The sequence below is a fragment of the Plantactinospora alkalitolerans genome (assembly GCF_015690345.1).
Classification (GTDB): Bacteria; Actinomycetota; Actinomycetes; order Mycobacteriales; family Micromonosporaceae; genus Plantactinospora; species Plantactinospora alkalitolerans.
In genome coordinates this window covers 1-44,724 of record NZ_JADPUN010000093.1, presented here as the reverse complement: position 1 = coordinate 44,724, position 44,724 = coordinate 1, and the positions used below count along the sequence as shown (strand labels likewise).

The following is a 44,724-nucleotide window of genomic DNA, read 5'->3' as shown; positions in this document are numbered from 1 at the left end:
GGGTCGCAGGTGCGCCTGGGCGGGGTAGAGGGCCTTCATCGCGGCGGCGGCTGTGGCCAGATAATGGTCGAACAGGCGGGTCAGGGCTGCGCGACGGTCGGACGGGCGGACCTCGTCGTGGGCGCGGGTGGTGGCGTATGCCCGGACGAGGTCGTGGAAGGCGTACCGGCCCGAGGCAGACTGCTGCAGGAGATGGTCGTGGCACAGGTGGTCCAACTGGGCGAGGGTGGTGTCGAGGTCGGCGTCGGTCAGGGCGGCTGCGGCGTAGGCGTCACTGTCCTGTCCCGGGTGCAGCGCCAGCAGCCGCAGCAGCCGGCGCTGGTCGGCGGGCAGGTGATGGTAGGAGAGGTCGAGGGCGAGTTCGACGCCGGTGTCCAGGCGTCGTTGGTGGTGGCGTTCGTCGAGCCGGTCGGCATGATCGGTGAGTGTCCAGCCCGGTGTGGCCCGCATGTGTCCGGCGGTCAGGTCGAGGGCCAGCGGCAGGTAGCCGCAGCGCCGCGCGATGCGGGCGGCCGCGGCGGGATCGTCGCCCATGGGGATGTGGCTGGCGGCCTGGGCAAGGTAGTCGACGGCCTCGTCCGCAGCGAACACCTCGACCGCCAGGTGCGTGGCTGCGTGCAGGTCGGACAGGATCCGCCGGCTGGTGATCAGGGTGAAACAGCCGGGAACCTCGGGAAGCAGCGGCCGGACCTGGTCGACGTCGGCGGCGTTGTCCAGCACGATCAGGGTACGGCTGCCGGCGAGATGTTCCCGGTAGGTCGCGGTGCGGGCGTGGAGATCGTGGGGGATCTGCTGGGCCGGTACGCCGAGCAGGCGCAGGAAGCCGTCCAGGACCGCGGCCGGGTCTGCGGGAGGCCGAGCGGGGTCAGGGTGAAATCCGCGCAGGTCGACGAAGAGCGCCCGATCGAAGCGGTGTTCCCGGATGAGGAGGTGCCCGGCGTGGACGGCGAGTTGGGTCTTGCCGACACCGGCCATCCCCTCGATCGCCGAGATCGCCATCGTGCCGTTGTTGCGTTGGCCCTGGCTGAGGGCGTGGCGGAGTTGGTCGAGTTCGGTGGCACGGCCGGTGAACCCAGCCAGGTCGGGTGGGAGCCGGTCCTGGACTCGTACCACCGTGGCTGCCTGGGCCTCCCCGCCGACCACCCGTAGCGCTTGGCGCCACTGGTGCACATATCCCTCGTCCGGGTGCAGTGCCTGCACGACCGCGGTGACGAGGTCGGTGTTCAGTCGTCGCCGACCGGGCTTGAAGCAGTCCACGACCGTGGGTCGCTTGGTCAACTCGCTGGCCGGGCGACCGGCGGCCCGCCACGCGTTGTTGACCTGGCTGGTGATCCATTCGTAGGACGGGTTACCTGCCCACACCTTCAAGGACCGCAGTCCCGCGACGAGCTCGTCGAGCGTACGAGCCCGACTGGGGTCGGGCAGGACAGCGGACGCATCGTCCGCTCGGGTAACGGTCATCGATCGATCTCAAATTACATCGACACCAACGGATCTCTCATCGTAGCCGCACGGGCACGTTCCGCACCCCGTACGAAAGGCGGACCCTACCGACGTTGTCCCTGCCGAAACCTCGTCCACGCGGTTCAATCGGCATGCTCGGTACCCGGGCTTACTCAGCGCCGTCGTCAGCGGCTGGCTGGCCACCCGGCCGTCCCCGACGCCACCCGCGAATCCGACCGCGGCCACGGCCGGAGCGCGCGCCAGACCAGCCCCGGCCAACTGGCCCAATGGATCCGCGGCCACTGGTCGATCGAGAACGACGTCCACTTGGGTGCGAGACGTCACCTACGACGAAGACCGCTCCCAGATTCGCACCGGGACCGGACCACAAGTCATGGCCGCCTACGCAACGCCGCCATCGGCGCTCTACGCACCGCCGGCGTCACCAAGACCAGGAAGAAAACCTTCCAATTCTCATAACGTGCCTTTCGGGTTCGAGTTCTGATGAGGTCCCAGTGCGACGAACCACGCGTCGTCGATGCGACGAAGCCAGATAACATCAGAGTATGGTGACGCGTCCGACTGCCCGGACAGGGTCACCCGCACCTCGGCGGCGGACGCTGTCTCGTCGAACCGTCGATCCGAGATGACAAGGCGATCACCGCCAAGTTCGCTGATCCGCCGGTTGATTTCTGTCGCCGAATCGTTCTCCGGATCCGCTATATCAGCCAGCCTTCCGCAGTTCTTGTCGCGAAGGGCCGTCACGTAGTCGGCGACCACCGCCTCGGGCGAGGCGGCGCCGTCCGGACCGCTGGACCGGGCATAGACAACCAGCCCGACGACCAGGCATGTTGCGACGACAGCGAGGGCAAAGATCGATGTTCTCCAGTTCGAGATCCTGTGCTGCGTCATGAGGTTGCGGTCCTGCGTCGGCAGGTCAGCCGTCCGGATCTCGAGCGGTGGTCGACCTGCCCACGATCCGGTCATGCAGAACCTACGACGCGGCCACTACGAACTCACCGTCGACACCCCGCCAGCGAAGAGGGTCGCTGCCGCGTTTACCGAGCTGGCCCAGGCGATCTGACCGCCGGACCCGTAAGGGGTTCGGCATGGCCCTTGATCCCGTAACGCAACAGCGCCCGGCCGGCTGGGCCTGCCGGGATCCGAGCCCAGGGCGGTGACCCGATCGGGCGGAGAACCCGGCCACTCGACGGGTGCCCAGATCTGTAGTCGGCTACGCACAATGGGTGATCGGGTCTTTCGGTGAACGTCTTCAACGCCACTAGCGAGTGCTCCAGCCGGCCCGCAGCTCGTCCCGCACCGATCCTCACACAGGGAGAAGCAGCGAATGTTGCGCCGTCTCATCGTGCTCACCTTGTCCTCGGCGCTGGCCGCGCTGGCCCTCGCCGGGCCAGCCAACGCCGTACCCCCGCCAGTCGCGCGCCCGGCAGCCGACCCGATTCCGCTCACGTCGGGCGTCGCCACGACGGCCACGATCGCCGTCATCGGAGAATCCGTGTCCTACAGTTTCGCTGGCGTCAGTGGGCAACACATCACCCTGGACGTCGGCGCTTCGAGCTGGGGTACGGGCAGCGCTAGCATGCGTCTCTATTCGCCCAGCGGCCATCAGGTCGGTGTCTTCGCCATGAATGCCAGCCCGACCTACGGTGACTACACGCTCGGCGTCACCGGCACCTGGACCGTCGTACTCGATCCGTACCTCGCCTCTACCGGCACCGCCACGTTCACGCTCGCCACCGACATCATCGGCGGGACGCTCACCCCCGGTACCTCCACCGGTGTCACCATCAGCTCCCGAGGTCAGAACGCCGCCTACACCTTCGCCGGTGTCAGTGGGCAACACATCACCCTGGACGTCGGCGCTTCGAGCTGGGGTACGGGCAGCGCTAGCATGCGTCTCTATTCGCCCAGCGGTCACCAGGTCGGTGTCTTCGCCATGAATGCCAGCCCGACCTACGGTGACTACACGCTCGGCGTCACCGGCACCTGGACCGTCGTACTCGATCCGTACCTCGCCTCCACCGGCACCGCCACGTTCACGCTCGCCACCGACATCATCGGCGGGACGCTCACCCCCGGTACCTCCACCGGTGTCACCATCAGCTCCCGAGGTCAGAACGCCGCCTACACCTTCGCCGGTGTCAGTGGGCAACACATCACCCTGGACGTCGGCGCTTCGAGCTGGGGTACGGGCAGCGCTAGCATGCGTCTCTATTCGCCCAGCGGCCACCAGGTCGGTGTCTTCGCCATGAACGCCGGCCCGACCTACGGTGACTACACGCTCGGCGTCACCGGCACCTGGACCGTCGTACTCGATCCGTACCTCGCCTCCACCGGCACCGCCACGTTCCGACTGCTGACTCCGTGACCGCTGGCTCCTCGCCGTCGAGGGTGACCCCGATCGCGGCGTAGAACGGCCGGTTCGCGACCTGCCCATCCCTGACCTTGACCACGATCACGTCAACGAACACCGCCGCATAGATCTCGTCGAGGGGTCGGTGGGACCAGCCGGTCATCTCCTCGACCACCTTGTCGGTGATCCGCGAGATCGTCTCCTTCGACACCGAAGCCCCGTAGCTCCTTAGCTGCCAGCGCCGCATCCGTGGCGGTGGTGCCGCCGGGATCGCAGTCGACCGTCTCGTACATCGCGGTCATCGGAGCGAGTGCCGGTGGCAGGTCCGGCTGCTGTGCGGCTTCGGCGCCGAGCGCCGGCGATGTGCCTACCAGGGCGGTCGTGCTCAGTACGGCCGTGGTGCAGAGTAGCGACGGTTTCAACAGTCTGTTGTTCGCCAGTGGTAATCCATTCGCAGACAACCTCCGACTACGGAGCCGGTCCCATTGAATGGGCTCGTTCGCTCGATCCGAGCGAAGAGGTCGCCGCTACCCGCGCCCGGTGATTGATGCCCGTTTCAGCCGAGATCGACGGGCGGGCCGAGGTCAACCAACCCGCCGATTCTGGCGACGATGCCGGATCCGGTGTACGTCGCGCTGGCGAGAACCGACGATGGGCTTTGGAGCGTGTCGCCCTGGTGTATTTCGATTTCGCCGTTGCCGGATGTGTCGAGCAGGTGGGCGGCGAGGCAGCCGACACTGTTGGCGTTCGCGATGTCCTCGGCGACGCCGATCGCTGGGGCGAACATCCGGGCGGTGCCCGTTCTCGCGGTCGGTGACAGCGTGTAGATGAAGCAGCCGAGGTACCCGAGTCGGCGACACTCGGTTGCCAGCCGGACGAAGTCGGGCCGCATGGACAGCAGCGTCCGGCGATCCCGAAGGGGGACGAGGAGTCGTGGCGTGCCGGGCGAGGCGACCCGTACGTCGGCGGCGATGTCCGCTCGTTCCAGGCCGAGGGCCGCGATGATGCCACCGCCGGTTCTGTCGGCGTGGTCCGTCAGGGCGATGACGCCTTGGTCGAACCAGACCTCGATGCCGTCGTGGCGCTGGATGGCGGTCGTGGCGAAGGTGCGGTCTCCGCTGCGCTGGCGGCCGTGGTGCTTCGTGGCGCCGCTGCGGTGCAGCAGGACGGCTTGCGCGGCGATGATGCCATGGCCGCAGTTCGTGAGTTCCCCGGCGCTGGTGAAGAAACGCACCCCGGGCGTATCCGCTGCGCTGGTGTCGATGAAGGCGGTATGGGAGGTGTCGGTCCTACGAGCAATGGCGTGCCGGGTGTCGTCGGTGAGCGTGGCGTCCTCGATCACGACTGCGGTGGGACTGCCGCCTTGGCCATAGCGGGTACAGGCGTTCACCACCGTCACTGGTGGGCCGACCATCAGCCGGCCGTGACGTCGGCGAAGCGCTCGTCGACCAATTCCCGCGCGCCCCGCCGCAGCTCGTCGTTGACGTCGGACGAGTCGTGCAGGGCATCCACCATCCGGATCATCATGGCTTCGCGGCCGGTCGTCCAGCACGGATCATCAGGGGATCCACAGGTGAGCGAGGTGATCTCGGCCGGCGTGAGTCCGGATCGGTCGGCGAAGACCATCACGTGGACGCCCCACCCATATTCGTAGCCGCAGCGCGCGCAGGTGTGCGGGCTGACGCGCCGCATGCCGGCCGGCATCATCGTGGCGAGTTGTGCCCCCACGTCCGGCGTGAACGGCGGTTCGAGCGCCGGGATACGAGCCATGGCCACCCTCCGGATGCTTCGGATCCAGAAGCACGGTAGCGATTCGGCTTCCGAAGCGCCAGAGGGCGGTGCTTCGCGATTCAGCCCTTGCCGTCCTCGCTCAGGGCCGAGGCCCACGCGTCGGTCCAGCGGACGAGCGGGCGCAGTGCTTGGTAGGCGCCGCGGCCGAGGTCGGTGAGCGCGTAGGCCGTGTCCGGCTGCTGAGCGACGAGGCGGGCGTCAACTAGTTCGGTCAGCCGTTGCCGCAGGACGCTGGAGGACATGTTGTCGCAACGCTGCTGCAACGCGCGGAAGCCGACCGGCCCGTGCTGCAACTCCCAGACGATGCGCAGGTTCCAGCGACGCCCGAACAGGTCGAGGGCGGCCATGAGAGGCCGTCCGGTGCTCGATCCACGTACCGGCTGGCCCGGCCGGGGTGCCGTCATCGCCTGTGCCGCCCCTCTTGATGCTTCGATCTCCGATACAGTACCGTCCGGTGCGTTGATTCGATTTCCGAAGCGATCGGGGTGGCTTCGTGAGGAGATTACGCACTGCGTTGTGTGACCGGTTGGGCGTTGACCTGCCGGTCGTTCAGGCGCCCGTGGGTTCTGCGGCGGGACCGGACCTGGTGGCGGCGGTGTCGGAGGCCGGTGGTCTCGGCATGCTGGCGCTGACGTGGCAGAGTCCCGATGAGGCACGGCGGAGCATCCGGCGGACCCGGGAGCTCACCACCCGCCCGTTCGGCGCGAACCTGGTTCTCGACTTCCCGGTGGACGATCTGCTCACCGTGTGCCTGGAGGAGAAGCTGCCGATCATCTCCACCTTCTGGGGAGACCCGTCGCCGGTGCACGGCCGTATCCACCGGGCCGGCGCGTTGCACCTGCACACGGTCGGTGACGTCGCCGAAGCCGTGCACGCCGTCACGGCCGGGGTGGACGTCGTCGTGGCCCAAGGCTGGGAGGCGGGCGGCCACGTCCGCGGCGGCACGACCACCATGTCCCTGGTGCCAGCCGTCGTCGATGCGGTCGATCCGGTGCCGGTGGTGGCCGCGGGAGGAATCGCGGACGGGCGCGGCGTCGCGGCGGTGCTCGCGCTCGGCGCCCAGGGCGCCATGCTCGGCACCCGCTTCCTGGCCGCCGCGGAAGCCGCCACCCACGAGGTGTACCGACAGCACCTGATCGCCGCCGCCGGCACGGACACCGTGCACACCACCTGCTTCGACGGCGGCTGGCCGAACGCCCCGCACCGAGCGCTGCGCAACACGACCCTCCAGCACTGGCTGGCGGCCGGCTCGCCGCCAGCACCACTGCGACCCGGCGAAGGTGAGGTCGTCGCCGTCGACGCGTCTGGCAGGAGTCGTCATCGATACGAGGACCTGATGCCGCTGCCCGGGATGACCGGTGACCTGACCGCCATGGCCCTGTACGCGGGCCAGTCCGTGAACCTCGTCCACGAGGTCCTCCCTGCCGCCCGCCTGCTCCACGACATCGCCGATCGGGCCGCCGCCACCGTCAGCCTGCTGCACAGCGCGGCCACGTGATGCCCGTTCGAGCCGCGGTGTTGTTCGACGTCGACGGCGTGCTGGTCGACTCCTATCCGGCATACCGTCGGATCTGGAGCCGGTGGGCGACGCTCCGCCACCTCGACCCGGACCTCGTCTGGTCCCACACCCACGGCCGCCGGCCTGTCGACACCATTAGGGTGGTGGCCCCGCACCTGGATGCTGCCGGCGAGTACCGCCTCGTTCGAGAAATCATGGCCGCCGAAGGCGACGCCTTTCCCGTCTACCCCTACGTCCCCGCCGTGCTGAGCCTGCTCGACGGTCACCGGTGGGGTGTGGTCACGTCGGGCCGGACCCCGACCGTGATGCAGCGGCTGCGCGCGGGCGGGCTACCGGATCCTCCCGTCCTGGTCGACAGCGGCCAGGTCCGGCGCGGCAAGCCGGACCCGGAAGGCTACCTGCGTGCGGCTCACCTTCTCGACACCCCCGCGGCGAACTGCCTGGTGATCGAGGACGCTCCCGCCGGCATCGAAGCAGGCCGGGCTGCCGGCATGACGGTCATTGCCGTCCGCACCACACACCCTGCCGAGGAACTGACCGGCGCACACCACCGAGTCGACACCCTCAGCGACACGGTCCCTTTCCTCACCGACTGGCTGAACAGGACTCGACCAGGAGCGAGGTAACCGAACAGTTCGACCTGGTGATCCTCGGCGCGGGCCCGGGCGGAGTTCTGTCGCCTCGCCGCGGCGTTCACCGGACTCGCCCGAGCGATCTGAATCTCGACCGGCATCCGAGGTTCGACATGTCTACCGACTCGAGAAGGCATCAGCGCCCTACCGTCCAACCTGGGTGCCGACAACGTTCGAGATCGTCCGGCTTCGTCCGGGGGTCTTGTCCGGTCATTCGGGCGAGGGCACGGTTACTCCAGAAATCTGATCTGACGAACCGGTTCTGGCCCACCCACGTGGGTGGGCACCGGACGCTGACTCCTGGACGGGAGAGACGCAACATGGCCAGCGAGTTGGACAGCTTCCAGGCCTTCCGACGCTGTCGTCCGTCAAGTCGATCCGCTGCGGCCGTGTTGTCATGACGGCCGACAGGCCGCGCCCAAAGGGGCCCGAACCGGCATCGGCATGAACGGGTCCTCCGACGTTGCTCCGCCAGATGACGGCGAGGGCACCACCCAGGCATGGAGCGACCGCTCGAGCGGTGCCTCGCCCGCCGGCCCACCCGCCGCGGCTTACGGCACGACGCGGCGGCTGACTGCCGCCCTGCTGTTGGCCGCGAAGGCGGCGCCCGGTGTGCTCGCGGGGTGCGCCGCGCTGACGCTCACCGCGGGGATCGTGCCGGTGGCTGCCGCCTGGCTCACCAAGCTCGTACTGGACCGGCTCGTCAACGACACCGAACTGTCCATGGTGATCGCGCTCGGTGCCGGTCTCGCCGCGGTCGGGATCGTCGCCGGGACGGTTCCGCACCTCGCCCAATACCTCCGGGGTGAGCTGGAACGATCCGTCGGACTGTTGGCCCAGGACCGCCTGTACACCGCGGTCGACCGTTTCGTCGGACTGCCGCGGTTCGAGGATCCGCACTTCCTGGACCGGATGCGCCTGGCTCAGCGGGCAGGCGAGATGGCACCCAACCAGACCGTGGAGGGGCTTCTCGGCGTCGTCCGGTCGGCGATCACGCTCTCCGGGTTCCTTGGCTCGCTGCTTCTGCTCAGTCCGATCATGGCCGGACTGGTTCTCGTCGGCGGAATTCCGACGCTGGCCGGCGAGATCACGCTATCCCGCCGACGGGCCCGGATGTTCTGGGACATCGGGCCGGCCGAGCGGCGGGAACTGTTCTACGCCCAACTGTTGTCCAGCGTCGAGGCCGCCAAGGAGGTGCGGCTGTTCGGAATCGGGCCGTTCCTGCGTGGCCGCATGTTGGCTGATCGCCGAACCACCAACTCGGCGAAGCGGGCGGTCGATCGGCACGAGGTCGTCGTACAGGCCGGGTTGAGCCTGATCGCGACGGTGGTGTCCGGCGCCGGTCTGCTGTGGGCGGTCCGTGCCGCCCAGGAGGGCGGGCTCACCGTCGGCGACATCGCCATCTTCATCGCCGCAGTCGCGGGCGTACAGGCGGCCCTGACCTCCATCGCGGGCGACGTCGCCCGTTCCCACCAGGCGCTTCTGCTGTTCGACCACTATCTCACCGTGACCACCACCGGGCCGGACCTTCCCGGGGCTGACGTGCCGCAGCATCTGCCGGTACTGCGCCGGGGCGTCGAGTTGCGTGACGTGTGGTTCCGTTACTCCGACGAGCATCCCTGGGTACTGCGCGGCGTCGACCTGTACATCCCACACGGCCAGGCGCTCGGCCTGGTGGGGTTGAACGGCGCCGGAAAGTCCACCCTGGTGAAGCTGCTCTGCCGCTTCTACGACCCTACCCGGGGGTCGATCACCTGGGATGGTGTGGACATCCGGACGGTGGACGTGGCGGATCTACGCCGCAGGATCAGCGCTGTCTTCCAGGACTACATGCACTACGACATGACAGCGGCGGAAAACGTCGGAGTCGGCGACCTCGAGAGCCTCGACGACCTGGCACGTATCGAGAAGGCAGCTCGGCACGCCGGTATCCATGACACGTTGACGGCATTGCCGCACGGATACCGGACCCTGCTGTCCCGGATCTTCTTCATGGAATCCGAGAAGGGCAACCCCGAGACCGGAGTGGTGCTCTCGGGGGGCCAGTGGCAGCGGCTCGCGCTGGCCCGTGCGTTCCTACGCGACCGACGCGACCTAATGATCCTCGACGAACCCTCGGCCGGACTGGACGCCGAGGCCGAATACCAGATCTACTCGTCGTTGCGTAAGTACCGCGACGGGCAGACCAGCCTGCTGATCTCGCACCGACTCAGCGCTGTCCGCGACGCCGAACACATCGTCGTCCTCTCTGACGGCCAGGTGGCGGAACAGGGCGATCACCTCACACTGATGACAGCCCGCGGGTTGTACGCCCGCCTGTTCAACATGCAGGCCGCGGGCTATCAGAACGAGCCGCCGGAATGACGGCCTCGCGCGGTCGGTGACCATTTCGGTTGACCGACGGCCCGCACAGGTCGGTCGGTACGGGAAGCCTACGACCTCGTGTGGTTCGGCCACGCCGGCCTCCGGAGTCCACCGGGTGGCCCCGCCCACGGATGGGAGCCTCACAGTGAACACCCGCGACCGCCGGACGGCGCCGACGGTCACGTCGGCGCCGTCCCGAGCACGGCGCCGACAGCAACGCGACGGCAAACGACTAGTTGACGAAACAGCCGCCACATGTGGTCCGGCAGGTGGAGTCGGTGCAGCACTGCCGCACCTTGCCCGGCCCACAACCCGAGCTGGTGTAACTGCATCCGACCGCGCAGGCGGCCGCGACGGTCTTGGGTACGAACAAGCTGAGCAACCGATCGCCGAGCGAACCGATGTGCCGCATGAAAACTCCTTATGGGAGAACAGAGGTGATCAGGAATTGAGTAAACCCGATCGACGACCTCGTTGAGAAGCCGTCGTGTCGTTCGGGACCGTTCGAAATCGTCCGGAAAACCCGAACGGATTCGTACGAACGCGGACGGGCGAACGCCTACCGTCATCACCAGGAAGATCGGTAGGGTCACGATCAGAATCACTCGGACCACGGATAGCGAATTCCATATCGATATCAGCACGTCGGATGCGCTCACGGGGCCGCGGCCCGGGGATGCGGCGGAGAGGAGAACGGCCATGACGAAGATGCTGGGAAGCCTGGCCGATCGGCTGGTTACGGCATTCGTGCCGAAGACCACGGCGGGCGCCTGCCCGTGTAACGACTGCTACTACACCTCGTGCGTCAGCCCTGGCTTCGGCGGCTGCCGGCGTTGCTGTACCAACTGCAACTGCACCAGCACGACCTGCTCCGGCTGCGGATACCCATCGCAGTACTGCTGATCGCTCTCAAACACATGATCGCGCTGAGGGTGCCCTTCCGAGCCCCACGCCGCCGCCTGCCGACCGGCCTGCGGGCCGTCGCGCTGGCACTGCGGCGCGGTTCGGGCGAGACCACGTCTGATTCGGCACCACGAAGCAACCGCGCGACGTTGGCCGTCCGGTGTGGCACGTGGTGCTGCTGATCGCCCAGGCGGTGTGCCAATCGCGGTGGCCAGTGCCGGTCTTCCCGCCGCACCTGGGAAGCGCCGGTGGCCGTGATGGCCGGCGCGGCCGCCGTCCATCTGGACGGCCTCTGCACGCCCGGGCCGGCATCCCGGCCCATCCGTCAGCGTCATCCCGAGGAGCCGCATGAATATTCTGGTGCCCTTCACCGTCCTGATCGCGGTGGTGGCCCTCGTCAACCTGGTGTTCACCCTCGGCGTGGTCCGGCGGCTGCGCGAGCACACCACGATCCTCGACCAACTGGGTGACGACGCCCGTGCCGGCCGCAACATGCTCGGCCCGGGCCGGTCGGTCGGGGCGTACGCCGCGACGGCCGTCGACGGCACACCGGTCTCGAGTGCCGAGCACGACGGCCTGCTGCTGGTCGGCTTCTTCTCGCTCGGCTGCCAGCCGTGTACCGCCAAGCGACCGGTGTTCGCCGGGCGGGCGCGGGAGCACCCGGGTGGCCGCGACCGGGTGCTCGCCGTGGTGGTCGGCGACGACGGCGACGGCGAGGTGATGCCCTATCTCGACGAACTCACGCCGGTGGCGCGGGTCGTACGGCAGTTGCCGACCGGCGAGTTGCCCACGGCGTTCCGCGTTGACGCGTACCCGGCGTTCGCGCTGGTCGACAGCGCCGGCGTGGTACTCGCCAGCGGCTCCGCGATACCCGACCTGTCCACCGTCGGTGCCAGTGCCTGACGTGACACCAACCGCCGCCACGGTCGGGCCGCGGGGCTCCGTGCCCGACCTCGGCCATGTGGTACGCCTCGACCGGTGCCGCGACGAGCTCGATGACGGTTGGGCCGTGGTGGTGAGGTGAGCGTCCCCTGGCTCGGCATCGGCATCGGCATCGCTGTCGCCGTCGCCGTCGCCGTCCTGCTGCTGCGCCGCACCTTCGTGGTGGTCACCGTGTCCGGAGAAAGCATGTTGCCGACCCTGCGCCCCGGAGACCGGGTCCTGGTCCGCCGAGTGCCGCTGCGTCGTGTCCGCCGGGGCCAACTGGTCGTCATCGAGTCACCGGCCCGAGGGCTGCCGATGCCGGAAAACCCGCCCTGGCTGGTGAAGCGAGCCGTCGCCCTTCCGGGGGAACCGGTGCCTTCCGAGATGCCGGCGCTGCCCGAGACTGACGACGGAAGAGTGCCCGCCGACCGGTTCGTCATCCTCGGCGACAACATTCTGCGCAGCTTCGACTCGCGGCGTGCCGGCTACTTCAGCGCCGACACCCTGCTCGGTGTGGTCGTTCGCCGGATGTCGAGCCACAACTCGTCGGACGGCGGTCGTTGAATGGCTCTGTGGCGTCGGTCGCGCCCGGCTGTCCGGACAGTCCGTTGGTGGGTTGTCGGGAGTTGCGTCGGGAGGCCCCGGGCGCGGTGCGCGTCTGGATGAACAGATGCGGGTTGGCGGTGCGCGGCCAGGTGGCGGCACGGTAGTCGAGGTGGGCCGACCAGTCGGGCCAGGACGGGGTGGTCGAGCGGGATGACGCGGCCGTCGAGGGTCGCCCCCGAGTGCAGGGCGAACTCTTCAACCTGGGTTACCTGGTCCGGCGGGCACCGTGTGGACGATGGTGACCGGGTCACTCAGTTCAGGTACCTGATCCGTGACCGCGACAGCAGGTACGCCCCGCCGGTCGACGAAGCTTCCGCACCGAGTCATCGGCCGGCGAGCTGGACCGATGAGCGAACCGATGCGACTTCGATGAAGCCGGACTGTGACGCTGGCCTCCACAATGGTGGAGGGACGCGAGCCGATGACCATAGCCGGACGTACGGCAATCATCCAGTTCGTCGACGAGCTGAAGGTGCTGCGGCGCCGAGCCGGCGAGCCCTCACTGAACAGAGTGGTGTTCCTCACCGCGAACCTGCCGCATCCGTTGCCCCGCTCCACGATCAGCGACAAGCTGAACGTCCGGTCGCTGCCGGACTGGGAGTTCGTCGCGTCGTTCGTGAACGCCTGCGCCGCGCACGCCGACCGGGCCGGGGCACCGCTGCCGGCGGAGGCGGTCGACCTGAGCGAGTGGTCCACCCGGCACGTGCGGATGCTGCGCGCGGTCGAGGGTGCACTGGCCGCCGACCGGCTGGCCGCTCGCGCCCGGACCGAGATTGACCGGCACGCCCCGGGACCGGTCGTACCACGACAGCTGCCGGCGGCCCCGCAGCAGTTCGCCGGGCGGACGGCTGAGCTGGCAGCGCTGGATCGGACTGCGCTGGCGGCCGTCGCACCGGGCGGCACCGGGGTGGTCTCCGCGATCAGCGGGACGGCTGGAATAGGCAAGACCATGCTCGCTCTGCACTGGGCGCGCCGGGCGGCGGGCCGCTTCCCGGACGGACATCTCCACGTCAACCTGTGCGGCTACGGTCCCGGCGCACCATTGACGCCTGCCGAGGCGATGCGCGGCTTCCTGGCGGCGTTCGCGGTGCCCCCGTCGGAGATTCCGACGACCCTCGACGGGCAGATCGGCCTGTACCGCAGCCTGCTCGCCGGCAAGCGGATGCTGGTGGTGCTGGACAACGCGCGCAACGCCGAGCAGGTCCGGCCGCTGTTGCCCAGTTCGGCGGGGTGCCTGGCCCTGGTGACCAGCCGCGATCGGCTCGCCAGTCTGATCGCGGTGGAGGGTGCCCACCCACTGCGACTGGACCTGCTCACCCCGGCCGAGTCGCGCAGCATGCTCGCGGACCGCGTCGGGCCGGACCGCGTCCGGGCCGAGCCCGAAGCCGTGGATCGGATCATCGCCGCCTGTACCGGCCTGCCCCTGGTCCTGGCGATCGTGGCCGCGCGGGCCGCCACCCATCCCGGCTTTCCGCTCGCCGACCTGGCCGGCGAGCTGACCGGGGCCCGCGGTCTGGACGCGTTTGCCGGCGGCGATCAGGCGGTGGACGCGCGCCGAGTGTTCTCCTGGTCGTTCCGCGGTCTGGATCCGCCGGCCGCCCGGCTGTTCCGGTTGTTGGCCAAGCACCCGGGTCCGGACATCGGCACCGCGGCCGCCGCCAGTCTGGCGGAGGTGTCGGCCCGCGAGGCGCGTCGGTTGCTGCGGGACCTCACCGACGCGCACCTGCTCGCCGAGCACCGGCCCGGCCGGTTCGTCTGCGACGACCTGCTGCGGGTGTACGCGGCGGAGCTGACCGAGGAACTGGACAGCGCCGAAGACCAACGGGCGGCCACCCACCGGATGCTGGACCATTATCTGCGCACCGCCGACCGGGCCGCTCGGCTGGTGGATCCGTACCGGGCCGTGCTCGAACCACCCGAGCCGTCGGCCGGCGCGTCACCGGAGGAGGTGGCGGACACCGTACAGGCGCTGACCTGGTTCAACGCCGAGCACCGGGTGCTGCTGGCCGTCGTGGCTCAGGAGGACGCCGGCTTCGATCTGTACACCCACCGGTTGGCGAGGACGCTCTCGACCTACCTGTATCAGGCGGGGAAGTGGCCCGACTGGGTGTTGGTGGAGGAGGCCGCGTTGCGGGCCGCCCAGCGCAGCGGCGACCGCCGGGAGCAGGCAGTTGCCCACCGCGGCCTGGCCCGTGTCCACCTGCGACTCGACCGCGGGGAGACGGCGCTCGCCCACCTCCGGCTGGCGCTGGACCGGTACGCCGAACTCGGCGACCGGATCGGGCAGGCGCACACCCAGCTCAGCCTGGCCGAGGTCTTCGACCAGTCCGGCCAGCACCAGATGGTGTTGCGGCACAGCCGGCTCGCCCTGGACGGCTACCGGGCCGCCGACCATCCGGCCGGGCAGGCGAGGGCGCTGAACAGCATCGGCTGGAGCCTCAGCCAGCTCGGCCAGCACCAGGAGGCGGTCGGCTACTGCCGCGAGGCCCTCGACCTGCATCTGGGGCTGAGCGACCGGAACGGCGCGGCGTACAACCAGCCGGAAGAGGGCGTCACCCTCGGCCACCTCGGCGACGTACTGGCGGATGCGGGCGACCTGGACGCGGCACGGGACACCTGGCGGCGTGCGGCGGAGCTGCTCGACCGAGCCGGCCGGGCCGGGCAGTTGGCCACGGTCCAGGTCAAGCAGGACCGCGTAGACCCGGTCGAGCAGGACCGCGTAGACCCACGATTGTCTGTCGAGCTGGTCTGACGTCGGCCTGTCTGACGGGTGTCCGGAGTCCTCCCGGATCCAGCCGGACAGCCGGCACGGGTGCCATGGTTTGCGACAGATGAGCGGCCGCAGTGCACCGGATCTGAGCGGCTCACCGGACACACCACGCGGGCCCGGACCACATCGGGCCCGAACACAAGGAGGACTCATGAAGGTATCCGATCTCGTGGCGCGAGCCGCCAAACGTGGGGCGATCGTGGCGTTGGCCGCAGGCGCCATGGTCGGCGGCACGGCCACGGCCGCCCTCGCCGACGAGGACGGCAGCTACAACACGGGCGAGTTCGTCGTCTACCAGTTCGGCAATTTCGGCGGAGGCGTCTACGACACCTCGCTGAACGTGATCGCCCATTACCAGAACTCCGGCGAGAGGTACATCAACACCCCGACCACGATCAACGACTCGCCCGACAGCTCGAGGAACGGACACACCCACCGGATCTACCTGTACGAGCACTCGAGCTGTGAAGGCAGCCTGGTCACGCATCTGGGGCGGCTTGAGCCGACCACGCCCACCGTTGGCTCGTCGTACTCGAGCCTCGGCTTTCTGAACAACAAGGCCAGCTCCCACTCGAGCTCCCAATCCTGCTGATCAACGCCAGTCGTGTGCGTGTGGGAGGTCCGCCTCCCACACGCGCCGACCCACCTCGAGAAGGACGGACTGATGCGCCGAGAGAGAGTGTTGTTGAGCCTCGCCGGGGCGCTGCTGCTCGGGCTGGGCGGATGCCAGGGTGAGCCGTCCTCGGCCGCCGGCGAGCCGCCGCTCGGGCCGGTGCCGACCATTGGCGACGCGCGGGAGATCACCCTTCCGCTGGACGCCTACCTGGCGGTGACGCTGAAGTGGCACGTGCCCGATCTGGCGATCAACCGGCTGGGCCGGGACTGCATGCGCCGGCTCGGGCTGGACTGGCCCGTCATCGGCCTCGTTCCGCCGGACTCGACCGCTCCCCGCTACGGCCGGCGGTACGGCATCTTCGACGCGGACCGGGCGGCCCGTCACGGCTACAAACCGCTGCCCCCGGCGAACTCGGCATCGGCCGGCGGCGAGGAGGGGCCGCGGCAGGAGCGCGAGCCGACCGAGGTGGAGACAGCGGTGTGGACGGGGCGCGGCGAGAGCAAGGTCAACGGGCTGCCGGTTCCTGAGGGTGGCTGCGGCGCCGAGGCGCTGCGGGCGCTGGCCGGCGGTATCGAGCAGCCGCCCGAGACCCGGGTCGAACTGCTGGCCGACGAGGCGCATCAGCGGGCCGAGCAACACAGCCGGATGATCGCCACGTTCGAGCGGTGGAGCCGGTGCATGAGCCAGCGTGGATTCGACTACCGCAAGCCGTCGGCCGCCAACGACGATCCCCGGTGGAACACCGAGCACGCCACGCCGGCCGAGATCGAGACGGCCAAGGCCGACGTCGCCTGCAAGCTGGAGACCAATCTGGTGGGCGTCTGGTACGCCGCCGAGGTGGCGTACCAGACGCGGGCGATAGAGAAGAACGCCGCCCGGCTGCAAGCGGTCAAGGACTACCACGACGCGGTCCAGCGCAACGCCGCCAAAGTCGTCACGGCCGGCTGACGGGTGGGAAGACAATGATCGGGCGAAGCGGGCGGCGCAGCGTGCTGGTGGTCGCGATCGGCAGCGCCGTCCTGTCCACCGGGGGCCTGGTCGCCTCGACGTTCGTGCGGTCACCGCAGCAGATGGCCGCGAATGCCCGCGCGCCGCAACCGTCGCTGATCACCGCCGTGGTGGAGCGACGGGTGCTGGAGAGCACGCTGGTGACCCGCGGTCAGGTGGCCCCGGCCACCACGATCGAGGTCAGCCCGGTCGCGGCGCAGGGTGCCACCATCCAGGTCGTGACGGCGGTGCGGGTGCGCCCCGGCGACGAGGTACAGGTCGGCCGGGTTCTGCTGGCCGTGTCGGGCCGGCCGGTGATCGTGCTGGCCGGGGCGGTACCGGCGTACCGGGACCTGAAGCCCGGTGACTCCGGCCCGGACGTGCGGCAGGCCCAGACGGCCTTGCGCCGGCTCGGCCTGGACACCGGCGGCGACCGCGCAGGGGTGTTCGGACCGGGTACCAAGGCGGCGGTGCGGCGGCTCTACGCGCGGCTGGGTTACGACGTCCCGGACACGGGCGGACTCGCCGGCCGGGGCGACCTGGAGGCACTCGACGCGGCCGCAGACGCCGTGGCGAGCGTCCGGCGGGAGGTTGACGCGCTACGGCGGCGGATCGCCGCGGACGACACCGCCGAACCGGGCGAGCAGCCGCTCGCCCAGCAGTTGGCGCAGGCGCAGGATCGGCTGGCCCGGGCCCAGCGCAAGGAGGCCGACCTGGTCGCACACACCGGTCCGATGCTGCCGCTGAACGAGTTCGTGTTCGTGCCGGCGTTCCCGGCGCGGGTGTCCGCGGTGGCGGCCCGGGTAGGCGACCAGGTGAAGGGGTCGCTGGTCAACATCGCGGCCGGGCCACTCCAGGTGGTCGTCAAGCTGCGGCCGGACCAGGCGGCCCTGGTCCGGCCGGGCATGCCGGCGCAGATGACCGCCGAGATGCTCAACCAGCAGGCAAGCGGGCGGATCGAAGGGGTCGGCACCCTGACCACCCCGATCGCCGAGGGCCCCGCCGAGGGTGGAACCGAGGCCGCGTACCACCCCATGACGGTGACGTCCGACAAGCCGCTGCCGGCGCCGTGGTCGGGTGGCGACGTACGGGTGGCGCTGACCGCGGCACGCACCACGGCCGCCGTACAGGTGGTGCCGTTGTCCGCGGTATCCGCCGGCGCCGACGGGCGCACGAGCGTGTCGGTGCTGTCCGGTTCCGGCGCGGCGCGCCGGATCGAGGTCCGCGCCGGTGTCTCCGGCGACGGGTTCGTGGAGGTTGCGCCGGTGGATGGCGTGCTGCGGGACGGCGACCGGGTGGTGGTCAGCGGATGACGCCGGTGATCTCGTTCAGCGGGGTGGGGCTGACCTACCCGGGGCCACCTCCGGTGCGGGCGCTGCGCGATGCCAGCGTGACAGTCCGGCCGGGGGAGTACGTCACCGTCGTCGGCCCGTCCGGCTCCGGCAAGTCGACGTTCCTGAACGTCGCGGGGCTGCTCGACCGACCCACCGAGGGCGTGTACGAGTTGGACGGTGTCGACGTCAGCCGGCTGCGTGAGCGGCAGCGGGCGGCGCTGCGTGGGCAACGGATCGGGTTCGTGTTCCAGTCGTTTCACCTGCTGCCGTACCGAACCGCGACGGAGAATGTCGCATTGGCCCGGCTGTACGCGGGTGTCCCCCGTCGACAGCGGGCGACTACCGCGGTCGAGGCCCTGGACCGGGTCGGCCTGGCGCACCGCCGGGACGCGCTGCCACTGGTCCTGTCCGGCGGCGAACGCCAGCGCGTCGCGATCGCCCGCGCCCTGGCCCAGCGGCCAAGTCTGCTGCTGTGCGACGAGCCGACCGGCAACCTGGACTCCGCGACCGCCGAGAACCTGCTCGAACTGCTCGACCAGCTGTGCGGCGACGGCCTCACCCTGGTGGTCATCACGCACGATCGGCAGGTGGCGGCGCGCGGGCAACGTACCCTCACCATCCGGGACGGGGTCCTGGATGAGTAAGGGCAGCCGGCCGTCGCTGCGCGACCTGCTCGGCGAGGCGCTGGCCGGCCTGGCGCAGCGGCCGGCGCGGTCGGTGCTGACCATGCTGGGCACGGTGCTCGGCACCGGGGCGTTCGTGGCGATCCTCGGGCTGACCGCCACCGCCGCCGGGCAGATCGACAGCCGGTTCACGGCGCTGACTGCCACCGAGGTGACCGTGGAGGACATCGGCGGGGCCGACCCGGCGGACACAGCCGCGTCCTTCCCACCGGACGCCGCGGCGCGGATTGCCGGACTGAACGGGGTGCGGCATGCGGGTGTGTACTGGCCGGTGCCGCTGTCCGCGCCCCGGTTCGCCGCCGCGCCCGGTGCGGCGGCCGATCAGGATGAGCTCACGCTCGTCGCCGCGGAACCGTCCGCTCTGGCCGCTGCCCGCCCGACGCTGCGGGCCGGCCGGCTCTACGACCGGTTCCACGCCGGACGCGGGGAGAACGTCGCGGTGCTCGGCGCGGCGGCGGCCGGCCGGCTCGGCATCACGCGTCTGGACGGACACCCTGCCGTGTTCGTCAACGGCACCCCGTACACCGTGCTGGGGATCATCGGTGACGTCCAGCGGTTGCCGGACCTGCTGCTCTCCGTGATCATCCCGACCGGGACCGCGTTGCGCGCGTACCAGCCGCCGCACGAGCAGCGGGCGAAGATGCTGATCGAGACACGGCTCGGCGCCGCCGCGCTGGTCGCGTCGCAGGCGGCCCTGGCCCTGCGACCGGACGCGCCCGGGCGGTTCAGGGTCATCGCGCCGCCCGACCCGCAGTCGCTGCGCGCCGGCGTGACCGGCGACCTCAACTCGCTGTTCCTGCTGCTCGCCAGCATTTCGCTGGTGATCGGTGCCGTCGGGATCGCGAACACCAGCCTCGTCGCGGTCCTGGAACGCACCAACGAGATAGGTCTGCGTCGCTGCCTGGGTGCCCGGCCGATGCACATCGCCGCCCAGTTCCTCACCGAATCGACCGCACTGGGCCTGCTCGGCGGCCTGGTCGGGGGCAGCGTCGCCGTGGCCGCGGTGGTCGGCACCGCAGTGCTGCGGGACTGGACCGCCGTACTGGCCCCGTGGACGGTGGCCGCCGCCCCGGCCATCGGTGCCGGCGTGGGGCTCGTCGCCGGCGTGTATCCCGCGCTGCGCGCCGCCTGGATCGAGCCGGCCGCCGCGCTGCGCCGCTGAGCCCGGCCGCATCCAACAACATCCGATCAGGTACGAACCGATCGGCGGGTACCGGCGGGCAGCGCGATCCGGATCTACGAGTACGACAGGGCGGGGGCACCCTGGATGGCGTACCGGTGGCCGGCCAATGACGTTCGCGCCTCAGCGTCGGGTGAGTTTGGCCCGGACGAGGTCGGCGTCCGGGTGACCGAGGTCGTCGAAGATGGTGACCGCACGCTGCCGGGCGTCCTCGGCGGCGCCCGGTTCGCCGGCGGCCTCGTACGCGTCACCGAGTTGGGTGAGTACGTCGGCCTCGGCCCACGGATGGCCGAGATCCCGGTGCAGGTCCATCGCCTGGCGGTAGCACCTGATGCTGTCCTCGTGGTGGCCGAGCTCCAGGTTGGCCTGGGCGAGGGTGTCCCAGGTGTTCGCCTCGCCGAACCGGTCGCCGATATCTTGGTTGAGCCGCAGCGCGTCCGTGCCGGCGACCAGGGCGCGCTCGTGGTCGCCGAGAAGGCTGTGCGCCAGGGCCATGTTGTTGAGCGCCCTCGCCTGGCCGGAGCGGTTGTCCGTGGTACGGAACAGCTCCAGCGCCTGCCGGGCGTGGTCCAGCGCATCGTGGTAACCGCTGCGTCGGACGGCCAGCCAACAGAGGTCGAAGTGGACGCGCGCCTCGCCGACGACGTCGCCGGCAGCCCGGTACAGCTCCCTCGCCAGCCGGAGGTGGGCGGTCGCCTCGGCGATCAGGCCCAGATGGACGTGTACCCGCCCCAGGCTGCGGTGGGCGTGCGCCTGACCGGCGCGGTCGTCCAGCCGCCGAGCCGCGTCGAGTGCGGTGTCCTGGACGGCCGCCCACTGGCGCCAGTGCCCTCGACGTTCCAGAAAGTAGGCCATCGCCCAGGCGAGCTGCCATGCGTGCGCGTCGAAGCCGGTCGCCGCGGCCCGCTCGACGGCGGCGAGCATCCCGGGAAGCTCCACGGTGAACCAGTTCATCGCGGCGTCGTGGTCGGCGAACCGTTCGCTGGTCACCCCGGGCCGGGCCGGTGCGATGGTGATCGGATCGCGATACGGATCGAGCCGCCGGTCGGCCTCGCATGCGCTCTGCAGGTGGTGGTCGACCAGGCGGTGCAGGGCCGCACGCCGGTCCGCGAGCGGGTCGACGGCGTCCGCCAGCTCGCCGGCATACGCCCGCAGCAGGTCGTGGCAGGCGTACCGGGCCGGTGCGTGCTCGGTGACCAGATGCGCGTCGGCCAACTCGGTCAGGACCGGGGCGGCCAGGGCCGCCGCGACGCCGACGAGGCTGGCCGCCGCCGGCACCGCGATGTCCGGGCCGGGTGCCGGCCCGAGCAGCCGGAACAGCCGTTTCGCCGGCTCACTGAGTTGCTGGTACGACCAGGAGAAAACGGCCCGTACGTCGGTTGCCCGGTCGGCGCCGGCGAACGGGTCCAGGCGACTGCGGGCGGCCCGCAGCTCGGCGGCGAGGGTGGCCAGCGAAAACCCCGAATGGATGGCGGCCCGGGCCGCCGTCACCGCCAGTGCCAACGGGAGCCTGCCGCACCGGGTGATGATCTCGTCGATCGCCTGCGGCTCCGCGAGCAGGCGCCGCTCGCCGAGCCGACCGGCCAGCATCTGGCGCGCCTCGCCGGGATCGAACAGGTCCAGCGGGATCGGCCGGGCGCCCTCCGCCGCGACGAGACCCGGCAGCAGATGGCGGCTGGTCGTCAGGGCCAGGCAGGTGGGGCTGCCCGGCAGCAGCGGACGGACCTGCTCGGCGTCGCGGGCATTGTCCAGCACCACCAGGATGCGTCGATCCGCCAGCAGACTGCGGTACAGGGCCGACCGGGACGGCAGGTCGACCGGCATCCGTTCGCCCGGCACGCCAAGCCCGTCCAGGAATCCGCGCAGCGCGTCTGCCGGATCCACCGGGGCGCCGGCCGGTTCGAAGCCGCGCAGGTCGACGTAGAGCTGGCCGTCCGGGAAGTGGTGGCGGACCCGCTGGCCCCAGTGCACTGCCAACGCCGTCTTGCCGACCCCGGCGGTGCCGGCGATCACGCCGATCGCCACGGTGGTCGTTCCGGTGGGATCGCCGGGCAACAACTGGTCCAGTTCCTTGAGTTGCTCCGCGCGGCCGGCGAAGCCGGCGACGTCGGCGGGCAACTGGGCCGGAACGACCGGCGCGGCCCGGTGGGCAGGTGTGCCCACCGCGGCCGGCGGTTCGGCGGTGTCCGGCGTCCGGGTGGCCGCATCGCTGGCCAGGATCACGGCGTGCAGCTCCTGCAGCCGCGGGCCGGGATCGAGCCCGAACTCGTCGGCGAGACCCTTGCGCAGCCGCCGGTACGCGTGCAGCGCGTCGGCCTGCCGACCGGACCGGTAGAGCGCCAGCATGAGCTGCCCCACCAGCCGCTCGCGAAGCGGGTGCACGGCGACCAGCTCGGTCAGTTCGCCGAGCAGCTCGCCGTGGCGACCGAGCCGTAGCTCCAGGTCGACGCACTCCTCGACGGCGGCGCGCTGCTGCTCCTCCAGCCGCGCCGCGGCCGCCTCCAGCACCCGGCCGGTCAGCCCGGCCAGCGGCGGGCCATGCCAGCGCCGCAGCGCGGCACGCAGCTCGGCGGCGGCGGCGCCCGTCTGACCCGCCTCGGCCAGCTCCTGTGCGCGCCCGACCTGGGCCAGGAACAGCCGCGCGTCGAGCTCGGCGTCGCCGAGGCGGAGCCGGTAGGCGTCCCGCTCGGCCACGATCGTGGGCGACCTGGCATTCCGGTCCGACCCGTCGGCCAGCAGCCGGCGCAGGGCCGAGATGAGGTTCTGCACCTGGCGCTTGGCGGTCGCCGGTGGCGCCTCGTCCCACATCCCGTCGACCAGCGCGGCCAGCGGTACCGCGCGTTCGGCGTGAACCAGCATCAGTGCCAGCAGTTTGCGTTCGCGCGGGCCGCCCAGCCGGACCGGAATGCCACGCACGCGGACCTCCAGCGATCCCAGGACGCGCAGCTCCACCTGTATGCCTCCCGCGACCGGACCAGAACTGACCTATCGGACGGCATCAATGATGCCGCATGGCGCGTTGGGGCCGGGGGCGGTTGGTACGGCGGCGAACGGAAGATCATTCCCCAATACAGGGATCGGCGCGGTAGCGGCCCGGGCCACTCGGCCTCGTCGCTGACGCCGAACTTTGCCGGATGCGCTGTGGTCGGGCGCTTGTGCCTGCGCTCCAGCGCTTGCCACTGACAGTTGGACCCCTTCTACTCGGGTCGCTTGAGAGCGGCAATTCCGGTATAACGAGTCGTCTGCTGTTCCGCTGCCCGGCGACCTTCTGGAGTGCCCCATGACGCGGTTGCGCGACCGGCTCGGCAAAATGCTCGAGATTGGCCAGATCAGCGGTCTGCACGGCGTCGTGGCGGTTCGCGGCGGCCGCCCCTTGCTGGAGTACTACAGCGCCGGTGAGGACTTTGCCTGGAACGCCTCGCTGGGCGTCGTCGAGTTCGGGCCCGAGACACTGCACGACATCCGGTCGGTCACCAAGAGCGTAACCGCGCTGTTGTACGGCATCGCGCTCGGCGAAGGGCTGGTTCCACCGCCGGCGGAGCCGTTGCTGCGGCAGTTTCCGCAGTATCCCGACCTGGCGGCCGACTCCCAGCGTGCCCGGCTCACCGTCGAGCACGCGCTGACGATGTCGTTGGGCGTGGAATGGCGCGAAGATCTCCCTTACGACAGCCCCGCCAACGCCGAGATCGCAATGGAACTGGCGCCGGACCGGTGCCGGTTCATCCTGGAGCGGCCGATCCTCGAGCCGCCCGGCACCCGATGGAACTACTGCGGCGGTGCCACGGCCCTGCTCGGCCGGCTGATCACCGACGGCACGGGGCGGTCGCTGCCGCAGTACGGGCAGGCCGTGCTGTTCGCGCCGCTGGGCATCGACAGCAGCGAGTGGATGACCGGTGCGGACGGCGTGGCCTCCGCCGCGTCCGGGCTGCGACTCGCGCCCCGCGACCTGGCCAGGATCGGTGAGCTGATGCTGGCCAAGGGAGCCTGGAACGGTCAACGGATCGTCTCCGCCGACTGGATCCACACCATGCTCCAGCCACGCCTGCAGACCGCTTGGGGCGCGCAGTACGGCTATCAGTGGTACATCGACTCTCTTGACAGTCATCGGCTGGTGGCCGGCATGGGTAACGGCGGCCAGGGCCTGTACGTCCTGCCCGATCTCGATCTCACCGTGGCCATCACCGCAGGCAACTACAACGACCCCGAGCAGGGGCAGACCCCGCGCACGGTGCTGGAGCGGGTCATCCTCCCCGCGATGGCCTGACGGCGCCGCGCTTTCGGTCAGGTCGAGTCGCGGCCTTCCGTGCGGCCCGGAACCGTCGACCCGGCCCGGACCTGCGCCAGTAGTACGTACTCACCCCGATGACGCCGGTCGCGCCGATCAGAACCAGACCCACTCGGATGCCGGTGTTGTCTTCCGCCGCCGGGCGGCATCTACCGTCGGCGTAGTCAACGGTGATCGTCGCGCCGACCACCGGCAGCCGGCCGTTGGGGAGAAGGACCCGCTCGACGCCGCAGATGACCCGACCCTCCGGCGTCTGCACCGAGACGATGGCCGCGTTGGCGTCTCCCGGCCCGGGGGGCGCGTGGTCGACCACGGTGCCGTCCAGCAGCACCCCGAGCGGCTTCGGCGCCGGATCGGCCGTCAGACCGAAGATGAGGAGCAGCGGTGCCGCACTGAGACAGAAGATGATCACCGCGCTTCGGAACGACGGGGTGGTGTTGTTAGGGATGGCGCACACTGCCAGTTCGACACATGCGGCCAGAGTAGGGGCGGCTGGCAAGATCGAGAACTGGGCGCTTGGGTGTTCCGTGGCGCCGTACGGCGGGAGCCTCGCTCGGCCCCCGCCGTACCCACACGTCCAAGGCCGGTCAGACGACCTTGATGCTGCTCTGCGCCTCCAGCGGGCAGGGCTGGCTGGAGTCGAAGGTGATCTGGACGGCACTGGCCACGAAGACGCCGCCGACGGTCTGCGCGGCGACCTCGGCCGGGGTGCCCGGCGGAACCAGGTTGACGTCCTGCGCGAAGACGAAGACCTTCCAGATGCCCTGCGGCTGCTGTCCGGCCTTCTCCAGGTCCTTGAGCACGTCCCGGAGCGGCAGTCCGGCGGTGTACTCGCCGTCGCCCGCCCGGCCGTCGTGGCCGACCCCGTCGTCGGTCAGCGGCACCAGGAAGTAGAGCCCCTGCGGGGCCCGGAACAGGGCGAACGCGTACAACTGCGGACCGGAGTAGGGAGTTCCGCCGGGGCGGGTGAAGGTGGCCCGGGCCCACAGCAGTCCCGGCGAGGCCACGGTGTCCGGAGTGACGACCTTGACCTCCTCGGTGACGTGCACGTTGGTCTGCTGCTCCGACACCGAGTGCTGGTACGTCGCCCCGGTGGTGACCCGCTGGTACGACCACTCGACCTCGGTCCGGTACGCCCGTCCCGCGTGCGGTTCGTCGAGCAGCCGCCAGTGCGCGTCGACCCGTTCGGCGGTGGTCAACTCGCCCGGGGCCGGCGGAGTCGCCTTCTGGCCCCGCCAGTGCGGGTCGGCGTCGTCGGCGAGCCCCACCACCAGGGCGACGGAGGCGATCACCCCGGCCACCCCGGCGACCGTGACCCCGCCCTTGAGCCCGTCACCCGGTGCCGGCTTGCAGCACTCGACGACGAGCCCCGGATCGGTCTCCTCGAACTTGCCCTTGATCCCGACGTTGAAGGTTCCGGTGCCGATCGCCGCCGCGATGATCCCGACCAGGCTGGCGATGGCGAAGACGATCCAGCCGAGGATCTTCCACCAGGGATCGTCGAACGGCAGTTCGCCGTGCGTCCCCGGGTACGCCGGATTCGGCACCCAGACCATGGTGGCGCCGGTCGGCACGTACGGTCCGGTCCACGGTGGCCGTTCCTTGTCGTCGCCGGGTTTGTCGCCCGGCCACCAGCCGCCCTTGGCCGGTGGTACGACGATCGGCTTGGAGAGTTCGAGCCGCCCTTCCGGGATGGTTACCGAGTAGGTGTCGGTGGCCTGGTCGTAGCGGGTCTGCGAGACGAAGATCTGCCGGATCGACCGGGCCGGGCTGTGCCCGTCGGCCCGGGCCACGAAGCTGACCAGCGGTTTGCCCGGTGACGCGTGCTGGAAGTCGGCCGCCCAGGAGACCAGCACCGACGCCCCGGCCGGAATCTTCGGGAACGTGTACGTCTGCCCGGTCACCACGATCCCCGGGTCGCCGATGCTCTCCAGATAGAGCGTGACGTTGGTCAGGTCGGCGCCGGAGGTGTTGGTGTAGTGGCAGGCGATCCGGAGCTTGTAGAGCGCGTTGTCGAATATGCCGTCCGGCAGCATGGTGCTGGTCAGCGGTTCGATGGCAAAGGGGCGGGTCTGTACCTGCATCGGTGTCGCGCTCATTTCTGCCCCTCCTTCCCGGCGACGACGGCGAACGAGATGCCGCCGAGCAGCCGCTCGCCGTCCCGTTCCAGGACCTCCACGAGCTGGTACTCGCCGGGGTCCAGCCCGGTGGCGCCGCGTACCGTCAGATGCACCGGGACGCTGCGCCCGGCCGGCACCTCCACGACCAGCTCCGGGTCGCCGATCCCGTCGCCCGGATCGGTGATCGGCTTGGCCGAGAAGCCCACCTCGACCACCGGCTTGCCGACCGGCCGCCGCCCGTCGAGACCCAGCGTGAGCAGGGCCTCCTTGGACAGTTCGCCGCCGACCTCGGCGCCGATCCTGATCTGCTTCGGTGCCCGCTTCGGCGCGCTGACCGTCAGGGTCAGCTTGAAGTCGGCCTTTTGGGCGCTGACCAGCGTCAGGTTGCGCTGAGCCACGTTCGGATAGCCGGGCGGGTCGACGGCGTCGGGCAGCGCCGGATCGCCGGGCAGGACGGCGACGGCGACGAGGCACTCGTGCCCGTCGTTCACCGCCACCACGTTCCACGGCACGAGGCAGAGCACCTCCTGGGTGTCGCCGGCCGCGATGTCGGCGAACGCCGTGCCGATGGGGTTGAGGGTGCTGTAGAGCATCTGCACCGACGGGTTGCCCCAGTAGAACCTCACCTCGATGCCGACGGCGTCCTCCCGGCCGGTGTTCTGGATCCGGGCCCAGACGTAGGCGACGTCACCGGCGGCCGGTGTCCCGGCGGCGCCGTTCGGGTCGGTGCCGGGCACGGCCCAGATGTCCGGGCTCAGCCACCAGTGCGGCGAGCCGTCCCGGATGAGCAGGTCGGCCCCGGTTGAGCGGAGCCGGCTGCCGGCCCCGGAACTCGCCCAGGCCGAGCCCGCGCCGTCGGCGGCCGGGCCGATGTCGCGGGGTGCGGCGCCCGCCGCCGTCCCGGCCCGCACGGGTACGCCGAGCGAGCCGAGTGCCACGGCGGCCAGCGTGGTGCCGCCGGAGATGCGGATGAGGTCCCGCCGGGAAACTGGCAGGCCTTTCTGATGATCTGTCACGTGGTCCATCCCCCCTGCTGGATCAGTGCTGCTGGCAGATGGCTGACCGGTTGCGCCGAATGGTCCCGCCGCACTGCGCGAATGGGTTCGCCGTCCTGCTCTGAACAGGACGGCGGCCATGACATGAGTGGTCGGGAATTGCACTTTTCGGCGCCCGGCCGGGGGTTAGCCGGTGTCATCGTTGCATGTGACGAGGGGGCGGTCGCCGAACTGTCGGCGTAGCGACTCCGATCGGTCGGAACGCCGGAGGAATTGTCCAACGTAATTCCGTCGATCAGGTCGGGAAGAGCGGAAAACGTATCGCGTCGCATTTTTCAGACCGGTACCGAATATGTCCGCTCGGCTGGGCAGGCGTACCCGGGCCAGCTTGGCGGAGCAGAACCCGGGCGGCGCAGCCGATCAACGGGCTTCGTCCCGATGGTCGAGCCGTTGACGTACCGCCGTGCGGTCGGTGTCGGTCAGTCCCAGCGGATCAATGGGCGTCCGTCGCTGGCAGGCACCGCCACGACGATCACCTCGGTCATCCGCTGGCGATCAGCGCGGCGGTGCGGATCGCGGCCCGCCCGCAGCGCTCGATCTCCTCGGCGGTCATCCGGCTGGCCGGGGCAGAGACGGCAATGCCCGCCTCTGTCCGGCCCGGGTCCTGCGGGATCCGCACCCCGACCGCGACGATGTCGGGGTCGCTTTCGGTGCGGGCCAGGGCGAAGCCGACTTCCCGGATCTCGACCAGCGCCTTCTGCAGCTCCGTCCGGCTGGACAGGGAGTCGTCGGTCATCACCGTCAGCTCCTCCTTCGGGTAGAGCCTGCGCAGCTCCTCGGGCGGCAGCGCGGCGAGGATGGCCTTGCCCGCCGAGGTGCAGTGCGCCGGCCGGCGCAGCCCGATCCGGCCGCCGACCCGCAGCGCCTGTGGGGTCTCGATCGCGTCGACGAAACGTACGCCGTCGCCTTCGAGTACGACGAGGTTGACGGTTTCCCCGACTTCGTCGCACAGCGCCTGCATGTAGGGCCGGGCCCGGGTGCGGATGTCGAGGCCGCGGATGGCGTTCAGGCCGAGTGCCAGCAGCGCCTCGCCGGTGCGGTAGGTGCGGGTCGCCGGATCGCGGCGCAGGAATCCGTGGTGGTCGAGCATGGCGAGCAGCCGGTGCGCGGTGGACCGGGCGACGCCGAGTTCGGCCGCGCAGTCCATCACGCGTAGCTCGTCGCGGTCGCGCAGGAGCAGCAGCAGTCGAAGGGCGTTGCTGACCGATTCGATCGGATAGGCGGGCCCGCCGCGCGCCTCTTCGTCCTGCGTCACGCAGGCCTCCTTCCTCGGGTTCGCCTGGCGGCCTTCCTCGGGTTCGCCTGGCGGTGGATGTCCTCGCCCCGCTTGACGGACGCGCGAACCATATGGTCGCATGTTGTGTATAGCAGAACTCAGTTCTGCTATCAAGAATTTACCGAAAGGAACGGACAGGGTGATCTCTGAAGGCGACGGCCCCCGCCGGTTTGCCGCACGATCCGCCATCGACATGCACGTGCACGTGACGGAAGGCACCGGCGAAGCAGGGCGGGACGCGGCCAGCCGGTCGTTCCAGCAGGCGGCCGCGTCGTACTTCGGCAGCGACGCGCAGACCACCGTCGGCGCCATCGCCGACTACTACCGGCGCATCGACATCTCGTGCGTGGTGTTCGCGGTCGACAGCGAGAGCACGACGGGCCGCAAACCGGTGGCGAGCGAGGAGATCGCCGAACTCGCCGCCGAGCATGCCGATGTGATGATCCCGTTCGGCAGCGTGGACCCGTGGCGGGGCGAGGTCGCCCGGCGGTCCGCCCGCCGGCTCATCGAGCACTACGGCGTCAAGGGCTTCAAGTTCCACCCCTCGACCCAGGGTTTCGAGCCGAACGACACCCGGTTCTACCCGCTGTACGAGCTGATCGAGTCGGCCGGGCTGCCGGTCGTGTTCCACACCGGACAGACGGGTATCGGGGCGAAGATGCGCGGCGGGGGCGGCATCCGGCTGAAGTACTCCAACCCGATGCTGCTCGACGACGTCGCCGCCGACTTCCCCGACCTGACCATCATCATGGCGCACCCGTCGGTGCCGTGGCAGGACGAAGGGCTGGCGGTCGCCCTGCACAAGCAGAACGTGTACATCGACCTGTCCGGGTGGTCGCCGAAGTACTTCGAACCGAAGCTCGTCACGTACGTGAAGCGGCTGCTGACCGACAAGGTGATGTTCGGCAGCGACTACCCGTTGATCACCCCGCAGCGGTGGCTGGACGACTTCGCCGGGCTCGGCTTCGACGAGGACGTGACGCGCAAGGTGCTCAGGGGCAACGCCCTGCGGGTGCTCGGCGGCGCGAACAGCACCGCCGGGCAGGACTGAGTTCCCGCGACCGACTTCCGCCACCGCAGCCACCAGCAGACCCGAGCAGAAGCTCAAGCGCAGATAGTGAGGACCACATGGGCCGTTTGGACAACGTGACCGTTATGGTGACCGGAGGCGGCAGCGGGATCGGCCGGGCCGGCGCGATCGCCATGGCTGCGGAGGGCGCACGGGTCGCCGTGCTCGACATCGACGGAAAGCTCGCCGACGAGGTTGCCGGGGAGATCACCGGTGCTGGCGGCGAGGCGCGCGCCTGGCGGGCCGACATCACCTCGCCCGACGAGATGACAGCCGCCGTCGACGGAACCCGGGACTGGGCCGGCGGCGTCGACGTACTGTTCCACTCCGCCGGAGTCGTCGCCCCGGCGATGCTCAAGGACATGACGCTGGAGTCCTTCGAGCGGGTCGTCTCGGTGAACCTGACCGGCGCCTTCATCTGTCTCAAGGCGGTACTTCCGCACTGGATCGAGGCCAAACGCGGCAAGTTCATCGGCGTCACCTCCCCGGCCGGCGTGCGCGGACAGGTCGGCGGCGGCAACTACGCGGCGGCCAAGGGCGGAGTCATCGCGCTGGTCAAGACGGCCGCGGTCGAGCTGGCCCGGTACGGGATCACCGCCAACGCGCTGCTGCCGATCGCGGCGACGGCGATGTCGGCGAAGGTACGCGAGGACCCGAAACTCGAAGAGCGGTTCCTCAGCATGATCCCGCTGCGCCGGTGGGCATCCCCCGAGGACATCGCGCCCAGCGTGGTCTACCTCGCCTCGTCCGACTCGGACTACATGACCGGAAGCATTCTGTCCATCGACGGTGGACGGACGGTCTAGGCGATGAACGCCGCGCCCTTCACCTGGACCGTCGCCGAGCAGTTCGGCTGGATGGCGCGCCGGCACCCCCGGTCGACGGCGCTCGTCGACGAGGCCGGCGAGCAGTCGTACGAGCAGCTGTTCCGCCGCGTCGAGGCGCTCGCCGGCCATCTCGGCGCGGTGGTCGGGAGCGGCCGGGTCGGCATCTACGTGTCGAACCGGCGGGAGTGGGCGGAAACGTTCCTCGCCGGGCAACTCGCCGGTATCGGGGTGGTGCCGGTGAACGAGCGGTACCAGGGCCAGGAGATCCGGCACATCATCGAGGACGCCGGCATCGAGTTGCTGGTGTCGGACCGGGCCGCGCATCGCGGCGACGTGCTGGCCGAGTTGCGCGGCGACGTCGATGTCCTTCCGGTCGGACCGGACTACGAGCGGGCGCTGGACGGCTCGGCGACCGCGGCGCGGCGCCCACCCAACGTGGAGTCCTCGGTGCTCTACACCTCCGGGACCACCGCGCTGCCGAAGGGGGTACGGCTGACGCAGGCGAACCAGGCGTTGGGCACCTGGCTCGGACCGTCGATCCTGTTGGGCCTGACGGCGGCGGACACCGTCCTCATCACGACCCCGCTGGCGCACCGGGTCGGCCAGGTCCGGCTGCTCGGCGGGATCCTCACGGGCTGCCGGACGGTGCTGTGCGCCGATGCCCGTCCGGGCACGTTCGTCGACGCCGTGCGGCGGTACCGGGCCACGGTCACCGGCATGGTCCCGACGATCGCCCGCGACATCGCCATGTCCGGTACGGTCGGCGACCGGCTCGCCTCCCTTCGCGTCTTCAGCGTCACCGGCGAGGCGATGAGCGCCGAGCTGCGCGAAACGGTGGCGCGGATGCTTCCGGACACCGACCTGTGGACCTTCTTCGCGTCGACCGAGACCGGACTGGCCACCGCGCTGCCGCCCAGTGAGTTCATCCGCCGGCCGACCTCGTCGGGACGGTCGCTGCCGGGCGTCGAGATTGCGGTGCTCGGGCCGACGGGAGCCGCCGAACCGGTCGGCGAGGGCCAGATCCTGGTTCGCTCCGGACCGCCCGGCAGCTTCGCCGTCGGCGGCGGATACATCGGGCACGCGGCCGGCGCCGCGTTCGTCGACGCGGACGGGTGGTTCCACACCGGCGACATCGGGCGGATCGACGAGGACGGCTGGCTGGCGGTGACCGGCCGGAGCAAGGACATGATCCTCTCCGGTGGCTTCAACATCGCCGCCCAGGAGGTGGAGGGCGTGCTACGGCGGCACCCCGCGGTGCGGGACGCCGCCGTCACCGGGGAGCCGGACGAGCGGTTCGGTGAGCGCGTCGTCGCCTGGATCGTCACCGAACCGGCGTACGGGCCGGGGATCACCGCCGACGAGCTGCGCGACTTCACCGCGAGCCAGGTCGCGTCGTTCAAGAAGCCGCGGGTTGTCCACTTCGTGACTGACCTGCCCAGGACGGCCACCGGCAAGGTGGCCAAGTGGAGACTGTCCGGCACCGGGAGCCCGTCGTGACCGACCACGAGGAGTTCCGCCGGCAGGTGCGGGCGTGGCTGGCCGGAAACGTACCGGCCGGTGATCTACCGGACCCGGACACCGACGACGGGTTCGGGGCGCATCGCGACTGGGAACGGCGGTTGTACGACGCCGGCTACAGCGGGATCTCCTGGCCGACCGAGTACGGCGGGCGTGGTGGCGACGTGCTGCACGAGGCGATCTTCGCCGAGGAGTACGAACTCGCCGGCGCTCCGGTGCGGATCACCCGCCCGGCGCAGCGTTTCCTCGGCCCGACGCTGATCCGCTACGGCTCGGCCGAGCAGCGCCGGAGGTGGCTGCCCGGGATGCTCCGCGCCGACCACATCTGGTGCCAGGGGTTCTCCGAACCGGACGCCGGCAGTGACCTGGCCGGGGTGCGGACCCGAGCCCGGTGGGACGGCGACCGGTTCGTAGTGGACGGCCAGAAGACCTGGACCACGTACGGGCGGTTCGGCGACCGGATGTTCACGCTCGCCCGTACCGGGGAGCCGGGCGGGCGGCACCGGGGCCTCAGCTGCCTGGTGATCGACATGCGTGGTGCCGGCGTTCGGGTGCGCCCGGTGCGGCAGGCGCACGGGCAGACCGGCTTCGCCGAGGTCTTCTTCGACTCGGTGGCGGTGCCGGCCGGGAACCTGGTCGGGCCACGGGACGAGGGCTGGGATGTCGCGATGACACTGCTGTCCTTCGAACGCGGGCCGGACGCCGGTGCCCCGGTACGCACCCGGCGTCGGCTCGACGCGCTCGTCGGCGACATCGTCGAGGCCGGTGGTTCGCCCGGCACGGTTCGCGACCTCGGTGACCTGTACGCCCGGCTGTCCGCCTTCCAGGCGTACACGTGTCGGCGGGTCGGGGCGCGCCTGGCCGGCGAGCCGGTGGGCGCGGAGTCGAGCCTGGTGAAGCTCTTCGCTGCCCGGCTCGACGCCGACATCGTGCAGCTCGGTGTCGAGTTGTTCGGTGACGAACGGCTCGCCGAGCGGGCACCCGAGTTCCTCGACTACTGGCACTCCCGGGCGGGGTCGATCTACGGCGGCACGGCAGAGATCCAGCGCAATGTCGTGGCCGATCGAATTCTCGGGTTGCCCCGGTGTTGACGGCAGAGCAGGTTCGGCTGCGCGCGCCCTCCGCCGAGCAGCGCGAACTTGCCGCCTCCGCCGCAGGGATGTTCTTCCGGCCGGACCGCGACGAGCGGGTGGACGCCGGCCCGGAGGGCGACTTCGACCGTGGTCGCTGGACGGAGCTGGCCGGAACGGGCCTGCTCGGTGCGGCGGTGCCCGAGGGGGCCGGCGGGCTCGGGCTGTCCGTACCCGACCTCGTGGTGCTGACCGAACAGGCCGGCCGGGCACTGCTGCCCGGCCCGGTCGTCGAGACGAGTTGGATCGCGGCGCCCGCTCTGGCCGCGCTCGGCCAGGAGTGGGCGCCGGCGCTGGCCGCGACGCTGCACGGTGACCGGGTCGCGGCCGCGGTCGACGCGACGCTGCGCGGCCCGGACCTCGATGTCGCGTCGTATGTCGTGGTGCCGGCCGACGGATCCGACCTGTTGTGTGCCGCCGACCGGCTCGGTGCGACGCTACGGGTGTCCACACAGGACAGGCTGGAGCGGTCCTTCCGGATCGCGCGCGGCCCGGACGGGGGCGGCTCGGCGGCGCAGCCGCTGCCCCTGACGGACGGGCTGCGGGTGCTCGATCGCGGCCGGCTCGGTGCCGCGGCCTACCTCGTGGGAGTCGCGGGCGGACTGCTGGAGCAGAGCATCTCGTACGCGAGGCTGCGCGAGCAGTTCGGCCGGCCGATCGGCGCATTCCAGGCGGTGCGCCACCGGCTGGCCGACTCGTACGTCGAGCTGGAGTTCGCGCGCAGCGCGGTGTGGGGCGCCGCCTGCGACGTGGCGGAGGGTGATCCGGCCGCTCCGGTCGCGATCACCTGCGCGAGCGTGGCGGCCAGGCGGGCCTTTGCCGAGGCCGACCGGCACTGCCTGCAGACGCATGGCGGCATCGGCTTCACCTGGGAGCACCCGCTGCACGTCTGGCTCAAGCGCGGCGCAACCTTCGCCGCGAGGTACGGACTTCGGCGCGACCTGGAAACCGAACTCGGCGAACGGCTGCTCGCCCGGACCGGGCAGCAACCGCGCGGCCGGCCCCCGCGTCCGCACATCTGACCAACACGGTAGGAAGGGACAATGCGTGATCAATAACGGCAGAGTCGGTCACCGGTATGCGGGCTACCGCTACGAGGTGAGCCGGGTCAAAATCGAGGAATACGCCGCGGCGACCGGCTACCGGCTCAATGACGTGCCAGGTGCCGCACTGGTCGCTCCGAACATGTTCGCCGCCTGTTTCACGGTGATGTACGGCGCGCGGCTGCTCCGCGAGGACGCCGAGCTGGGCGGGTCGGGTCCGGTCGTCCACGCCGGACAGGACTACGACTTCCACCGGCGGGTCGCCAGCGGCGACGTCGTGGACTGCAGCCCGTACGTCGTGGACATCGTCGATCGGGGCCGGCACACGTACCTCACCCTCGCGATCGAATGCGTGGACGCTGCCTCGGGCGCCCCGGTGGTGACCAGCCGGCAGACGATCGTCTACCTGAACGCGGCGGCCGTCGTCGAGGAGGATGCCAAGTGAGCGCGGACCAGAAGCTGGTGACCGGTGCTGCGATGCGACGCCACGAGCAGCGGATCGAGCAGCTCGACCTGATCCGGTACGCCGGCGCGAGCGGCGACTTCAACCGGCTGCACTGGGACAGTGGGTACGCCGCGACGGCGAGCCCGACGTCCGGCGTGATCGTGCACGGGATGCTGAACATCGCGGTGCTGCTGCGGGTCGTCGGCGACTGGGTGGGTGGCGACGACCGGATCGTCTCGACCTCGGTGAGCCTGCGCGCGCCCTGCCCGGTCGGGGCGCTCGTCTCGTTCGGCGGACACGTCGTCGAGGTTGACGAGCAGGCCCGGACCGCGGTGCTGGCGGTCAGCGCCGAGCTGCCGGACGGCGCCCCGGTCGTCGACGGCAAGCGGTCACGCGTCACCGTCCGGCTCGGCTGAACGCCGGCGCTGTCCAGCGGCGGCCTCGTGCTCGCGCCGTCCGGGAACGTCCTCGTGCTCGCGCCGTCCGGGGACGTTCTCGTTCCGGCGCTTTCCGGCGGCGGCCACGGGTCCGTGTCGTGACCGGATGGCTTCGGGCTTTCTCCGCCCGACGACCGGGATGAGGCTGAGCAGCGCCGCCAGCACGCACACGCCGACGCCGACGGTGAACGCGACCGTGTACCCCTCGTCGGTCGGCAGTGACTGTCCCCGGCCGGTGTGCGCGTCGAGGATCACCGCGCTCAACGCGCTGCCGATCGAGTACCCGATGCTGCGGAGCACCTGGTTGAAGCTTGTCGCGCTGCCGGTCTCCGCGGCCGGTACGGCGTCGACGATGAGCCCGAGGACCGCGGCGAAGGTGATGCCTACGCTGATTCCGGCCAGGCCCATGCTGGCGAACGGCTGCCACAACTGGTCGCGGCGCAGCGCGAGCAGTGCCATCGCCGCGCTGAACAGCACCGTCCCGATGGTGATCGCCCCGACCGCGCCGACCCGCCCGTGCAGCGGCGGCGTGATCCGGTTGCCCAGCACGCTGCCGGCGGAGAAGGGCGTCAGGACGAGCCCTGCGACCACCACCGATGCGCCGAAGCCGTACCCGGCGGCCGGCGGTGTCTGCACGAACCTGATGACCAGTGACATCAGCAGGTAGATGCCGACCCCGGTGAACAGGACGGTGAGGTCGGCGGTCAGCACCGTCCGGTCGCGCATCAGGCGTAGGTCGACGATCGGGTACGGGCAGCGCAGTTCGCGGATCACCCAGAGCGCGAACAGGATCCCGGATCCGGCCAGCAGTCCGACCACCGGCGGGGACGACCAGCCCCACTGCTCGCCCTGGCTTAGCCCGATCAGCAGCGCCGCCAGCGCGGCGCTGAGTGCGGCGGCGCCGAGCAGGTCGAACCGGCGACGCGGGGCGGCCGAGCGGGCCGGGATGACCAGCCAGGCGAGGGCGAGGACAGCGGCGCTGATGCCGGCACCGAACCAGAACGCCGCGCGTAGGCCCAGGTTGTCGGCGATCAGGCCGGTGATCGGGTAGCCGACGCCGACACCGGAGACGGTGACCACCGACAGCGCGGCGATCGTGGAGCTGGCCCGGCCGGCCGGCAGGTGTTCCCGGGCGACGGCGATGACCAGCGGGACCATCCCGAGGCCGACACCCTGCAGGGTACGCCCGGCGAGGAGTGGGACGAGGCTCGCCGACGCGGCGGTGAGCACGCCGCCGGTGAGGGAGAGCCCGAGGCAGCCGAGGATGACCTGGCGGCGGCGCGGCCCGTCGCCGAGGCGCCCCATCGCGGGGGTGGCGACCGATCCGGCGAGCAGCGCCACGGTCAGCGACCACTGGGCGGTGCTGACCGAGACGCCGTAGGCGCGCGCGACGGTCGGGACCAGTTGCGCGCCGAGGCTGCTGATGACGGCGGTGACCAGCCCGATGGCGAGCAGGGCCGCGGGCAGCACGGCGAGGTGCCGGCGGGACAGCGGTCCCTGGCCACCGCACATGGCGCCGGCCCGGCGGCGACTCACAGCTCGGCGCGCAGCAGTTCGGTGACCGTGGCCTGGGCCTGAGCGAGCGCGGGCGCGAACTGTCCGGCTCCGTCGGCGGTCGGCATCCGGCTGGTCGGTATCGCGATGGCCAGCGCGGCGAGCGGGGCCCCGATCAGGTCGCGTACGGCGGTGCCGACGGCGCTGATGCCATTCTCGCCCTCCTCGATGTTGACCGCGTACCCGATCTCTCGGACGGTGGCGAGTTCCGCCTCCAACTGCTCCCAGGTCTGGATCGACGATTCGGTACGGCTCTCCAGCGTGCCGTCCGGGTACCGCCGGAGAAGTTCGGTCCGGGGCAGCGCGGCGAGGATCGCCTTGCCACCGGCGGTGCAGTGGGCGGGCAGCATCAGTCCGGTGCGGCTGCCGACCCGGACCGATCGGGGACTTTCGACGCAGTCCATGAACCGGACGTTCTGGCCCTCCAGAAGGAGCAGCGAGACGGTCTCCTGGGTCTCCTCGCGCAGCTGCTCGATGATCGGCCGGGCGACGCGCCGGATGTCGATGCGTCCGATCGCGGCCAGCCCGATCTCGTTCAACGCGGAGCCGGGCCGGTAGACGCCGTTCGGTTTGTCCTGCATGACGAAGCCCCGTACGCGCAGGGCCGACAGCAGGCGGTGTGCCGTGGACCGGGCGACGCCCAGGTCCTCGGCCGCTTCGGCGACCCGCAGCACGCGGCGCTCGCCGATGAGCTGCAGCAGACGCAGCGCGTTGTCGACCGATGACAGTCCGGCGTCGTTCGTTCGCGGAGTTGGGGGCGTGGTGTCGGTGGCCGAGCGGCCGGAATCGCCGCGATGGGTCGCCGGGGGATTCGACATGGAGGAAGAATAAACCAAACTCTTCCTCCATGTGGAAGCCGTGTCTAGGGTAGCGGCATGATTGTGTCGCCTGGAGGAAATCAGCTCCCCCTGGCCATCGTCGGCGGTGGCCCGGTCGGAATGACCGCGGCCGTGGCCCTCGCGCGGCAGAACATCCCGGTCGTGGTCGTCGAGGCGGAGCCGGTGGCGAAGACGGACTGGCGCGCCTCGACCTTCCACCCGCCGACTCTGGAACTGCTGCGGGAGCTCGGGGTCGTCGACCGGATGCATGCCGAAGGGCTGGCCGTCCCCCGGTACCAGTTCCGGGACCGCCGCGCCGGGCTGGTCGCCGAGTTCGACTTCGGACTGCTGCGCGACGAGACGTCGTACCCGTACCGGCTGCAGCTCAACCAGCAGCATCTGGTGCGGATGCTGGCCGGAGTGCTCGAGGACCTGCCCAGCGCCGACGTCCGGTTCGGCTGCCGGGCAGTCGCGGTCGAGCCGGCCGAGGACAGCGTGACGCTGACCGTCGAAACCGCCGATGGGGTGGAGCGGCTGCGCTGCGCGTACCTGATCGGCGCGGACGGAGCCAGTAGCACGGTCCGCAGTCTGCTCGGCATCGACTTCGACGGCTTCACCTATCCCGAGCGCTTCCTCATCGCGAGCACGCCGGTGGACATCCGCGAGCTGCTGCCGGACATCGCCGACGTCAACTACATCGCCGACCCGGAGGAATGGCTGTTCCTCCTCCGTACCCCCGAATCGTGGCGCGCCGTCTATCCGGTCCCGTCCGGGCAGACCCGGGAACAGGCCGTCGACCTCGACGAGATCCAGTCGCACCTGCAGGGCATCGCCCCGTACGCCCCGGGGTACCCGATCGAGGACTTTCAGCTCTACAACGTGCACCAGCGGGTGGCGTCCACGTTCCGGCAGGGCAACTGCCTGCTGATCGGCGACGCGGCACACATCAACAGCCCGCTCGGCGGGGTCGGCCTCAACAGCGGGATCCACGACGCGATGGACCTGACCCGCCGCCTGGTCCGGATCCTGCGGCACGGCGCCGACCCGGACGCGGAGCTGGACCTCTTCGCCGAGGTGCGCCGCCGGGTCGCCGTCGAGTACGTGCAGGCCGACACCCGCCGCAACACCGAGCGGCTCAACGAGCGGGACGAGGCCAAGCGGCAGGCGCAGCACGCCGAGATGCGCGCCATCGCCGGTGATGTCGACCGGGCCCGCGCCTGGTGCCGGCGGGCGTCGCTGCTCGAGTCCGTGCACGAGTTCGGTATCGGGAAGCCGCCCGGCGGGGACGGTCGGGCACGCGTGGGGCTGCCGGCCGGGGCGCCGGCAACCGGCCACCGTGGGTCGTGACCCGGCGACGACCGGACAGCAGCAGCGATGAACCGAGGGAGAAGAGCGCCATGACCGTTGAGCAGTCAATTTCCGATTCCCCGACCGTCGAGCAGGAGCTGGCCGCGCTCTACGCCGACCTGTCGGCCGTCCACCTCCACCCGCTGTGGACGATCACCAAGCAGTTGCTGACGGCCACCCCACAGCCACGGTCGGTGCCGTGGCTGTGGCCGGCCAGCACGCTCACCCCGCTCGCCGAGCGCGCGCTGCGCCTGGTGCCGGTCGAGCGGGGCGGTGAGCGGCGGGTGCTGAGCTTCGGTAATCCCGGGCTGGGTGGCCTGCCGTATGCGGCGGGCACGCTGTGGGGAGCCATCCAGTGCCTGGGCCCGGGAGAGACCGCGCCGGCGCACCGGCACTCGCCCGGCGCCATCCGGTTCGTGCTGGAGGGTAGCGGCGTCTGGACCACGGTCAACGGCGACGCGTGCGACATGAACCCGGGGGACCTGGTGCTCACCCCGGGCTGGAACTGGCACGAGCACACCAGCAACGGCAGCTCCCGGATGCTCTGGTTCGACGGGCTCGACCTGCCGATGGTGGAGGCGCTGGACGCGATCTTCTTCGAGCCGTACCCGCGGGACCGGCAGCCGGACAGTGCCGAGCACAACCTGTCCGAGGCGCGGTTCGCCGGTACGGGGCAGCGGCATGTCGAAGGCGCCGTCACCACCGCGCTCGACCCCGGGCACTCGCCGCTGCTGGTCTACCGCTGGGCGGACACGGACGCGGAGCTGACCCGGCTCGGCGCGGCCCGCGACACCGCGATGGTCAGCCTGGAGTTCGTGAACCCGAGCACCGGCGCGAGCGTGCTGCCGACGCTGAGCTGCGGCATGCACCGCATACTGCCGGGCCGGCGTACCGAGGCGGTCCGGCGCACCGGAAACACGATCTTCGTGGTGTACCGGGGCAGTGGCAGTTCGGTCATCGACGGCGTGCGGTTGGACTGGTCTGCCGGAGACGTGTTCGTCGCTCCGTCCTGGTCCGCGGTCGAGCATCTGGCGGGGGAGACCGCGGATCTGTTCAGTCTCGGCGACGCGCCCGTGCTGCGTGCCTTGAACCTCTACCGCGAGCAGGTACTCGACGGCCCCCAGGACGTGCACCGGGTGTTCGCGCCCGACCAACTGCCGTGATCGCCAAGACGCACCCGTACCGGAGGAGCAGCCAATGAAGTTCGTGATCTTCGATGAGTCGCGGCTCGGGGCCGTGGTGGACGGCGGCGTCGTGGACGTCACCCACGCCCTGCCCTGGGCGCATGACCCGGATCCGGTGACGGCCGGCTGGTGGCGGCGGCTGTGCGGCAACTTCGCCGAGGTCCGTGACCGGCTGCGGGCCGCCGCCCAGGATGGCGCGCCGGTGCCGCTGGACCGGGTGCGGCTGCGCGCCCCCGTGCTCAATCCGTCGAAGCTGGTGGCGGCGGCGTCGAACTATGCCGAGCACGTCGCGGAGATGCACGACGTCCAGGAGCGTACGCTCGGCCGGGTCGAGCAGTGGATGATGGACTTCGACGTGTTCCTGAAGTCGCCGTCGTCGCTGGTCGGCCCGTCCGACGACATCGTGCTGCCGCGCGACGTGGTCGAGGCCGGGCACGAGGTTCACCACGAGTCCGAACTGGTCGTCGTCATCGGGCCGGGGGGCAGGGACATCCCGGAGTCCACGGCGCTCGAGCACGTCTTCGGTTACGCGATCGGGCTGGACATCACGGTACGAAGCGACGGCGACCGCTCCCGCCGTAAGAGCTACGACACGTTCAGCCCGGTCGGACCGTGGATCACCACCAGTGACGAGGCCGGCGATCCGGCGGACTTCGACATCGAGTTGACGTGCTCCGGGCGGCTACGGCAGAAGGTGAACACGTCTGCCCTGATCACCTCGGTTCCGGCCATCGTCTCCTATGCCTCGTCGGTCATGACGCTGCTGCCCGGAGACGTCATCTTCACCGGCGCGCCACCCGGCGTCGGGCCGATCGTGTCCGGGGACGTACTCGACACGTCGATCAGTCGGCTCGGCGAGATGCGGATACAGGTGAAATGATCAACAATGTCCGACGTTGAATTCCGTGACGAGGAATCCTACGGGCAAAGAGTTCCACAGGCTGGACAGTTGCCATAGCCCCTGCTTACGGTACGTCGAACTGGTGATTGATCCCGACAGCGGACAGGGCCGGCCACGCCGTCGCCGAAGTGGCAGGCACGACGACGAGCCATCCCCGCCACCACTCCACCCCCCACCACCAGCACTGTCAACTCCCACCGGAGGCTCAAGATGCGAAAGACTGCGATCGCTGTCATCGCCGCGGCGATGACAGCCGTACTCGCCACCGGCTGCGGCGGTGATCCGGCCGGCAAGGACGCCGACGGCCTCACCAGCGTCAAGGTCGGCATCGTGCCCTTCACGCCCAACGCCGTCCTCTTCCACGCGATCGAAGGTGGCATCTTCGAGAAGCACGGACTGAAGGTCAGCACCGTCTCGGCGGCCGCACCCACGCCGATCGTCGCGGCAATGGTCAGCGGCCAGCAGCAGTTCGGCTTCGTCACCACCCCGGTACTGCTGAACGTCAACGCCGAGGGCACCGCGGTCAAGTGCGTGACGCCGGTCGACGGCCAGATCAGCAAGGAGCGCGACGCCAGCGCCCTGGTCGCCTCTCCCAAGAGCGGCATCACCGATATCAAGGCCCTCACCGGCAGGAAGGTCGCCGTCGTCCAGCTCTCCAGCATCAACCTGATCGGCGCCAAGAAACTCGCCGAGGAGGCCGGCGCGACCAATATCGAATGGGTCGCCATCCCGTTCCCGCAGATGCCGCAGGCGCTCGCCGACGGCCGGGTGGACGGCGCGGTGATCACCTCGCCGTACCTGGAGACGGCCCTGGCGGCGGGCGCGAAGGCCCTCGCCCACCCGAGCTCGGACCTGTGGCCCGGCGGCACGATCTACTGCTACGGCGCCACGGACAGGTACCTCAAGGAGAACCCGGACGTCGCGAAGAAGTTCCGCGACGCGATGATCGAGGCGATCGAGTTCGGCAAGAACAACGAGGCCGAGATCAAGAAGACGCTGGAGAAGTACCTGAAGTTGTCGCCGGAGGAGGCGCAGAAGCAGATCCTGCCCACCAACTACCTCCCCGAGCTCAACGTGGCCTCTATCGGCGACATCCAGAACGTGATGGAGCAGCAGGGCGCCATCAAGAAGAAGGTCAACCCCGAGGACGTCGTCTGGACTCCTCAGGGCTGAACCGTCCCGATCGTGACCCCGCAGCGGAGGGCATCCCCATGAGTCAGCTGGTCAGCACGGCCCGCGCGAGCGTCGTCGTCGCCGGTGAGGCGTTGGCGTCGGAATTCCAGCCGGTCTACAACCCGGCCCGCACCGACGAGGTCGTCGGCGAGGTCGCCGTCGGCACCGCGGAGCACGTCGAGCAGGCCGTCGCCGCGGCGTCGGCCGCCTTCCGCGCCTGGTCCTCTATGCCGGTGCAGGAGCGGGCCGCGTTCCTGCTGGCGGCGGCCGACGAACTCGCCGGCCACGTCGAGGACCTGGCCACCCTGCTCACCCGCGAACAGGGCAAGGTCCGCTGGGAGTCGGTCATCGACGTCGGTGGGGCCGCGAAGATCCTGCGGTACTACACCGGCCTGGCCGACCGGCTCGCCGCCGACGAGGTGTTTCGCCAGGACGAACGCGGCACCATCTACGTCGGCCGGCGGCCGGTGGGCGTCACCGGGATCATCGTTCCCTGGAACAGCCCGGTCTACCTCGCCTTCCTCGGCCTGGCGCCGGCGCTGCTCGCCGGCAACACGGTCGTCGTCAAACCATCCGAGTACGCCCCGCTCGCGCTCGGCCGGATCCTGGAGGTACTCGCCGCGCACCTGCCGCCCGGAGTGGTCAACACCGTCCCGGGCGGCGCCGAGGCGGGCTCGGCCCTCGTCGCGCATCCCCGGGTCCGCAAGGTCTTCTTCACCGGAAGCACCGCGACCGGGCAGCAGGTGATGCGAGCCGCCGCCGGCAACCTGAAGAACCTGAGCCTCGAACTCGGCGGTAACGACCCGGCGATCGTGCTGGCGAGCGCCCGGATCGACGAGCGGCTCGTCGACGAGCTGGTGCGCGCCGTGTTCACGCTCAGCGGCCAGATCTGCTTCGACGTGAAGCGGATCTACGTGCACGAGTCGCACTACGCCGACTTCGTCGAGCAGTACGTCGCTGCCGTCGACCGCATCGTCGTCGGTGACGGCCTCGACCCGCGGACCACGATAGGTCCGGTGAACAACCGGCCGCAGTTCGAACGTATCCAGGGGTTGCTCGATCGGACCCGGACGGCCGGCGCGACCGTGCACACCGTCGGTACGAAGCTCGACCCGGTGGGCTGGGACCGTGGCCTGTTCCTCCTGCCGTCGGTGGTCACCGACGTCGAACCGGGCGCCGAGATCGTCGGCTGCGAGCAATTCGGCCCGGTCGTGCCGGTGCTGCCGTACCAGACCGACGAGCAGGCGATCGCGCTCGCCAACGACACCGAGTTCGGTCTGAGCGCATCGATCTGGAGCGAGGACCGGGAACACGCGCTGGCTCTCGCCCGGCGGTTGGAGTGCGGGAGCGTGTTCCTCAACGTGCACCGGCTGGGCGCATCCGACATGTCGATGCCGTTCGGCGGTTTCAAGGGCAGCGGGATCGGTCGCGGGCACGGGATGTACTCGCTGGACGCGTGCACCGAGTTGCAGGCGGTGGCCGACTACGTCGACGTGTCCGGGTTCCCCGGGCCGGGGCCACGCTGAGCCCGGGGGAGAGGAGGTCTCCAGAATGGATGTGTTGGACGCCAGGTGGTTCCGGCTGCTGACGAAGCTGGCCGTCTTCGCCGCCGCACTCGGTACGTGGCAACTGCTGACCACGACCGGTGCGCTGCCCACCGACTCGTTCCCGACGATGGTCGGCACGATGACCGAGCTGGGGCGCCAGCTCGGCTCGTCCGACCTGTGGCTCGCGGTCGGACAGACCCTGCGCGGCTGGGCGCTCGGCCTGCTGATCGGGGGTTCGCTCGCGATCGCCACGGGTACCCTGCTGGGGCTCAACCGGTTCGCCTACCGCAGCGTCATCCCGGTGATCGAGTTCCTCAAGACCGTACCGGTGATCGCGATCCTGCCGCTGGCGGTCGTCGTGTTCGGCCCGACTCCGGAGATGAAGATCTTCCTTGTCGCGTTCGGGGTCTTCTGGCCGTTGACGATCCAGGCCATCTACGGAGCACGGGCGGTCGACCCGGTGATCCGGGACACCGCCACGGTCATGCAGGTACGCGGTGTACGCCGGTTCGCGATGGTGACGCTGCCCAGCGCCGCGCCGTTCCTGGCGACCGGGGTTCGGGTCGCCGCGGCGGTGGGGCTCATTCTCGCGGTGATCGCGGAGCTGATCGGCGGCTCGGCGGGGCTGGGGCTGAGCGTCCTGACCGCGGAGAACGCCGGCCCGAGCCAGCTTCCGGCGATGTACTCGTTCATCATCGTGACCGGCATCCTCGGTGTTGTCGTGACGGCGGTCTTCACCGCGATCGAGCGGCGGTTGTTGCACTGGCACGAGAGCCAGCGCAACGCCGCGTCGAGGGCGGCGTGACCATGGCGACGAAGGGAAGACCGGATCTCATGGCCCAGGCGTACGACGGCCCAGCCCCCGCGAC

General features: G+C 70.4%; 40 protein-coding genes and 1 pseudogene. 27 read left to right on the top strand and 14 right to left on the bottom strand.

Annotated elements, in window-relative coordinates:
• Positions 1–1,461 (bottom strand): NB-ARC domain-containing protein (locus I0C86_RS07690; protein WP_230393736.1); only part of this gene is annotated, 1,461 nt, incomplete at its 3' end.
• A gap of 456 nt (positions 1,462–1,917) precedes the next feature.
• Positions 1,918–2,430 (bottom strand): hypothetical protein, encoded by a 513-nt coding sequence (locus I0C86_RS07685; RefSeq protein WP_196200513.1) that lies wholly within the window; start codon positions 2,428–2,430, stop codon positions 1,918–1,920.
• A gap of 361 nt (positions 2,431–2,791) precedes the next feature.
• Here I0C86_RS07685 and I0C86_RS07675 point away from each other — a divergent pair, with 361 nt between their 5' ends.
• Positions 2,792–3,832, top strand: coding sequence for an autotransporter outer membrane beta-barrel domain-containing protein (locus I0C86_RS07675; RefSeq protein ID WP_196200512.1), 1,041 nt, complete (start codon positions 2,792–2,794; stop codon positions 3,830–3,832).
• 7 nt (positions 3,833–3,839) lie between these two features.
• On the opposite strand, the pseudogene I0C86_RS07670 reads toward I0C86_RS07675, so the two are convergent.
• The 4 genes and pseudogenes from I0C86_RS07670 to I0C86_RS07655 all read right to left on the bottom strand — a co-directional run.
• Positions 3,840–4,040 (bottom strand): annotated as a pseudogene (locus tag I0C86_RS07670) (transposase); the annotation flags it as partial.
• Between the two features lie 333 nt (positions 4,041–4,373).
• Positions 4,374–5,216: a PhzF family phenazine biosynthesis protein gene (locus tag I0C86_RS07665; RefSeq protein WP_323373517.1), complete on the bottom strand. Its 843-nt coding sequence runs from the start codon at positions 5,214–5,216 to the stop codon at positions 4,374–4,376.
• Between the two features lie 14 nt (positions 5,217–5,230).
• Positions 5,231–5,587 carry a hypothetical protein gene (locus tag I0C86_RS07660; RefSeq protein ID WP_196200511.1) on the bottom strand — a complete coding sequence of 119 codons (357 nt, stop codon included), beginning with the start codon at positions 5,585–5,587 and terminating at the stop codon, positions 5,231–5,233.
• Positions 5,588–5,667: 80 nt separating this feature from the next.
• Positions 5,668–5,955, bottom strand: coding sequence for a winged helix-turn-helix transcriptional regulator (locus I0C86_RS07655; protein WP_230393735.1), 288 nt, complete (start codon positions 5,953–5,955; stop codon positions 5,668–5,670).
• Between the two features lie 146 nt (positions 5,956–6,101).
• Here I0C86_RS07655 and I0C86_RS07650 point away from each other — a divergent pair, with 146 nt between their 5' ends.
• From I0C86_RS07650 to I0C86_RS07640, 3 genes are all read left to right on the top strand, one after another.
• Positions 6,102–7,106: an NAD(P)H-dependent flavin oxidoreductase gene (locus I0C86_RS07650; RefSeq protein ID WP_196200509.1), complete on the top strand. Its 1,005-nt coding sequence runs from the start codon at positions 6,102–6,104 to the stop codon at positions 7,104–7,106.
• Positions 7,106–7,753: an HAD-IA family hydrolase gene (locus tag I0C86_RS07645; protein ID WP_230393744.1), complete on the top strand. Its 648-nt coding sequence runs from the start codon at positions 7,106–7,108 to the stop codon at positions 7,751–7,753. The genes I0C86_RS07650 and I0C86_RS07645 overlap by 1 nt, the downstream gene beginning before the upstream one ends.
• 450 nt (positions 7,754–8,203) lie before the next feature.
• The gene (locus I0C86_RS07640; RefSeq protein WP_196200507.1) at positions 8,204–10,123 is read left to right on the top strand and encodes an ABC transporter ATP-binding protein; all 1,920 of its coding nucleotides are present in this window, start codon (positions 8,204–8,206) and stop codon (positions 10,121–10,123) included.
• 232 nt (positions 10,124–10,355) lie between these two features.
• Here the strand turns inward: I0C86_RS07640 and I0C86_RS07635 are convergent, their stop codons facing one another.
• Positions 10,356–10,535 carry a hypothetical protein gene (locus I0C86_RS07635; RefSeq protein WP_196200506.1) on the bottom strand — a complete coding sequence of 60 codons (180 nt, stop codon included), beginning with the start codon at positions 10,533–10,535 and terminating at the stop codon, positions 10,356–10,358.
• A gap of 388 nt (positions 10,536–10,923) precedes the next feature.
• On the opposite strand from I0C86_RS07635, the gene I0C86_RS07630 reads away from it, so the two are divergent.
• The 9 genes from I0C86_RS07630 to I0C86_RS07590 all read left to right on the top strand — a co-directional run bounded on the left by I0C86_RS07630 (position 10,924) and on the right by I0C86_RS07590 (position 20,108).
• Positions 10,924–11,208 carry a hypothetical protein gene (locus tag I0C86_RS07630; protein WP_196200505.1) on the top strand — a complete coding sequence of 95 codons (285 nt, stop codon included), beginning with the start codon at positions 10,924–10,926 and terminating at the stop codon, positions 11,206–11,208.
• 166 nt (positions 11,209–11,374) lie between these two features.
• Positions 11,375–11,929, top strand: a complete 555-nt coding sequence (locus tag I0C86_RS07625) for a TlpA disulfide reductase family protein (RefSeq protein ID WP_196200504.1) — start codon at positions 11,375–11,377, stop codon at positions 11,927–11,929.
• A 117-nt stretch (positions 11,930–12,046) separates the two neighbouring features.
• Positions 12,047–12,514 carry a S26 family signal peptidase gene (locus tag I0C86_RS07620; RefSeq protein WP_196200503.1) on the top strand — a complete coding sequence of 156 codons (468 nt, stop codon included), beginning with the start codon at positions 12,047–12,049 and terminating at the stop codon, positions 12,512–12,514.
• A gap of 463 nt (positions 12,515–12,977) precedes the next feature.
• Entirely contained in the window at positions 12,978–15,308 is a 2,331-nt protein-coding gene (locus I0C86_RS07615) for an ATP-binding protein (RefSeq protein WP_196200502.1), read from the top strand.
• 169 nt (positions 15,309–15,477) lie between these two features.
• Positions 15,478–15,918, top strand: a complete 441-nt coding sequence (locus I0C86_RS07610; RefSeq protein ID WP_196200501.1) for a hypothetical protein — start codon at positions 15,478–15,480, stop codon at positions 15,916–15,918.
• Between the two features lie 72 nt (positions 15,919–15,990).
• A complete protein-coding gene (locus I0C86_RS07605; RefSeq protein WP_196200500.1) occupies positions 15,991–16,890 on the top strand; it encodes a hypothetical protein in 900 nt (299 codons plus the stop codon).
• A gap of 14 nt (positions 16,891–16,904) precedes the next feature.
• Positions 16,905–18,242, top strand: a complete 1,338-nt coding sequence (locus I0C86_RS07600; protein ID WP_196200499.1) for a peptidoglycan-binding protein — start codon at positions 16,905–16,907, stop codon at positions 18,240–18,242.
• Positions 18,239–18,907 (top strand): ABC transporter ATP-binding protein, encoded by a 669-nt coding sequence (locus I0C86_RS07595; protein ID WP_196200498.1) that lies wholly within the window; start codon positions 18,239–18,241, stop codon positions 18,905–18,907. The genes I0C86_RS07600 and I0C86_RS07595 overlap by 4 nt, the downstream gene beginning before the upstream one ends.
• The gene (locus tag I0C86_RS07590; protein WP_196200497.1) at positions 18,900–20,108 is read left to right on the top strand and encodes an ABC transporter permease; all 1,209 of its coding nucleotides are present in this window, start codon (positions 18,900–18,902) and stop codon (positions 20,106–20,108) included. The genes I0C86_RS07595 and I0C86_RS07590 overlap by 8 nt, the downstream gene beginning before the upstream one ends.
• 141 nt (positions 20,109–20,249) lie before the next feature.
• Here I0C86_RS07590 and I0C86_RS07585 read toward each other — a convergent pair whose 3' ends face one another.
• Positions 20,250–23,078, bottom strand: a complete 2,829-nt coding sequence (locus tag I0C86_RS07585; protein ID WP_196200496.1) for an AfsR/SARP family transcriptional regulator — start codon at positions 23,076–23,078, stop codon at positions 20,250–20,252.
• Between the two features lie 328 nt (positions 23,079–23,406).
• Here I0C86_RS07585 and I0C86_RS07580 point away from each other — a divergent pair, with 328 nt between their 5' ends.
• Positions 23,407–24,390: a serine hydrolase domain-containing protein gene (locus I0C86_RS07580; RefSeq protein ID WP_196200495.1), complete on the top strand. Its 984-nt coding sequence runs from the start codon at positions 23,407–23,409 to the stop codon at positions 24,388–24,390.
• On the opposite strand, the gene I0C86_RS07575 is transcribed toward I0C86_RS07580, so the two are convergent.
• From I0C86_RS07575 to I0C86_RS07560, 4 genes are all read right to left on the bottom strand, one after another.
• Positions 24,368–24,868: a hypothetical protein gene (locus I0C86_RS07575; RefSeq protein ID WP_196200494.1), complete on the bottom strand. Its 501-nt coding sequence runs from the start codon at positions 24,866–24,868 to the stop codon at positions 24,368–24,370. The genes I0C86_RS07580 and I0C86_RS07575 overlap by 23 nt on opposite strands.
• Positions 24,869–24,998: 130 nt before the next feature.
• Positions 24,999–26,510 carry a hypothetical protein gene (locus tag I0C86_RS07570; RefSeq protein ID WP_196200493.1) on the bottom strand — a complete coding sequence of 504 codons (1,512 nt, stop codon included), beginning with the start codon at positions 26,508–26,510 and terminating at the stop codon, positions 24,999–25,001.
• Complete coding sequence (locus tag I0C86_RS07565; protein WP_196200492.1) at positions 26,507–27,547, bottom strand: hypothetical protein; 1,041 nt, start codon at positions 27,545–27,547, stop codon at positions 26,507–26,509. Before I0C86_RS07565 ends, I0C86_RS07570 begins: the two co-directional genes overlap by 4 nt.
• 520 nt (positions 27,548–28,067) lie before the next feature.
• Entirely contained in the window at positions 28,068–28,841 is a 774-nt protein-coding gene (locus tag I0C86_RS07560; protein ID WP_196200491.1) for an IclR family transcriptional regulator, read from the bottom strand.
• 160 nt (positions 28,842–29,001) lie between these two features.
• Between I0C86_RS07560 and I0C86_RS07555 the strand changes: the two genes are divergently transcribed.
• The 7 genes from I0C86_RS07555 to I0C86_RS07525 all read left to right on the top strand — a co-directional run bounded on the left by I0C86_RS07555 (position 29,002) and on the right by I0C86_RS07525 (position 35,310).
• The gene (locus I0C86_RS07555; RefSeq protein WP_323373516.1) at positions 29,002–29,913 is read left to right on the top strand and encodes an amidohydrolase family protein; all 912 of its coding nucleotides are present in this window, start codon (positions 29,002–29,004) and stop codon (positions 29,911–29,913) included.
• A 77-nt stretch (positions 29,914–29,990) separates the two neighbouring features.
• Positions 29,991–30,737, top strand: a complete 747-nt coding sequence (locus I0C86_RS07550; protein WP_196200489.1) for an SDR family NAD(P)-dependent oxidoreductase — start codon at positions 29,991–29,993, stop codon at positions 30,735–30,737.
• A gap of 3 nt (positions 30,738–30,740) precedes the next feature.
• Positions 30,741–32,255, top strand: a complete 1,515-nt coding sequence (locus tag I0C86_RS07545; protein ID WP_196200488.1) for a class I adenylate-forming enzyme family protein — start codon at positions 30,741–30,743, stop codon at positions 32,253–32,255.
• Entirely contained in the window at positions 32,252–33,367 is a 1,116-nt protein-coding gene (locus I0C86_RS07540; protein ID WP_196200487.1) for an acyl-CoA dehydrogenase family protein, read from the top strand. Before I0C86_RS07545 ends, I0C86_RS07540 begins: the two co-directional genes overlap by 4 nt.
• On the top strand, positions 33,361–34,428 hold the full coding sequence (locus I0C86_RS07535) for an acyl-CoA dehydrogenase family protein (protein WP_196200486.1): 1,068 nt from the start codon (positions 33,361–33,363) through the stop codon (positions 34,426–34,428). The genes I0C86_RS07540 and I0C86_RS07535 overlap by 7 nt, the downstream gene beginning before the upstream one ends.
• Positions 34,429–34,453: 25 nt before the next feature.
• A complete protein-coding gene (locus I0C86_RS07530; protein WP_323373515.1) occupies positions 34,454–34,894 on the top strand; it encodes an FAS1-like dehydratase domain-containing protein in 441 nt (146 codons plus the stop codon).
• A complete protein-coding gene (locus I0C86_RS07525; protein ID WP_196200484.1) occupies positions 34,891–35,310 on the top strand; it encodes a MaoC family dehydratase in 420 nt (139 codons plus the stop codon). Before I0C86_RS07530 ends, I0C86_RS07525 begins: the two co-directional genes overlap by 4 nt.
• Here I0C86_RS07525 and I0C86_RS07520 read toward each other — a convergent pair.
• Both I0C86_RS07520 and I0C86_RS07515 read right to left on the bottom strand, forming a co-directional pair.
• Entirely contained in the window at positions 35,284–36,867 is a 1,584-nt protein-coding gene (locus I0C86_RS07520; protein ID WP_323373514.1) for an MFS transporter, read from the bottom strand. The genes I0C86_RS07525 and I0C86_RS07520 overlap by 27 nt on opposite strands.
• Positions 36,864–37,703 carry an IclR family transcriptional regulator gene (locus I0C86_RS07515; protein WP_196200483.1) on the bottom strand — a complete coding sequence of 280 codons (840 nt, stop codon included), beginning with the start codon at positions 37,701–37,703 and terminating at the stop codon, positions 36,864–36,866. Before I0C86_RS07515 ends, I0C86_RS07520 begins: the two co-directional genes overlap by 4 nt.
• 57 nt (positions 37,704–37,760) lie before the next feature.
• Here I0C86_RS07515 and I0C86_RS07510 point away from each other — a divergent pair, with 57 nt between their 5' ends.
• The 6 genes from I0C86_RS07510 to I0C86_RS07485 all read left to right on the top strand — a co-directional run bounded on the left by I0C86_RS07510 (position 37,761) and on the right by I0C86_RS07485 (position 44,660).
• Positions 37,761–39,050 (top strand): FAD-dependent oxidoreductase, encoded by a 1,290-nt coding sequence (locus I0C86_RS07510; protein ID WP_196200482.1) that lies wholly within the window; start codon positions 37,761–37,763, stop codon positions 39,048–39,050.
• Positions 39,051–39,100: 50 nt separating this feature from the next.
• Entirely contained in the window at positions 39,101–40,213 is a 1,113-nt protein-coding gene (locus I0C86_RS07505; protein WP_196200481.1) for a cupin domain-containing protein, read from the top strand.
• Between the two features lie 34 nt (positions 40,214–40,247).
• Complete coding sequence (locus I0C86_RS07500) at positions 40,248–41,114, top strand: fumarylacetoacetate hydrolase family protein (RefSeq protein ID WP_196200480.1); 867 nt, start codon at positions 40,248–40,250, stop codon at positions 41,112–41,114.
• A gap of 231 nt (positions 41,115–41,345) precedes the next feature.
• The gene (locus I0C86_RS07495; protein WP_196200479.1) at positions 41,346–42,308 is read left to right on the top strand and encodes an ABC transporter substrate-binding protein; all 963 of its coding nucleotides are present in this window, start codon (positions 41,346–41,348) and stop codon (positions 42,306–42,308) included.
• 38 nt (positions 42,309–42,346) lie between these two features.
• Positions 42,347–43,834: an aldehyde dehydrogenase family protein gene (locus tag I0C86_RS07490; RefSeq protein WP_196200478.1), complete on the top strand. Its 1,488-nt coding sequence runs from the start codon at positions 42,347–42,349 to the stop codon at positions 43,832–43,834.
• Positions 43,835–43,859: 25 nt separating this feature from the next.
• Positions 43,860–44,660 carry an ABC transporter permease gene (locus I0C86_RS07485; RefSeq protein ID WP_196200477.1) on the top strand — a complete coding sequence of 267 codons (801 nt, stop codon included), beginning with the start codon at positions 43,860–43,862 and terminating at the stop codon, positions 44,658–44,660.
• Positions 44,661–44,724 lie beyond the last annotated feature (64 nt).

What these genes read in the sequence shown, in the direction of transcription:
- I0C86_RS07605 (WP_196200500.1), top strand. Translation starts at nt 15,991, where the DNA reads ATGCGCCGAGAGAGAGTGTTGTTGAGCCTCGCCGGGGCGCTGCTGCTC.
- I0C86_RS07635 (WP_196200506.1), bottom strand. Translation starts at nt 10,535, where the DNA reads ATGCGGCACATCGGTTCGCTCGGCGATCGGTTGCTCAGCTTGTTCGTA.
- I0C86_RS07610 (WP_196200501.1), top strand. Translation starts at nt 15,478, where the DNA reads ATGAAGGTATCCGATCTCGTGGCGCGAGCCGCCAAACGTGGGGCGATC.
- I0C86_RS07570 (WP_196200493.1), bottom strand. Translation starts at nt 26,510, where the DNA reads ATGAGCGCGACACCGATGCAGGTACAGACCCGCCCCTTTGCCATCGAA.
- I0C86_RS07600 (WP_196200499.1), top strand. Translation starts at nt 16,905, where the DNA reads ATGATCGGGCGAAGCGGGCGGCGCAGCGTGCTGGTGGTCGCGATCGGC.
- I0C86_RS07510 (WP_196200482.1), top strand. Translation starts at nt 37,761, where the DNA reads ATGATTGTGTCGCCTGGAGGAAATCAGCTCCCCCTGGCCATCGTCGGC.
- I0C86_RS07580 (WP_196200495.1), top strand. Translation starts at nt 23,407, where the DNA reads ATGACGCGGTTGCGCGACCGGCTCGGCAAAATGCTCGAGATTGGCCAG.
- I0C86_RS07515 (WP_196200483.1), bottom strand. Translation starts at nt 37,703, where the DNA reads ATGTCGAATCCCCCGGCGACCCATCGCGGCGATTCCGGCCGCTCGGCC.
- I0C86_RS07625 (WP_196200504.1), top strand. Translation starts at nt 11,375, where the DNA reads ATGAATATTCTGGTGCCCTTCACCGTCCTGATCGCGGTGGTGGCCCTC.
- I0C86_RS07490 (WP_196200478.1), top strand. Translation starts at nt 42,347, where the DNA reads ATGAGTCAGCTGGTCAGCACGGCCCGCGCGAGCGTCGTCGTCGCCGGT.
- I0C86_RS07685 (WP_196200513.1), bottom strand. Translation starts at nt 2,430, where the DNA reads ATGACCGGATCGTGGGCAGGTCGACCACCGCTCGAGATCCGGACGGCT.
- I0C86_RS07615 (WP_196200502.1), top strand. Translation starts at nt 12,978, where the DNA reads ATGACCATAGCCGGACGTACGGCAATCATCCAGTTCGTCGACGAGCTG.
- I0C86_RS07500 (WP_196200480.1), top strand. Translation starts at nt 40,248, where the DNA reads ATGAAGTTCGTGATCTTCGATGAGTCGCGGCTCGGGGCCGTGGTGGAC.
- I0C86_RS07675 (WP_196200512.1), top strand. Translation starts at nt 2,792, where the DNA reads ATGTTGCGCCGTCTCATCGTGCTCACCTTGTCCTCGGCGCTGGCCGCG.
- I0C86_RS07550 (WP_196200489.1), top strand. Translation starts at nt 29,991, where the DNA reads ATGGGCCGTTTGGACAACGTGACCGTTATGGTGACCGGAGGCGGCAGC.
- I0C86_RS07485 (WP_196200477.1), top strand. Translation starts at nt 43,860, where the DNA reads ATGGATGTGTTGGACGCCAGGTGGTTCCGGCTGCTGACGAAGCTGGCC.
- I0C86_RS07505 (WP_196200481.1), top strand. Translation starts at nt 39,101, where the DNA reads ATGACCGTTGAGCAGTCAATTTCCGATTCCCCGACCGTCGAGCAGGAG.
- I0C86_RS07595 (WP_196200498.1), top strand. Translation starts at nt 18,239, where the DNA reads ATGACGCCGGTGATCTCGTTCAGCGGGGTGGGGCTGACCTACCCGGGG.
- I0C86_RS07645 (WP_230393744.1), top strand. Translation starts at nt 7,106, where the DNA reads ATGCCCGTTCGAGCCGCGGTGTTGTTCGACGTCGACGGCGTGCTGGTC.
- I0C86_RS07660 (WP_196200511.1), bottom strand. Translation starts at nt 5,587, where the DNA reads ATGGCTCGTATCCCGGCGCTCGAACCGCCGTTCACGCCGGACGTGGGG.
- I0C86_RS07590 (WP_196200497.1), top strand. Translation starts at nt 18,900, where the DNA reads ATGAGTAAGGGCAGCCGGCCGTCGCTGCGCGACCTGCTCGGCGAGGCG.
- I0C86_RS07640 (WP_196200507.1), top strand. Translation starts at nt 8,204, where the DNA reads ATGAACGGGTCCTCCGACGTTGCTCCGCCAGATGACGGCGAGGGCACC.
- I0C86_RS07545 (WP_196200488.1), top strand. Translation starts at nt 30,741, where the DNA reads ATGAACGCCGCGCCCTTCACCTGGACCGTCGCCGAGCAGTTCGGCTGG.
- I0C86_RS07655 (WP_230393735.1), bottom strand. Translation starts at nt 5,955, where the DNA reads ATGGCCGCCCTCGACCTGTTCGGGCGTCGCTGGAACCTGCGCATCGTC.
- I0C86_RS07495 (WP_196200479.1), top strand. Translation starts at nt 41,346, where the DNA reads ATGCGAAAGACTGCGATCGCTGTCATCGCCGCGGCGATGACAGCCGTA.